Annotated in this window: 41 protein-coding genes (1 of these 41 running past the window's edge); 15 read left to right on the plus strand and 26 right to left on the minus strand. The window is 73.5% G+C overall.

Translation table 11 applies throughout. The annotated features are described in order from the left end of the window. Position 1: 1 nt before the first annotated feature. From IPL61_19685 to IPL61_19705, 5 genes are all read right to left on the minus strand, one after another. The gene (locus IPL61_19685) at positions 2 to 292 is read right to left on the minus strand and encodes a hypothetical protein (protein ID MBK9033455.1); all 291 of its coding nucleotides are present in this window, start codon (positions 290 to 292) and stop codon (positions 2 to 4) included. After that, entirely contained in the window at positions 293 to 4,093 is a 3,801-nt protein-coding gene (locus IPL61_19690) for a hypothetical protein (protein MBK9033456.1), read from the minus strand. Between the two features lie 1,223 nt (positions 4,094 to 5,316). Further along, positions 5,317 to 7,404 (minus strand): hypothetical protein, encoded by a 2,088-nt coding sequence (locus IPL61_19695; GenBank protein ID MBK9033457.1) that lies wholly within the window; start codon positions 7,402 to 7,404, stop codon positions 5,317 to 5,319. 512 nt (positions 7,405 to 7,916) lie between these two features. Continuing rightward, on the minus strand, positions 7,917 to 8,525 hold the full coding sequence (locus IPL61_19700) for a hypothetical protein (GenBank protein ID MBK9033458.1): 609 nt from the start codon (positions 8,523 to 8,525) through the stop codon (positions 7,917 to 7,919). Between the two features lie 388 nt (positions 8,526 to 8,913). Then, complete coding sequence (locus tag IPL61_19705; GenBank protein MBK9033459.1) at positions 8,914 to 9,888, minus strand: hypothetical protein; 975 nt, start codon at positions 9,886 to 9,888, stop codon at positions 8,914 to 8,916. A gap of 1,550 nt (positions 9,889 to 11,438) precedes the next feature. Between IPL61_19705 and IPL61_19710 the strand changes: the two genes are divergently transcribed. Together IPL61_19710 and IPL61_19715 are read left to right on the plus strand one after the other, a co-directional pair. After that, positions 11,439 to 11,954 carry a hypothetical protein gene (locus IPL61_19710; GenBank protein ID MBK9033460.1) on the plus strand — a complete coding sequence of 172 codons (516 nt, stop codon included), beginning with the start codon at positions 11,439 to 11,441 and terminating at the stop codon, positions 11,952 to 11,954. A 242-nt stretch (positions 11,955 to 12,196) separates the two neighbouring features. After that, positions 12,197 to 13,087 carry a hypothetical protein gene (locus IPL61_19715; GenBank protein ID MBK9033461.1) on the plus strand — a complete coding sequence of 297 codons (891 nt, stop codon included), beginning with the start codon at positions 12,197 to 12,199 and terminating at the stop codon, positions 13,085 to 13,087. Here the strand turns inward: IPL61_19715 and IPL61_19720 are convergent. Then, complete coding sequence (locus IPL61_19720; GenBank protein ID MBK9033462.1) at positions 13,042 to 13,548, minus strand: hypothetical protein; 507 nt, start codon at positions 13,546 to 13,548, stop codon at positions 13,042 to 13,044. The two genes, IPL61_19715 and IPL61_19720, sit on opposite strands and share 46 nt — an antisense overlap. 347 nt (positions 13,549 to 13,895) lie before the next feature. Between IPL61_19720 and IPL61_19725 the strand changes: the two genes are divergently transcribed. Next, a complete protein-coding gene (locus IPL61_19725; GenBank protein MBK9033463.1) occupies positions 13,896 to 15,392 on the plus strand; it encodes a sigma 54-dependent Fis family transcriptional regulator in 1,497 nt (498 codons plus the stop codon). A gap of 12 nt (positions 15,393 to 15,404) precedes the next feature. Here the strand turns inward: IPL61_19725 and IPL61_19730 are convergent, their stop codons facing one another. From IPL61_19730 to IPL61_19750, 5 genes are all read right to left on the minus strand, one after another. Then, positions 15,405 to 16,637 (minus strand): radical SAM protein, encoded by a 1,233-nt coding sequence (locus IPL61_19730; GenBank protein ID MBK9033464.1) that lies wholly within the window; start codon positions 16,635 to 16,637, stop codon positions 15,405 to 15,407. A 2-nt stretch (positions 16,638 to 16,639) separates the two neighbouring features. Next, a complete protein-coding gene (locus IPL61_19735; GenBank protein MBK9033465.1) occupies positions 16,640 to 16,912 on the minus strand; it encodes a hypothetical protein in 273 nt (90 codons plus the stop codon). A 72-nt stretch (positions 16,913 to 16,984) separates the two neighbouring features. Beyond that, positions 16,985 to 17,800, minus strand: a complete 816-nt coding sequence (locus tag IPL61_19740) for a 1-acyl-sn-glycerol-3-phosphate acyltransferase (GenBank protein ID MBK9033466.1) — start codon at positions 17,798 to 17,800, stop codon at positions 16,985 to 16,987. A gap of 147 nt (positions 17,801 to 17,947) precedes the next feature. Continuing rightward, a complete protein-coding gene (locus IPL61_19745; protein ID MBK9033467.1) occupies positions 17,948 to 23,956 on the minus strand; it encodes an Ig-like domain-containing protein in 6,009 nt (2,002 codons plus the stop codon). A gap of 1,643 nt (positions 23,957 to 25,599) precedes the next feature. After that, complete coding sequence (locus tag IPL61_19750; protein ID MBK9033468.1) at positions 25,600 to 26,511, minus strand: YXWGXW repeat-containing protein; 912 nt, start codon at positions 26,509 to 26,511, stop codon at positions 25,600 to 25,602. Between the two features lie 275 nt (positions 26,512 to 26,786). On the opposite strand from IPL61_19750, the gene trpS reads away from it, so the two are divergent. Together trpS and IPL61_19760 are read left to right on the plus strand one after the other, a co-directional pair. Continuing rightward, complete coding sequence (trpS, locus tag IPL61_19755) at positions 26,787 to 27,767, plus strand: tryptophan--tRNA ligase (GenBank protein ID MBK9033469.1); 981 nt, start codon at positions 26,787 to 26,789, stop codon at positions 27,765 to 27,767. A gap of 190 nt (positions 27,768 to 27,957) precedes the next feature. Further along, positions 27,958 to 28,410, plus strand: coding sequence for a hypothetical protein (locus IPL61_19760; protein ID MBK9033470.1), 453 nt, complete (start codon positions 27,958 to 27,960; stop codon positions 28,408 to 28,410). Between the two features lie 10 nt (positions 28,411 to 28,420). On the opposite strand, the gene IPL61_19765 is transcribed toward IPL61_19760, so the two are convergent. From IPL61_19765 to IPL61_19790, 6 genes are all read right to left on the minus strand, one after another. Then, positions 28,421 to 29,293, minus strand: a complete 873-nt coding sequence (locus IPL61_19765) for a hypothetical protein (GenBank protein MBK9033471.1) — start codon at positions 29,291 to 29,293, stop codon at positions 28,421 to 28,423. Positions 29,294 to 29,570: 277 nt separating this feature from the next. After that, on the minus strand, positions 29,571 to 30,014 hold the full coding sequence (locus tag IPL61_19770) for a hypothetical protein (GenBank protein ID MBK9033472.1): 444 nt from the start codon (positions 30,012 to 30,014) through the stop codon (positions 29,571 to 29,573). A gap of 63 nt (positions 30,015 to 30,077) precedes the next feature. Further along, positions 30,078 to 30,269, minus strand: a complete 192-nt coding sequence (locus IPL61_19775) for a hypothetical protein (GenBank protein MBK9033473.1) — start codon at positions 30,267 to 30,269, stop codon at positions 30,078 to 30,080. A gap of 8 nt (positions 30,270 to 30,277) precedes the next feature. Further along, the gene (locus tag IPL61_19780; GenBank protein ID MBK9033474.1) at positions 30,278 to 31,477 is read right to left on the minus strand and encodes a hypothetical protein; all 1,200 of its coding nucleotides are present in this window, start codon (positions 31,475 to 31,477) and stop codon (positions 30,278 to 30,280) included. Continuing rightward, positions 31,474 to 32,046, minus strand: coding sequence for a sigma-70 family RNA polymerase sigma factor (locus IPL61_19785; GenBank protein MBK9033475.1), 573 nt, complete (start codon positions 32,044 to 32,046; stop codon positions 31,474 to 31,476). Before IPL61_19785 ends, IPL61_19780 begins: the two co-directional genes overlap by 4 nt. Before the next feature lie 89 nt (positions 32,047 to 32,135). Further along, positions 32,136 to 33,038 (minus strand): hypothetical protein, encoded by a 903-nt coding sequence (locus IPL61_19790; GenBank protein ID MBK9033476.1) that lies wholly within the window; start codon positions 33,036 to 33,038, stop codon positions 32,136 to 32,138. A 105-nt stretch (positions 33,039 to 33,143) separates the two neighbouring features. Here IPL61_19790 and IPL61_19795 point away from each other — a divergent pair, with 105 nt between their 5' ends. Then, positions 33,144 to 35,027 carry an ATP-dependent DNA helicase RecQ gene (locus tag IPL61_19795; GenBank protein ID MBK9033477.1) on the plus strand — a complete coding sequence of 628 codons (1,884 nt, stop codon included), beginning with the start codon at positions 33,144 to 33,146 and terminating at the stop codon, positions 35,025 to 35,027. A gap of 52 nt (positions 35,028 to 35,079) precedes the next feature. Here IPL61_19795 and IPL61_19800 read toward each other — a convergent pair whose 3' ends face one another. Further along, positions 35,080 to 35,520 carry a putative metal-binding motif-containing protein gene (locus IPL61_19800; protein ID MBK9033478.1) on the minus strand — a complete coding sequence of 147 codons (441 nt, stop codon included), beginning with the start codon at positions 35,518 to 35,520 and terminating at the stop codon, positions 35,080 to 35,082. Positions 35,521 to 35,721: 201 nt separating this feature from the next. Continuing rightward, positions 35,722 to 36,639 carry a hypothetical protein gene (locus IPL61_19805; GenBank protein MBK9033479.1) on the minus strand — a complete coding sequence of 306 codons (918 nt, stop codon included), beginning with the start codon at positions 36,637 to 36,639 and terminating at the stop codon, positions 35,722 to 35,724. A gap of 146 nt (positions 36,640 to 36,785) precedes the next feature. Between IPL61_19805 and IPL61_19810 the strand changes: the two genes are divergently transcribed. The 5 genes from IPL61_19810 (at position 36,786) to IPL61_19830 (ending at position 45,216) form a co-directional block, all read left to right on the plus strand. Next, positions 36,786 to 39,113: an oligopeptide transporter, OPT family gene (locus tag IPL61_19810; protein MBK9033480.1), complete on the plus strand. Its 2,328-nt coding sequence runs from the start codon at positions 36,786 to 36,788 to the stop codon at positions 39,111 to 39,113. Positions 39,114 to 39,944: 831 nt separating this feature from the next. After that, on the plus strand, positions 39,945 to 41,111 hold the full coding sequence (locus IPL61_19815; protein MBK9033481.1) for a VWA domain-containing protein: 1,167 nt from the start codon (positions 39,945 to 39,947) through the stop codon (positions 41,109 to 41,111). A gap of 400 nt (positions 41,112 to 41,511) precedes the next feature. Continuing rightward, positions 41,512 to 42,720: a hypothetical protein gene (locus IPL61_19820; GenBank protein ID MBK9033482.1), complete on the plus strand. Its 1,209-nt coding sequence runs from the start codon at positions 41,512 to 41,514 to the stop codon at positions 42,718 to 42,720. A 440-nt stretch (positions 42,721 to 43,160) separates the two neighbouring features. Then, positions 43,161 to 44,396 (plus strand): ATP-grasp domain-containing protein, encoded by a 1,236-nt coding sequence (locus IPL61_19825; GenBank protein ID MBK9033483.1) that lies wholly within the window; start codon positions 43,161 to 43,163, stop codon positions 44,394 to 44,396. Positions 44,397 to 44,424: 28 nt separating this feature from the next. Further along, a complete protein-coding gene (locus tag IPL61_19830; GenBank protein MBK9033484.1) occupies positions 44,425 to 45,216 on the plus strand; it encodes an SDR family NAD(P)-dependent oxidoreductase in 792 nt (263 codons plus the stop codon). An 89-nt stretch (positions 45,217 to 45,305) separates the two neighbouring features. Here the strand turns inward: IPL61_19830 and IPL61_19835 are convergent, their stop codons facing one another. Both IPL61_19835 and IPL61_19840 read right to left on the minus strand, forming a co-directional pair. Further along, positions 45,306 to 46,028 (minus strand): class II glutamine amidotransferase, encoded by a 723-nt coding sequence (locus IPL61_19835; GenBank protein ID MBK9033485.1) that lies wholly within the window; start codon positions 46,026 to 46,028, stop codon positions 45,306 to 45,308. Between the two features lie 212 nt (positions 46,029 to 46,240). Continuing rightward, a complete protein-coding gene (locus IPL61_19840) occupies positions 46,241 to 46,954 on the minus strand; it encodes a zinc-dependent peptidase (protein MBK9033486.1) in 714 nt (237 codons plus the stop codon). A 35-nt stretch (positions 46,955 to 46,989) separates the two neighbouring features. Between IPL61_19840 and IPL61_19845 the strand changes: the two genes are divergently transcribed. The 3 genes from IPL61_19845 to IPL61_19855 are packed head-to-tail and all read left to right on the plus strand — an operon-like array spanning position 46,990 to position 49,555. Beyond that, the gene (locus IPL61_19845; protein ID MBK9033487.1) at positions 46,990 to 47,625 is read left to right on the plus strand and encodes a CAP domain-containing protein; all 636 of its coding nucleotides are present in this window, start codon (positions 46,990 to 46,992) and stop codon (positions 47,623 to 47,625) included. Positions 47,626 to 47,653: 28 nt separating this feature from the next. After that, positions 47,654 to 48,355, plus strand: coding sequence for a DUF4234 domain-containing protein (locus IPL61_19850; GenBank protein MBK9033488.1), 702 nt, complete (start codon positions 47,654 to 47,656; stop codon positions 48,353 to 48,355). Positions 48,356 to 48,397: 42 nt separating this feature from the next. Beyond that, positions 48,398 to 49,555, plus strand: a complete 1,158-nt coding sequence (locus IPL61_19855) for a 3-methyl-2-oxobutanoate dehydrogenase (protein MBK9033489.1) — start codon at positions 48,398 to 48,400, stop codon at positions 49,553 to 49,555. A 74-nt stretch (positions 49,556 to 49,629) separates the two neighbouring features. Here IPL61_19855 and IPL61_19860 read toward each other — a convergent pair whose 3' ends face one another. Genes IPL61_19860 through IPL61_19880 form a run of 5 tightly spaced genes read right to left on the minus strand, consistent with a single transcriptional unit; the run spans position 49,630 to position 56,230 of the window. Beyond that, positions 49,630 to 50,964, minus strand: a complete 1,335-nt coding sequence (locus IPL61_19860; GenBank protein ID MBK9033490.1) for a hypothetical protein — start codon at positions 50,962 to 50,964, stop codon at positions 49,630 to 49,632. Then, entirely contained in the window at positions 50,964 to 51,866 is a 903-nt protein-coding gene (locus IPL61_19865) for a tetratricopeptide repeat protein (GenBank protein MBK9033491.1), read from the minus strand. Before IPL61_19865 ends, IPL61_19860 begins: the two co-directional genes overlap by 1 nt. Positions 51,867 to 51,888: 22 nt before the next feature. Beyond that, entirely contained in the window at positions 51,889 to 53,763 is a 1,875-nt protein-coding gene (locus IPL61_19870; protein ID MBK9033492.1) for a tetratricopeptide repeat protein, read from the minus strand. Beyond that, entirely contained in the window at positions 53,760 to 54,650 is an 891-nt protein-coding gene (locus tag IPL61_19875) for a hypothetical protein (GenBank protein MBK9033493.1), read from the minus strand. Before IPL61_19875 ends, IPL61_19870 begins: the two co-directional genes overlap by 4 nt. A gap of 17 nt (positions 54,651 to 54,667) precedes the next feature. Next, on the minus strand, positions 54,668 to 56,230 hold the full coding sequence (locus IPL61_19880; GenBank protein MBK9033494.1) for a transglutaminase: 1,563 nt from the start codon (positions 56,228 to 56,230) through the stop codon (positions 54,668 to 54,670). Between the two features lie 238 nt (positions 56,231 to 56,468). Here IPL61_19880 and IPL61_19885 point away from each other — a divergent pair, with 238 nt between their 5' ends. Then, positions 56,469 to 57,671, plus strand: partial view of a tetratricopeptide repeat protein gene (locus IPL61_19885; protein ID MBK9033495.1) — the beginning only. Its footprint extends 1,572 nt past the window's final position; 1,203 of the gene's 2,775 nt are visible here — the first part of the coding sequence; the start codon lies at positions 56,469 to 56,471; the stop codon falls past the right edge of the window.

The following is a 57,671-nucleotide window of genomic DNA, read 5'->3' on the forward strand; positions in this document are numbered from 1 at the left end:
GTCACCGCTTGATGACGGATCGATAGGGACGCGTTGGCTGCCGCGGCACGGCCGCAAAGTCCCAGTACTGCTGCGTGGACCACCAGTACTCCCGATACTCGCCGGGGCTCCGTGCTTCATACAGACTCACAATTCCGAGAAGCGCCGTCGGCGAGTCCGCAGAGAAATCCCATCCATTCTTCTCTGCAAAGAAGTGTTTCAATGATTCATCATACCAAACCTGGTACCCCCTGTCCCGCAACACCGCCTCGGCTTCACCAAACACGTTTACATAGTCGGAGAGAGTCGGCATTCATCGAATCCTTTCTATTGCCGAAATGGGTATCAGCCCCCTGAACAGCACCTCAGTAGCATCTCTCGCGTAGCGCTCCACCGTAGGATTGCCGGCACGCCCGACGGCCTGAACGACGTTCCCGTGGTCGATATAGCGCGCACCACCCTCAACAGCCTTGTTGACATCGATGCGAAGAAGTCCGTTGCCGGAGTCGAACTTCTCAATGGCCCCGCGGGACAGACCGGCCGAGATGTGCGACGTCGGACGCCCCGAAACATGCGAGGCTATGTCGCGCGATGTCCCCTTGGGGCGCAGGTCTTCACCCGCATCCAGTCGTTCGCGGTCGTCTGCGCTGGCGTATCGATAGACATATAATGATGGCGCCTGCCGACGACCGCGCGCCTGGGCGCGGGGGATCACACCACTCCCTGATGACGGGGCCGGCGCCGGCTTCTGCTTCGCCCAGCGGGCATACGTCCCGCCGCTGGACATGAGCATGCCTTCAACGGCGATGCCGAGTTCGGGCAGTCCGGTCGCAGCGAGCGCGGCGCCAAATGGGCCCGAGGTCACTGCGGCCATGTTGACCGCGACGTACTGCTGAACCCTTGCGCGTTCGCGTTGCGCGGTCGTCCCCTTGCCCGATGCATCGATCCCAACCGTGGCCTCTTCGATGTCCAGGTGCTGTTGCTTGTGGTCGAAGAGCCAGCGGAAGGCCTCGTGCGTCAGTCCCTTGGGGCGGTCGAGGTTCCCGCCAATGTGTCTCCGGAGGCGGCCTTCCTCTACCGCGTCGTTCAGCGCCGCGAGCGACCCCCGCGCCTCGTTCAAGTCAATCTCGCCGTTGCCATCCGAGTCGGTAAAGTCGAAACCATCTACGCGGACCTTCCGACACAGCCCGCTCGGGTCCCCGAAGGCCAGCGGGGCGTTCCCGGCGTACGCGTACAGGTGACCGTCGACGGGCCCGGCCGGGTCGCGCTGGAGGAACCGGCCGAGGGCCGGGACGTAGACGCGCGCGCGGTAGTCGTACTGCGCGACGGCCGCGTCGTACGGCCGGCCGGCGTACCCGAACGGCTGCGTGGCCTCGGTGGCGCCGACGCCGCCGCTCCCCGGCGGGGCGATGGTCGCGCCGACGGCGTTGAGCGTGACGCCGAACGGGTCGAAGCGGAACTGGGCCACGAGCGCGCCGGCGGCGTTGGTCAACGCGCGCACCGAGCCCTGCAGGTCCAGGTGGTAGGTGTGCTGGCGGCCCGCCGCCGCGACCTCGACCGGGTCGTCCACCATCGGCCCGTGGACGTACTGCCCGACGCACGCGCCGCTGCGGAAGTCGGCGACGCGGTCGACGCCGTCGTACGCGATGACCACCGCGCCGCCGCTGGCCGGCCGATCCTCGACGACGCGCCGCCCCGACGGGTCGTAGTCGTACCGCGCCACGGTCGCGCCGGTCGAGATCTTCACGATCCGGACCAGGCGCCGGAAGCCGTCGTAGACGTAGCGATGGACGCCGTCGGAGGTCAGGTTGCCCGCGGCGTCGTAGGCATACGCCACGCCGCCGACGCTGGGGTATCGGTCGCGGGCGTCGGGCGCGCCGTACGCGACCTGCGCGCCGGTCGTGGCCGTCGCCACCGTGCGGTTGCCCGTCAGGTCGTACTGCCAGCCGTCCGCCCCGGTCGGCGCGGTCGGCCCGAGCCGCGTCCCGATGGCGGCGTCGAGGAGCGCCTGCTTGGGCGCCGGGCCGCCGGCCGGCACCGTGGTCGCCGGGGCCACGGTCGCCACGTCGAAGGCCAGCGGGTTGACGTCTTGCCGCGCGCCCAGCTGGTAGCGCGAGTCGTAGCCGAGGCGCTCCGCCCGCTTGGCCGCCTCCAGCTCCTGGTACCGCAGCCGCGGGGTCCGCACCGCGTCCCGCAGCTGCTGCATCCGCACCAGGTTGCCGCTCGGCCCCCGGTGCTTCACCTCGACCACGCCGCCCCGCGCGTCGTGCGCGTAGGCCGCGATCGTGCCGTTGCCGAACGTCACCGCCCGCACCCGGCCGCCCGCGTAGGTGTACGTCGCGATGCTCCGCGCCCCGCCGGCCGCGCCCGGGAACCCGACGCCGTCGACGACGTGCCGCAGCTCGGTCACCCGCCCCGCCGCGTCGTGATCGTGGGCCACCTGCCGCCCGCCCGGGTACGTCAGCTCCGTCATCCGCCCGGCGTCGTCGAAGCGCCGCCCCACCGTCAGGAGCTGCCCCGTCGCCGCGAGCGTCGTCGCCTCGGCCAGCGCGCGGCCCAGCGAATCGTACGTCGCCGCCACCGCGCACACCTCGTTGCTCGCGCGCACCGCCCGCCCCAGGCCGTCGTACGCGCGCTCCACCGTGCGCACGCCCTCGATCGTGACGCCCGCGTCCACCTCGGCGGTGTCCACCACCGTCCGCACCGCCCGCCCCAGCCCGTCGTACGTCGTCCGCACCACCACCCCGTGCGCGTCCCGCATCCCCGTCGGCAGCGAGTCCCGGTCGTAGACCGTCGCGAGCCGCGCGCCATCCGGCATCACCTGCTCGACCAGCCGGTCCCACTTGTCGTACCGGAACTCCGTCCGCCGCCCCAGCGTGTCCACCCGCGCCGTCACCAGCCCCGCCTCGTCGTACTCCTGCCGCACCACGTGCGGCGCCAGCAGCTGCCCGCTGCCGTCCCCGGTCGTGGTCCGCTGCGTCCGCACCTCGACGAGGTTACCGTAGACGTCGTACACCTGCTCGCGCTCGTTCCCCAGCGCGTCCCGGCTCCACACCAGCCGGTCCAGGCTGTCGTAGCCATACGTGGTCTCGTTGCCCAGCGCGTCGGTGTCGCTGACCTTCCGGTCCCGCTCGTCGTACGTCGCCAGCGTCGTGAACACCTCCTGCCCCGTCACCGCGCCGCTGCCGTCGCGGACCAGGTCGATCCGGTCGACCCGCACCACGTTGCCGTGCAGATCGTACGTGGTCTCGACCCGGTTGCCGGTCGGATCGGTCACCTCGACCACCCGGCCCGCCGCGTCGTAGACCGAGCTCGCCGCGTTGCCGAGCGCGTCGACGACGCGCACCACCCGCCCGGCGGCGTCGTAGAACGTCTGCGTCTCGACCGGCGTGCCCACCACCGCGTCCGCGTAGGCCCCCGCGACCTCGGCGGCGGTCACCGCGGGCGGCGGCGCCTCGAACTTCGAGGCGATCCCGCGCACCGCCCGCCCCAGCTCGTCGTAGACCGTCTCGAGCCGGGCCAGCAGCACGAACGTCTCAGCGCCGATCGCGTCGATGACCCGCTCGAACTGCCGCACCACCGTCGGCCGACTCGCCGCGTCGTACGAGGTCCGCGTCACGTTCCCCAGCGCGTCGGTCACCGCGACGACCCGACCGAGGGCGTCGTAGGCCGACCGCGTGATCCGGCCCTCCGGCGAGCGGTGCTCGAGCAGGCGCCCATCGCCGTCGCGCACGAACTCCTCGATCGACTCCCCGACCCCCGCGCCGCGGATGACGCGGGCCACCTGGTCGCGTGAGTCGTACTTCCACAGCGTGGCTGTGTTGTTGGCCGCGATGGTGACGGACCGCAGGCCGGCGGGGTTGTACTTGTGCGCGACGCGATGGTGGCCGCTGGGGTCTTCGCCCCCTTGCCACTCCTGACGGACCCGGTGCTCTTCGTCGTAGGCGAAGCGCCGCACGACGTGGCCGTAGGACTCACCCAGGCGCCCGGTCCAGTCGGTCGAGACATGGACCGGCTTGCCCGCGGCCTCGTAGCGGGTGCGCGTGACCGTCGCCAGGGGCGTCGCCTGGCGGGCCTCCACCACGTGGTCGAGATGGTCGAACACCTGGGTCACCACGAACCGTCCGTCGGCTGAGGCCACGCCGCGCGGCAGCGTCGTCGCGATTACACGGCCCAGGTCGTCCACCTGGTGGCGGGTCTCGACAGCCGGGCCACCTGGGTCGACGACGGTCCGCTCGATGAACCCAGCCTGGGCGCCGGCCGCCTCGTCGACGTAGTCCGTGGTCGCCTCGACGCCGACGCGTCGCGCGACCCAGGTCACGCCCGCGGGCGTCGCGGGCCAGGACCTCGGTGACCACCGGGCCGCCATCGGTGCCGTCGGGCAGGGTCGGCCGGGGGCGCTCGATGCGCACGAGCTCGCGGGTCGATGTCTCCGCGTAGACGAACCGCGTCAACAGGCGACTGTACTCGCCGTTCTCCGTGGCTCGCGGATCGCTCGCGGTGGTCGTGCGCGGGTCGCTCACCGTCAACGGCTGGCCGTAGACCGGCTCGTAGGCCGACTTGATGACGACGTCGCCAGGTGCCACCGCGTAGACGTCGCCCCAGCGCTCCCGCCAGTCCAGTGTGGTGGCCACGTGGTGAGTCCCGCGCTCGACCGTCGCAAGCACGCGGCCGAAGCCTCGCCGCTCCTCGGCGGTCAACGCGGCGTGGTCCCACAGCGCTTCGGCCTCGGCGCTGCCGGGGGTGATGGAGTGGACCTCGAAGAAGTGGTCGCGCCCGGTCAGCATGTGCTTGACCACGCCCTCGGGCGTACGGCTGGCGGTCATCGCGCCGTCGCGATTGTAGCGGAACTGCCACTGCACCTGCCGCGTCGGCCGGCCCGGCCCGCGATCGGGCTCTTGCTTCCAGAGCAGCGCGCCCCACTCGTTGTAGACGTACAGCGTCTGCTGGCCGTTGCGCTCCTTCACCCAGCACCGCACGGTCGGGCGGTCCTCGGGCGCCAGGCTCAGGTCCTGGTCCTGGACCGGCTCGTAGCGGAACCAGTAGTCCCCGTTGCCCACCCGCTGCATGACGACGCGGTTGTAGTCGGGCTGATTGGCGGAGGTCCCGTACTCCGTGTGCAGGTAGTGGCGGCCCTCGGCGTCGAAGATGTCCGTCAGCAGGTGCGCCAGCGGCCCGGTGCGCTCCTCCGAGGAGTAGCGGTAGGTCGTGGTGCAACCGCGCGGATGGTCCTCGGTCCCCGGGGTCGTGACCCCGATCAGATCGCCGTGGGCGTCGTAGCGGTAGCGCCAGGCGCGCCCGGCGTGGTCGAACAGCCGGATGATGCGGTCCTGCTCGTCATAGACGAACTGGACCCAGCGATCGTCGTGGTTGACGTGACACCGGTCGAGCACGGCGAGGCCCGAAGGCCGGGTCGTGTAGACGAACCGCAGGTAGTTGCCCCAGCGGTCTTCGACCCGGGCGAGGCGGAACGCACCCGTCCACCCGGCTCGGGCTCGAAGACATGCCGGAGACCGTCTGGGGACCGACGGGCCCAGCCGACCGGGGCGTCGGGGACGCCGATCGGCTCGAGGGTCGCGTCGAGGCCGTCGGGCGGCACGTAGTACGCGAAGTCTGGGGTGGGCCAGCAGAATGCCGACGATACGTCTCATTTCGCCCGCCACCCATCGACAGCACGGCGACCGTCTCGTGGACGTCGAGGCGCATGTTGTACCCGTGGTCCCAGCGAAATCCGAGCGGCCCACGAGCGATGGTCTGATGCCGGTAGGTGCGGTGGAACGCGAAGTCGAGCCCCGCGCCGGAGACCACGAGGTCGGACTCCTCGTGCACGAACTCGCCGCGGTGGTGCTCCACCGGGTCTCCCACCACGTTGGCCGGAGCCGGTGTCGAGGTCGAGTGAGCCTGCTGCCGGCCGAGCTTGGCGATCTCGATCGCAGCGGCAGTGACTACTTGCGGCTTCCCGATCCCGGATAGCTTCGGCGCATACAGTTCGAGCAGCGTCTGCGCTGCCTTGTACGCGTCGACATCGTCCTTGACCGCAAACAGGCTCGGCGCCAGCTGAACCGCCTGAGCGGCGAGCTGTCGGGCGAGCGCCTGCGCGGTCTCCACGTCCTGGGCTGACTCGATCTTCGAGCCAAGTTCTTCCGGTGACAGCGGCACAGCGACCTCCAGAGATTCTACGACAGCGCAGGTCTGCGCGTCAGAAGCGGCGGCGGCCGAGGCTGACGCCTTCGTCAGCCTCGCCGCGCGCACGGATGATGGTGTCTCAGGTCTTGCTCGGCAGGGCCTTGGACGCGATGGCAGCGACGACGCGCGCACGGATGTCGGCGGCGAGGCCGAGACCTTGGCCGGGTCGAGCTCGGCAAAGAGCTGCGCAACGTCGCCGATAGCGATGTTCGTCAGGGCAGCCTTCTCGGCCGCGGTGATGTAGTTGAGCGTGACCAGCTTGTCGAGCGACAGCTTGGAGGCCCGCATCTCGAGCGCGACGATCTGCTGGAAGGTCTCGGTGCTCGCGAACGGCCGCGCCCTGTACTTGCCTGCGGCGAGGTTCCCGAGGACCGACTTGCGCAGGTCGGCCACGCCGAGGTTGAGCGTGTCGGCCGCTGCGATACGGCCGGCGCGCCCGGACTTCATCTGCGGGACCAGCGAGTCCACCCAGCCGAGGACGTCGCCGTCGTCGACGATGAGCGGCCGCGGCGGCGGCGTCACCACGGACGGGGCGACCGGCACGATGCGGTCATCCTGGAACGCGCCACAGCCCCGGACCACCCGCCGCGGCGTCACGTAGCGGACGCCGCCAGAAGCGAGCTGCGTCTTGTGCGACGTGTCCAGGCCGGCCCGGACGCAGAAGCCCGGGACCGTCTTGGGCACGAGCACGATCAGGAACACGTCCTGGACACCCTCGAGCCCGCGCTCGCCCGAGACCAGGTTGTTGTCCATCTGGTCCGAGCTGCTCACGTTGTGCGGCCGGGGGAAGCTGATGAAGACCGCGCGGTTCGTGCCGAGGTGGTAGCCGTTGAAGAGCTGGTACAGCTGCGACAACTGGGTCGACCTGCCGGCGGTCTCGCGACGCTCGGTGGAGGCATCCGTCGTCGTGATGTCGACGTCCTCCTGGGAGTAGCGACCGGTGACCGAGATATCGGAGCCTCCGACAAGTGGGATCGACACCCTTGTGCTGATGCTCGCCTCGAGCGACTCGGTGGTCGTGCCGCCCTTTCGGGTGTTGGTGTTCCCGCTCGAGCCGCTCAGCATTTCGTTGGTGCTGGTCACCGCCTCGTACAGCTCGCGCTTCTTCGGCTCGAAGTCGATGATGCTGGGATAGTCGTTGTCCGAGACACCAGCCTCGGGGTTCGGGAACACCGAGATCTGCAACAACGCGGCGCCGCACGGCCAGTAATTGCGACTGACGGCCCCGGCCCCGTCCACGTTGTCCCAGCCTTCTTGCTGGACCTCGTCTTCGTCCGGGGGGTGCCACCGCCACCACCACCGCCGCCGCCACCTTCGTCGCCATCCCCTGGGTTGTCTGGATCCGACATCTCCGGATCGCGAATCCGCAGGTACTCGCCGAGGCTCTCACGGGGCGACCACCCGGTGATGCTCGCCGAGACCTTCAGGTAGACCACCCGATGGTCGGGGTAGTCCTCGGCGGTCTCCGCGAGCGGGATCGCGTAGGCGTAGGCCGCGATCGAGCTCCGCCACTTGGGCGGCAGCTCGCTGTCGTAGCCGCGGTCCAGCATGTCGGCCGACCACGCGACCCGCTGCCAGGTGATGTCGTACGGAAGAGAGAGTGCATCGATTGCCATCGCCATACTCCAGTGGGCGAACAGTCATTGCCCGCGCCGCGCATGCCCCGTGCGCGACCGGGAATTCAGATCAGGTGACGGCGCGCGAGGACGCGTCGTAGAGAAACAAGAAGCGGATGAGTACAGTCGTCGTCATCACGGCACCGCGGCCGCGATGCCGGCACCGCCAGCGGCGCCACCTCGCAGCACCGCGTCGCCCGGCCCCGGCGCGCCGACGGCGCGCCCGGTGATCAGCAGATCGTGGATCGACGGCCGGATCAGCCGGCGGGCGTGGTACCGCGTGCGCGGCTCGTCGCGGCCGAGGCCGACCGGGCGCTGGGTCCGGACGATGCCGTGGATGCGCCCGCCGCGCGGGCTGGCGCCGGTGCCGTTGCCCTCGATGGTGGTGAACAGCCCGGTCGCGACGTCGTGGGACTCGACCAGGCAGATGTGCTTGCCGTAGCCGGTGCGCTCGCCGCCGACGAGCAGGATGTCGCCGGCGCGCGGCTCCGAGCCGTCGTGGAGGATCGCGTCGGCGGGGCCGGCGTCCTCGTCGAGCTCGACCAGCAGGCGGCGCGCGTCCGGCGGCGGGCGCGGCGGGGTCTCGTCGCCGGTGGCGCGGTAGCGCGCGTAGCGATCGAGGCGGTAGGTCGACGCGAAGTAGCGCCGGCGCAGCGCCACCGGCACGCCCGCGGCGCGCCAGCACCAGGCCGCTAACGAGCCGCACCACGCGTAGTCTCCGTTCTTGCGGTACGGGTTCTCCACGACCAGCCCAGGCCGTCGTCGGGCGGATCAGCGCGTCGACCACCGCGCGCGACGCGGCGTAGCGCTCGCTGGCATCGGGCGGATCGACGACGGTCCGCAGCCACAGCGCCTTGGCCGTGGCGAGCGCGACCTGGCCGGCCACCGCGAGGCGCGTCGCCGCCGACGGCGGTCGCGAGCGCCGAGGACAACGCGGTCGCGCGCTGCGCCAGCCACGCGGCGTAGCTGGCGGGCCCGAACAGGCCGTCGACCTCGACGCCGAGCTGCCGCTGCACCGCCTCGATGCGCTGCACCAGCGCGGCGTCGAAGGTGTTGGCGCCGAGCTCGTCGGGCGTCCAGCCCAGCTTGCCCGCGTAGCCACGGTTCCACACGATCGCACGCGCGCGCGACATCAGACCCTCCCTCCGTCGTAGTGGACAAATCGCAAAAACGGCGTCGCCGCCGCGTCGATGGACAGCACGTAGGCGTCGGGCCAGTCGCCGCTGGGGCTGGTCACCCAGCCGCCGGTGTTGAGGTAGCGCGCGGTGGCGCTCGCGGCCTGGCCCTGCACGTGGGTGTGGCCGAACACCAGCGTGGTCGCGCCCGGCACCAGCCTGGGCTCCGACCTTGCGACCATCTTGACCAGCTCGTCGGCGTGAGCGACCAGGCTGGCGTCGAGCGCGCGCCCGCGGTCGACCGAGGCGCCGCGCCCGCCGCTGCGGTCCTCGTGCTCGGCGTAGGCCAGCACCGCCTTGGTCAGCCACTGCGGCATGACCGCGTCGATGCGGCTCGCCAGCCAGTCGGCCGCGCCGGTCGTCAGCCACCACGCCTCGTCAGCGAAGCGCCGCAGCGCCGCGCGGACCGGCGCCGCCAGCTTGAGGCGATACAGGCGCTCGACCGCGCGCTCGACCGCCGGGGACGTGCCGGTGGCGCGCAGCTCCTCGTAGACGCGCTCGACCAGCCCGTTGGCGCCGACGCCGATGCCCGCCTGGCCCAGGTGGTACCAGATCAGGTTGAGCCAGCCGGCGTTCAGGCCCTCGAGCTGCGCGAGGTGCGTGACCTGACCGTCGAACAGGTCGCGGTAGAAGCTCGAGACCAGCGTGTAGGTCTCGGAGCAGAAGTGCCCGTGGTGGAACAGGTAGCTGTGCGCGTCGCCGCGCGGCGGGCGCCAGGCCAAGGTCGGATAGACGACGTGGTCGATGCCGATCGTGCGCAGGAACGTGTCGCTGTACTGGCCGATCTGGTGCGTCGGGAAGTAGTTCGACGTGAAGTGCGGGAAGCGCTTGGTCACCGCGCTGGCGTCCTGGACCAGCGTCCAGGCGTAGTGGTCGTGGTTGCCCGGCACGAAGTAGACCGTGTCGGTGCAGTGCTCGCGCAAGAGCGACACCAGGCGGGCCGCGCGCGGGACGTCTGATCGTAGGTGGCCAGCGCCAGCTCCAGGATGTCGCCGAGCAAGATGACCGCGTCGTGGCGCCCGACCTGCGCGCGCAGGAACCGCTCGAACGGTCCGCCCGGCGCCATCGGATCCCGCCCGGCCTGGACATCGAGCACGCTGGCGCCCCGGCCCACGAAGCCGAACGCCCCCAGGTGCAGGTCCGACAGGACCGCGACCGACCCGACGTCTCCTGGCATCCACACCGCTGGCGCCGGAGTCCCGGCCGCCATCCTCACCGCTGTGTTCGTCTCCACGCGCGCCTCCTTCGCGAAGCCAGTCGCGGGCACCGTGCCCGCCTGGTTCGCGCCCCTGCTATCGACCGCCTGCGTCCGTGGTTGCGTCCCTTTTGTCCCCGATTGCGAGGATGTGATCTCCGACACACTGGTTCGACCACCAGACAGGTTGGGGTCCGCATTCCATCCCATCAAGACCATCCATCGCCGCTCCTCGCTACGATTCCATGAACAATCCGTCTCCGCCTCCTATTTCGAATAACTGGACCGACCCGTTGTTGTCAAGTCGGATTGGGCCCGGGACCGATCTCGGGATGGGGTGTCGGCGCTGAAGCCTGGGTCCCCGCCTGGCCCTCCCCGCCGGCGCCAGCCGCGCCGTGCGTGCTTCAACCGCGGTCGCCGCCTGACGATCGGCTAAGGCGCCTGCCCCTGACGATCGGTGACGTGCCGCCTGACGATCGGGTGAGGTGCGCCCCTGACGATCGGGTGAGGTGCGCCCCTGACGATCGGGTGAGGTGCGCCCCTGACGATGGGGTGAGGTGCCTGCCCTGACGATCGGGTGAGGTGCCCCCCCTGACGATCGGGTGAGGTGCATCGGGTCCAGCTGGCCGCAAGCGGCGGCGGCCTCTTGGCGGTCCTCGTCGCCGAGTGGAGCACCGCGCGCAGGGACGCGGACGGCGTGACGCTGACAGTGCTCCCCGCCGACGGCGCCGGCCTCGCGCACGCCGCGATCGCCTACGCGTACACCAGCGTGGCGATCACGGCGGACGGTGATGGGTGCCTCGAGGCCGGCCTGACGCCCACCTGCACGACGACGATGCCGAGGCCGGCGAGGATCGACCTGGAGGTCCTCGATCTCGCGCTTCGCCTGCGCTGGCGGTGCCGCCGCCGCCGTCCTCGAACGCCCCCTGGTCCGGTCCGCTCGCGATCGACGCGGTTGACACTGCCGGCGCGCCCGACAAGATCATGGCGTGCGCCTGGAACGCAGCCCCAGCGACCGACTCCAGGAGGCCCTCGACCTCTTCGACTTCGGCGTCTCGATGATGGCCGCCCGGCTGCGGCGCGAGAGCACCCCGAGGAGTCGCCCGAGCAGCTCGCCCGGCGCCTCGACGCGTGGCTCATCCGCCACGCGCCCGAGCCTGCCAGCGCGAGCGATGCGCCGACGGGTCAGGCGACGAGCCCGCTCCGTCGATGAGCGCGCTGGCCATCAGCGCCCGCGCTGTCCCTCGCCGCCAGGCCCAGCGAAATCGAGGTGGCGCTGGTTGCGGGATCGCGGTCTCGACCCGTACCGAGCCGCGGTTCACGCGCGACCTCGACTTCGCCGTCGCCGTCGCTGACGATGCCGCCGCCGAAGCCTACGTCTGGCGGCTGCGTCAGGCTGGCTATCAGGTCGGCGCGGCGATCGAGCAAGTCGCCCAGGGCCGACTCTCGACTGCGCGCCTACGGTTCGAGGGGCGCGGGCCGATGGTCGACCTGCTGTTCGCCGCCTCCGGCATCGAGGCCGAGATCGTCGCGGCCGCCGAGCCGGTCGAGGTCAGCGAAGGCGTCGTCGCGCCGGTCGCCCGGGTCGGTCACCTGATCGCCATGAAGCTCATCTCGCTCGACGACGCCCACCGACCCCGCGACCGGGACGACCTCACCAAGCTGGCCGCCGTCGCCTCACCCGACGAATGGGACCGCGCCGCCGCAGCCGTCGACCTCATCGAGGCGCGCAGCTTCGCGCGCGGCCGTGACCTCCGCGCCGCGCTGGCCACCTGGCACGGCAGCGCCGGCGTCGCTGGGTAAGCCCGCCAGCCGCCGCTGGCGGCTACCTCGGCGACGCGGCACGCGCAACTGCGACGCGGCCTGGCCGCTCGCTCTGCGATCCGATGCGTTGCGACACGGTTCTTGCGGGCCTCGCCCTTTGGGCCCCGTCCGGGTTCGTCCGGATCTCGGACATCTGGCCGAGCGTCGGACGCGGCCGGACGGTGGCGCGCTGGCGCGGCGCGGGGTTGGCGCTGGCAAGCGGCTTGCTCTGGTCGGGCGCGATGTCGCTGCCGCGTCCGGTCCAGCCTGGCCGGTTCCTGCTGATCAACCGCCGCTGCGTCCAGCGGCAGTTCCTGCTGCGCCCCGACCCCGAGACCAACCAGACCTATCTCTACTGCCTCGCCGTCGCGGTCCAGCGCTTCGGCATCGACATGATCTTGCCGTCGGCCATGTCAAACCACCACCACGACGTCGCCTACGACCGCCGCGGCTGCGAGGTCGAGTTCCGCGCGTACTTCCACATGTTGCTGGCGCGCGCGATGAACGCGCTGCGCGGCCGCTGGGAGAACTTCTGGTCGGCCGAGGCGCCCTGCACCGTCGAGCTCGTCGACCCCGCCGACGTCATGGACAAGCTGGTGTACGCCGCGACCAACCCCGTCAAGGACGGCCTCGTCGAGCGCGTCCACCACTGGCCCGGCGTCAACGGCCTCGGCGCCTTGCTCAACCAGCGCACGATCACCGTCCACCGGCCACGCCACTTCTTCCGCCCCGACGGCGACCTCCCCGAGGTCGTCACCCTCACCCTCACGATCCCGCCCGAGCTCGGCGACCCCGACCAGGTCCGCCGCGAGCTCCGCGAGCGCGTCGCCGCCGTCGAGGCCGACGCCGCCGCCCAGCGCCGCCGCACCGGCGCGCGCGTCCTCGGCCGCCGCGCCATCCTCCGCCAGTCCTGGCGCGACGCCCCCTCCACCCCAGCGCCCCGCCGCCGCCTGCGCCCGCTGATCGCCGCGCGCAACACCGCGCACCGCATCGCCGCCCTCGTGCGCCTCCGCGCCTTCCGCGAGGCCTACCGCGACGCCCGCCTCCGCTGGCGCGCCGGCCGCCCCGCCGTCTTCCCCGCCGGCACCTACTGGCTCGCCCGCTTCGCGTCGGTCACCGTCGCCGCCGCCTGACTCCGGCCCCCAGCCGTCCCCCAGCGCGTCCGCCCCGCACGCGCCGTCGCGGCGTGGCCACCGCCGCGAATCTCGGCCTCGTCGGGCGCCGTCGGCCGCGCCGCGCGCGTCCGCACGCGTGCGCACGCGCGGCCCCGCGCCGCACGCCCTCCAGAACTACCCCCGGTCGGCTGCCGGCGGGCTGCCGGCTCGGTCGGCTGCCGGCTCTCCGCCGAACCGAAAAAAAACCCGGGGGGCGCGCTCGCCGGCTCGGAGTAGGGCGGGTCCCCGCGCACGTAGTTGAGCACGCTGACCTCTGCGCCGAGTCCGATGGACAACGAGTCGCCGTTGTCCGCGCGCTCGACGGTGACCAGCGTCGGCGCGCTCGCGCGGAACCGCTCGTGAAGGTGGTCGAGCAAGCGCTCGATCTCCTCGGGGGCGTCCAGCTGAGCGTGATCGTTGTCCCGGGAGATCGTGTGCACGGGTCGGTCCTGTGAGTACGGTGCGCGTGGCCGAGCTCGCCGTGGCAGCGACAGCGGTTCAAGCGATCGATGCGGCCGGCAAGCCCTCGGCCTGGACCCATTCTACGTCGACTCGGTCGGGGCGGAAGGCGAGCGCCAGGCCAGGCGTCGTCATGACCTCGACCGCACCTCGACCGCACCTCGACCGCACCTCGACCGCACCTCGACCGCACCTCGACCGCACCTCGACCGCGCGACCTGGTCCGCGCGACCTGGACGCGGCCCCCCGCCAGCCACGGCCGACCGCGTCCCGCGCCGCCCTGGTGGCCCCGCGTTCGCCACCCACCGCCGTGATACGCTCCCGATCGATGGAGCCAGGTCCCGAGGACGACGACGACGCGCCGAGCTTCGAGGGCTCGGGGCTGACCACGATGTTCGAGGGCGCGTGGGCGACGGTCCAGCGCCTGCGCAAGGGCAAGCTCGTGGTCGTGGCGGGGGCCGACCAGGGCAAGGAGCTCGAGATCGCCAAGCCGCGGGTGACCGGCGGCCGCAGCATCATCAGCGACCTGCTCCTGGCCGACAAGGCGGTGTCGGGGACCCACTTCGAGATCGCCGCGCGCGACGACGGCTACCGGCTGCGCGATCTCAACTCGCGCAACGGCGTCTACGTGGGCGACCTGCGCATCCGCGAGGTCTACCTGCGCCCGGGCACGGTGTTCCGGCTGGGCCACACCTCGATCCAGTTCCAGCCGATGCAGGACGTCGTCGAGATCGAGCTGTCCAAGCGCGATCGCTTCGACGCGATCATCGGCGGCTCGGCGGCGATGCGGCAGATCTTCGCGCAGCTCGAGAAGGTCGCGCCGAGCGACCTGACCGTGCTGATCACCGGCGAGACCGGCACCGGCAAGGAGATGGTCGCGCGCGCGGTCCACAACACCTCGGGCCGCAAGAACAAGCCGTTCGTCGTGCTCGACTGCGGCTCGATCCCGCGCGAGCTGATCGAGTCGACCCTGTTCGGCCACGAGAAGGGCAGCTTCACCGGCGCGGTCGGCCAGCACCTCGGCTGCTTCGAGCAGGCCCAGGGCGGCACGATCTTCCTCGACGAGATCGGCGAGCTCGACATCACGCTGCAGCCCAAGCTCTTGCGCGTGCTCGAGCAGCGCGAGATCAAGCGCGTCGGCGGCGACCGCACGGTCAAGGTCGACGTGCGCGTGCTGGCGGCGACCAACCGCGACCTGCGCGAGGAGGTCAACCGCGGCCACTTCCGCGAGGACCTGTACTTCCGCCTGAGCGTGGTCCACGTCGAGCTGCCGCCGATGCGCGAGCGCAAGGAGGACATCGCCGGCCTGGCCAACCACTTCCTGCGCGACATCGCCGGCCGCCGCGGCATGCAGATGACGTTCGGCCCCGACGCGATCGCCTCGATGATGACCCACTCGTGGCCCGGCAACGTGCGCGAGATGCGCAACGTCGTCGAGCGCGCCGCGGCGCTGTCCGACGGGCCGACGATCACCCGCGCCGACCTGGTGTTCGGCCGCGAGCTCGGGCCGAGCGTGTCGGTCAGCCACGACCTGGCCAAGGCCGGCGTCGCCGGGGCCCAGCGCGCGGTCGCGGCCGAGGCCGGCGTGACCCTGCCGCCCGGCAGCGGCCCGGCGATCTTCGACGCGGCGCTGCTCAAGCCCGGCCTGGGCTTCAAGGGCGCCAAGCAGACCGTCGTCGACGCGTTCGAGGCGGCGTACCTCGAGGCGCTCTTGACGCGCAACGAGGGCAACATCACCCGCTCGGCCAACGAGGCCGGCCTGACGCGCTACCACCTGCGCGAGCTGCTCAAGCGCCACGGCCTCAAGGGCGGCGAGCAGGAGTGAGCGCGCGGGGCGTCACGCCTCGCGGCGGCGGATCTGGACCAGGCGCTGCGGCGGCGGCGTCGGCGCGGTCGGCGCGTCGAGCGGCTCGACGACGAGCTCGAAGCGGCCGTTGTCGAACGGCGCGCCGGGCGCGTCCGCGACCGGCACCAGGCGCTCGCGCAGCCCCTGGCCGGCGAGCTGCTGCGCGCGGTAGGCGCAGTACGGGTTGTTGCCGGGGCGGCCCAGGAGCGCGTGCGCGGTGAACGTGCAGCCGCTCATGCACACGTCGCCGAACGCGCAGGTGGCGCAGAAGCCCCAGCGATCGGCGTCCGTGCGCGCGCGCGCGAACGCCAGCGCCGGCGTCTGCCACAGCTCGACCAGCGGCGTCGCGCGGACGTTGCCGCCGACGTAGCTGTCGGTCTGCAGCGACGGGCACCCCTTGATCGCGCCGTCGGACTCGATGCCCATCGCGTAGCGGCCGGCGACGCAGCCCTGGAAGTGGTGCAGCTCATCGGGGCGGGTCGAGCGCAGGAGGCCCTCCTCGGGACCGAAGTAGCCCAGGTTGTTGGCCGAGAAGATCGTGACGCCGTCGCCCCAGGCCCGCTCCTTGAGCGCCGCGAGCCGCGCGAACAGCTCGACCAGCTCGTACGGCTGCAGGATCAGGTCGGGGCGATCGGCGCCGCGCCCGAGCGGCACGGTCAGCTGCAGCTGCCAGCCGCGGACGCCGGCGTCGCGCAGGATCGGGTACAGCGCCTCGAGCTCGCCGAGGTTGACGCGGTTGATGTTGGTGTTGGCCGCGACGTCGAGGCCGGCCGCGCGCAGCGCCGCGAGGGCCGCGAGCGCGCGCGCGAAGCTGCCGCGGTTGGCGCGCACCAGATCGTGCGACGGCGCCAACCCGTCGACGCTGACCGACACGAGCGCGAGGCCGGCGGCCTTCATCTCGGCGGCCAGCGCCGGCGTCACGCCGGCGCCGCCGGTGGTCATCGACGCGCGGACGCCGGCGGCCGTGAGCGCGCGCGCGACGTCGAGGTACGCGGGGTGGAGGTAGGCCTCGCCGCCGATCAGCACGACCTCGCGCGTGCCCATCGCCGCGAGCTGGCGCACGACGTCGAGGGCCTCGGCGCGATCGAGCTCGCGCGGCCGCGCGGTGCCGGCGCGAGAGCCGCAGTGGGTGCACGGCTGATCGCACGCGAGCGTCAGCTCCCACACCACGTAGCGCGGGTGGTGCGCGTCGGTGAGGACGTCGAGGCGCCGCGCGGCCGGCACGCCTAGCGCACGGCGGCGTCGGGGGCGCCACCATCGGGGCCGCCGCCGTCGGGGACGCCGCCGTCGAGCGCCGCCGGCGCGTCGACCGGCGGATCGGGCGCGAAGTCGCCGTAGGCGCAGGCGGGCACGCACGCCGCGGCGATCAGCGTGGCGCCCAGCGCGATCGCGCCGACGAGCACACGGCGTCCGGACCGGGCGCTGGCGCGACAGTGCGGGCACTCGGCGGAGGTGGTCGGCACGAAGCCGCGGCAGCGTTCGCAGACGTGGAGGCTCATGGGACGCTGGCGACCAGCGTAGACGATTTCAACACCGCGCGGCACCGACCGCAAGCGCGATCGGGCGTCGAGCTAGCCGAGCACCGGCCGGCGCCGCGCCGCCGCGAGCGCGGTGACCTCGCGCTGCACCAGCTCGGTCAGGTGGGCCAGCGCCGCGGCGACCTGCGCGGGGTCGTCGGGATCGTCGTAGCCCAGCTCCCACAGCCGCACCGGCGCCAGCACGCGCATCGAGATCTTCGACGGCAGCGGCAGCGCGAGGTACAGCGGCCCCAGCGACAGGCCGAACGGGGCGCTGAGCACGAGCGGGAAGACCTTGAGCCCGGTCAGTTTGTCGAGGCGCAGCGCCCGGGCCAGGCGCTCGCCGCGCGACAGCACGAACAGCGTCTCGTGGGTGCCGACGTGGGCGAACGGCACCAGCGGGACGCGGGCGGTGAGCGCCATGCGGATGAAGCCGGCGTGGCCGTGGAAGTCGACCTGGTGGCGCTCGCGGAACGGCTTGTGCGAGTCGCGGTCGCCGCCGGGGAAGACCACGAACTGGCCGCCGCGCGCGAGGATCCGCAGCGCGACGTCGCGATCGGCGAGGACCGCGCCGACCCGCGGCAGCCACGGCCCGACGCCGGGCAGGCCGTAGAACGCGCGGTGGGCGAGGAAGTACAGCGGGTGGGCGAAGCCGAAGCGGCGCATGAGCGCGACCGCCAGCATCGCGCCCTCCATCGTGTACGTGCTGCCGCAGTGGTTGCCGAACAGGATCGCCGGCCCCGCCGGCACGCGCTCGATGCCCACGAGGTCGCACCGGAAGTAGCGGTCGTACAGAAACTCGAGCGCCGGGAACAGCCGGCGGAGCTGCTCGGGATCACGCTGATCGAGGTCGGTCGGATCGACGGTCACCGCGGCACGGCTCCATCGTACGGCCGAACCTGGGCGCGGTGGGCGCCGATCCGCGTGCGCGGTTGTCGCAGCCGCGGCGGCTACTCGACGACGACCGTGACGGTGGCGGTGCGGCCGAAGACCTCGGGCGGGTCCAGCTGAACCGGGCTACTCGACGACGACCGTGTCGGTGGCGGTGCGGCCGAAGACCTCGGGCTGGTACATCTGCTCGGCGCGGGTCGGCGGGACCACGAACGTGCCGGGCGTCGTGGCCCGGGCGACGTACGTGTACGCGTGGACGCCGGCGGGCAGGCGCGCGGTGAAGGCCTCGGCCCGATCGTCGCGCAGGTCCTGGTGCTCGAACCAGGTCGGCCGCCACCAGCGACCGTCGTCGTCGTCAGGATCGGGCGGCGTCGGGCCGGTGGCCGCGAGCGCGGGGTTCTGCGGCTCGAGGCCGGCCGGCAGCGGATCGACCAGCGCGACGTGATCGCGCGGCCCGTCGGCCACCAGCGCCAGGCGCACGCGCACCCGCGCGCCGGCCTTGATCGCCCAGGTGCCGTCCGGTTTCCGGACCACGTCGCCGGGGTCGTCGACCGGCTCGTAGCGGCGGGTCACCGCGAAGCCGCGATCGACGGCGGCGAGCTGCAGGCTGGCCGGCGCGTAGGCCAGGGCGACGCGGTAGTAGAGGCGCCCGGGCCCGTCCTTGGCGATGATCAGGTCGGCCGAGCCGGCGCTGGCGCGCGCGGCGACCGCGGCGATCGGGATGGCGAGCGCGAACCGCTCGGTCGTGCGGCCCTGGAACGCGTGGTCGCCGGCGTAGCCGTCGCCGAGCCAGATCCGGGCGACGAAGGCCGGCGTGACCCGCTCGAACGCGCGGACGTACTGATCGAGCGCGCCGAGCACGACCGCGTTCTCCTGCGTCGACGCCCAGCGCCCGGCGGTGGTGTGGCCGAGCAGCCCGGCCGCGAGCTTCGGGATCAGCGGGCTGGTGCGATCCTCGGCCAGCAGCGCGTCGAGCACGACCGCGTCGGCGCGCCGGTCGCTGGCCAGCGCCAGGTACGCGCCGTCGGCGTAGGTGGTCGTGAAGTGGGCCTCGGCCGCGGTCTCGGTGACGCGATTGTCGAGCGTGCGCCGCAGCGCCGCGCGCTCGGTGGCGGCGTCGGGCCGCTGGGCCAGCACGGCCAGCAGCCAGCCCGCGGCCTCGATCGGCAGCGCGTCGACGCCGCCGGCGTCGGCGATCACGCCGCGCGCGCGCACGACGTCGCGGTCGCCCGCGAGCGCGCGGGTCGCCAGCGCGTAGCTGGTGATCGCGCGCCGGACGTCGGGCCCGTAGCTGGCCGGGAAGCGCCGCTCGATCGTGCGCAGGTACGCGAGCGCCTGGTCGAGGGGCGCGGCCGCGACCGTGAAGCCCGCGCGGCGGGCCCGCACCAGCGCGTTGGTGACGTGGACGGCGAGGAACGGCCACGAGGCGTCGCCGCGGCGCCAGAACCCGAAGCCGCCGTCGGCGTTCTGCAGCGCGTACAGCCGGGCGAGATCGGTGGCGACCCGCGCCTCGAGCTGGGCCGCGGTCGGCCGCCCCGGCCCGGCGAACGTCGTCAGCACGTCGCGCAGCTCGGCGATCGCGCCGACGCGCGCGCTGATCTGCTCGGCGCACTCGAACCGGTACGCGACCAGGTACGCCAGCGCGTCGGTCAGCGCCTCGCGCTGGGTCGAGCTGGTCTCGATCTCGAGGCCGCCGTGCGCGGGGGCGACCGCGCCGGGCAGCGCCACCGGCAGCCGGACCGCGCCGTCGTCGAGCTGGCCGTACGTCGCGAACGCCTCGGTCGTCGCCGGCGTCCACACCGGCAGCGCGACCTCGGCCGCGTCGCTGCCAGCGCGCGCGGTCGCGGCGATCTGGAAGCGCGCGGTGCCGGGCCGGGCCACGGCGACCGGGAACCGGAGCTCGACCCGATCGTGGGCCGGGACCGTGACCCGCTGGCCGCGGCCGGCGGTGAGCGTGGCGTTGGTGGCGCGGACCGCGACGTCGACCTCGAGCGCGGCCGCGGTCTGGTTCTGGACCACGACCGGCAGCGCGAACCGATCGCCGACGTTGAGGAAGCGCGGCGCCGACGGCCGCACCATCAGCGGCAGGCGCGCGGTGATCGCGCTCTCACCCTTGCCGAACTGTCGGTCGCCGGCGACCGCGAGCGCCACCAGCCGGTAGCGCGTGAGGTTGTCGGGCAGGGTCAGCGGCACGACCGCGCGGCCGGCGGCGTCGGTGATGACGCTGGGCGCGAACACCGCGAGCGGGTCGAGGCGGGCGCGGACCGTGATCGGCTTCGGCGGCACGCCGGCGGCGGTTCCGAGGACCGCGCCAAAGGTCCGCCCGGACGGGACGTTGCGGGTGTAGTCGTCGTCGACGTCGCCGACGACGGTGACCTCGTCGGGCAGGCTGTCGAGGCCGCGGTCATCGCCGGCGACGAACGGGTCGCCCGCGCCCATCAGCCGGACGAACTCGCGCAGGCGATGATCGGTGACGTCGGCGTCGCGGCGCCGGTAGAAGGTGTCGAGCGGATCCTCGAAGCGGGCGTCGGTCAGCGCGAGCGTGGCCTCGTCGACGGCGAGGACCGCGACCTCGGCGCCGCGCACCGGCCGCCCGGCGGCGTCGGCGACCGTCACCTCGAGGGCGGTGCCGGCGCCGGGCGCCGCGACGGCGACCCGCGGGTGGATCGTCACCGCCAGGGCCCGACGCGTCGGCGGGACCGGCAGGTCGATGGTGCCGACCGCGTAGGCGGGCCTCGGGGGCAACGCGGCGCCGGGCTGGCCGGCGGGGGCGGTGCGCGCCGCGGCGCCGATCAGGTCGACCTGCACGTGCACGCTGGGCGCGGCGCTCTCGGCGATCGGTACGCGCAACGTGCGCGACGGGCCGGTCAGGGTGAACCGCGACGACGAGACGATGCCCGCGCGTCGGACCGACAGGACGCCCTCGGCCGGGTAGAACGGCGCGCGGATCAGCAGCTCGGCGGTGTCCCCGGGCTGGTACGCCGTGGCGTCGGGGATCAGCAGCACCTGCTCCTCGTCGAGGTCGGCGGGCGTTGCCGCGCCGCCCGCGACCCACACGATCAGCTCGGTGCGGTTGGTGCGGCCGCGCTCGTCGGTGACCGTGCCGGTGATCCGATACGGTCCGCTGGCGGGGGTCGCGAACGCGCAGGTGCTGGCGGCCGCGGTCGAGGTCAGCGTGCAGGTCTGCGGGTCGGCCTCGATCGTGACGACGTCGCCGTGGTCGCGCGTCGAGTCGAGCCGCGTCGCGTGGAGCGTGATCGGCTGACCGACCCGCGCTGCGCCGTCGAGGTCGACGTCGATCGCCTCGATCTCGATCGGCTGGCCTTGCGCGACGTACGGGCGCGCGGCGCGCAGGCCGAGGTACGCGCTCGCGGGGTGCACGAGCAGCGAGGTGCTGGCGGACCAGGCCTGCCGGTTGACGTCGGTCACCGTCGCGGTGGCGGAGATCGACATCGGGGTCACCGGCTCGACGCCGAGGAGGTCGAGGTGCAACGTGTGGGCGCCGTCGGCGTCGGTCGTGCCGGCGTGGGTCCAGTCCTGCGGCTCCAGGGACGCGTGCCGGGCCCAGGCGCGCTGGCCCCGGACCCACCACGGGGTGTCGCGCCCGAAGCTGAAGTCGTCGCGGTTGGGCGGCACGAACACGGTCTCCTCGGCCCACACGTCCCAGCGGACCGCCGCGCCGGGCAACCCGCCGCCGGCGAAGTAGCGCGCGTCGACCGTCACGTCGGCGCTGCCGCCGACCACGGCGATGGCGTCGGCGGCGTGGGCGCTGACCTCGAACTCGGGCCGACGGAACTCTTCGATCTGGAACTCGTGGGTCTCGGTGCCGTGGAGACCGCCGCGGGCGGCGAGCTCGACCTTCGCGCGCCCGAGGCGCGCCGTCGCCGGGATCGCGAACGCGAGATCGAACCCGCCGAGCGCGCTGACCTTCGCCGTGCCGCGGGCCAGCTCATGATCATCGTCGTCGAGCGCGCGGTAGGTCACCGACGACACCTGGCCGGCGACGCCGGCGAGGTCGCCGCCGGTGCGGCCCTGGGCCACGCGCAGCCAGCCCTTGACGTGGACGTCCTCGCCCGGTCGATAGACCCGGCGATCGTCGGTGACGTGCCAGCGCAGCTGGTCGTGCTGGGGCCGCTTGATCCACGCGGCGGACCAGTCGTACGCGAACCGGCCGGCGGGCACGAACGCGACGTCGTCGCCGCGCCGCGCTACCAGCAGCGCCGGGCCCCGCGCTGCGCGCTGCGCGAGCTTCAACACCGCGGTGCCGTCGGCGCCGCTGTGACCGGTGACACCGGTCGGCTCGATCGTCAGCGCCGCGTGGGCGACCGGCGCGCCATCGCTGAGCCGGCTGACCCAGGCGCGCAGCTCGTCGGCGTCGACCGCGGCGTCGACGGCGAGCCCGGTGGCCTGGATCCAGACCTCGAGGCGCGGCGGCAGGCCCGGCGACGTCCACGGCGCGGGCTCGACCACGGCGATCACGTGGCCCCGTCCGTCGCGCAGCGCCGGGGCGAGATCGAGCGCGGTCCTGGTCACCGCCGCGCCCGCGCCCGACACCGCGACCGCTCGGTCGAAGACCTTGGTGCCAGGCACCGGCGGCGCCGGCCGTCGATCCCATCGCGCCTCGATGTGCCGCGCGTAGGCACCGAAGTCCTTCGGCGTCACGGCGTAGAGCTGGACCTTGACGGCGGTGTAGCTGCGCGTGAACACGTCGAGGGTCGGGCGCGTGGCCGCGGGATCGACCACGAACATCGCCTCGGGCCCCCAGAAGTACGGCGTCGCGCCGCCGGTGGTCCACGTCAGCGCTGCGTCCTGCCCGAGCGTCTGGCCGAACGCGTCGACGAGCGCGCCCGCGAGGACCGCCGTGTAGCGCGTGTCGGCCGCGCCGGCGATCGTGATCGTGCGGCCGTCGATCTCGACCTGCGCGCCGGCCGGCGTGACCGCCACCTGATCGGCGTCGACGCGATCGCCGTCGAGCGGGTTGCTCAGCTCGATCTCGAACGATGCGCCCGGCGGACACGGATCGGCGCGGCACCCGGCCCGCGCGATCGCCAGCGGTGGATAGGTGCGGAACCCGAAGCGCTGGGCGTCGGGCGACCGGTCCGGGCCCTCGCGCGACGGCGTGCCCGGCCCGACGGAGATCTCGACGCGGGCGTCGGGTGGCAGCGGCGCGGTGGTCACGAACGCCAGCCAGCGATCGCCCGGCCCCGCGGCGACGGCGTCACCGATCAGGCGCTGCAGCGCGGCGTGCCGACCGATCTCGGCGGCGGTCGCCAGGCGGGTCGGGTGGGTCGCGCCGGCGGCGGTCACGGTGATCGTTTCGAGCACCGCCGCTGGATCGATCTGCTGATCGAACGCGACGAACATCGGCGCGTCGCGGGGCTGCGGGCCGTCGCCCGGCCAGGTGGTGACGATCCGCGGCGTCGGCGTGGTGAACGTGAAGCGCGTGCTCGTGGTCAGCGTCGCGCCGCTCGCCGCGGTCGCGCCCTTGGCGATCGTGACGGTGTACGTGGTCGCCTGCGGGAAGCGCGTGCCCGGATCGAAGGTCAGCGTCTGCGCCCCGAGCCATCGCCACTGCCCCGGCGGCGTGGGCGTCAGCGTCGCGGGGACGGCGGTCGCGGCGTCGTCCTGCGCGGTCACGGCGACCATGGGCTGCGAGAACGTGACCTGCAGCTGCGGCGCGGTCGGCACGTCACCAGCGGGCGCGTAGCGCACCACGGTCAGCGGCGCGCGGCGACCGACGCGCGGCGGTGCGGGCTGCGCGGGCGGCGGGAACACGCCTGCGATGGTCGTGCTCGAGCGCGGTGGCGGCGCACCAGCACGCAGCGCGAAGGGAACCGCGTCGGTCGGCGTGGCCCGGATGGGCGCGACGCGATCGAGGACCGCCTGGGCGGCGGCGTCGTCGAGCGCGGTCGCGGGTGCGAGCTGAGACCGCACGGGCGCGGGCCGCGCGGCGGCACCGTCGGAGAGGCGCAGGGTCAGGCCGGTCGGCTCGACGGCAGGCGCGAGCGGCGCGCCGGCTGCGGCATTGACGACCGTGCGCGGGGCGCGCGCAGGGCGGGTCGGCCCACACGAGGTCGACGAAAAAACCACCAGCGTCACCGCCGCGAGGACCCGGAACATGAGGCTGTGCTGCATGGATGGCACTCCAACGGGGCCACCGCCTGGAGCGGTCTGACCTGACGTGCGCGAGTCGATGTTCGCTGCTGACCGGCCCGCGCGCCAGTCGTCTCGTCGGGCGTCGCACGCGGCCGGAGGGGACGGTCTTGGACCACGTTTCGGGCGGCCGATCGTCGCCGTGCGGTCGCCCGGGGGCCGGGTGTCAGCCGATCGGGTGTCAGCCGATCGGCTGTCAGCCGATCGGAGCGTCAGCCGATCGGGTGTCAGCCGATCGGAGCCTCGCCCGGCGGGTGTCGCCGGTCGGGTGTCAGCCGATCGGAGCGCCCCGCCGGGGGGGTCAGCCCGGTCGCGGTGTCAGCCGATCGGAGCTCGCCCCGGCGGGTGTCAGCCGGTCGGGTGTCAGCCGATCGGAGCTCGCCCGGGTCGGGTGTCAGCCGATCGGGTGGCAGCCGATCGGGTGGCAGCCGATCGGAGCCGCCGGTCGGGTGTCAGCCGATCGGGGCTCGCCCGGGTCGGGTGTCAGCCGATCGGGTGTCAGCCGATCGGAGCTCGCCCAGGTCGGGTGTCAGCCGATCGGGTGTCAGCCGATCGGTGTCAGCCGAACGGAACCTCGCCCGGTGTCGCCGGTCGGGTGTCAGCCGATCGGAGCCTCGCCCGGCGGGTGTCGCCGGTCGGGTGTCAGCCGATCGGAGCCTCGCCCGCCGGGTGTCGCCCGGCCGGTGTCAGGTACGATCGTGACCGTTGGTTGGCAGGGACAGCGTGAAACCGCACATGGACGGGCGCGGGCGGCACGGGGGCGCAGCTGCTCCAGTGGGGACGTCCAGTGGGGACAGGCTCCTGGGTCCCAACCCAATGTGATCATTTCAGATTTCAGGCCTACCGCGTCAAACGAGGGGACATGATCGTGGGCCTCAACCATTCAAGATCAATAGGGAATTCTGTCGTACTGCAACGAATCAGCGGCAGCGCCAGTCCCGGCGCCGGGCGATTGGGGAACAGCCGATCGGGACGGCCAGGCGGCACGGAGGCGCAGCTGCCCCCAGTGGGGACAGGCTCCTGGGTCCCAACCCAATGTGATCATTTTAGATTTCAGGCGTACCGCGTCAGAATAGGGGACATGATCTTGGGCCTCAACCCTCCAAGACCAATGGGGAATTCTGGCGTACTGCAACGAATCATCGTCCAGTCCTGAGCGACCAGTCCCGAGCGACCTGGGGCCGGGCGATCGGGCCGCCATCACGGGGTCCCTGACCGGTCCCAGCGGCCGAGGGTCCGCGGATCGGGAGGCGGATCTTCGGAAGCCAGCATGCTCCGCGAACCTGACGGAGATTCAGGCGCGGTACGGCGTAAATCACTATTGATTTCGATGTGTAGAGACCAAGGAGCCTGTCCCCGAGGTTGGTCCCAGCGGCCGAGGGTCCGCGGATCGGGAGGCGGATCTTCGGAAGCCAGCATGCTCCGCGAAGCTGACGGAGATTCAGACGCGGTACCTCGTAAATCACTATTGATTTCGAGGTGTTGAGACCTAGGATCCTGTCCCTTTTTCGGCCGCGGTAGGCCGAAATTCTATAGTGATGTCGATGGGTTGAGACCCAGGAGCCTGTCCCCGAAAATGGCTGACGGCGCCGGGTGGCGCCGTCAGGGTGGCTGGAGGCTAGCGACTAGCGGTGGTTGGGACGGGTCGGCGAGGAGGGCTCGCGGACGACGGGCGGAGCCGAGGGCTCACGGGGCGGCGGGGCCGAGCGGGTCGGCGGGGCCTGCGGCGTCCGCGCGGGCGGCGTGGGGGTCGCGCGGGTCGGCGGGGCCTGCGGCGTCCGGGCGGGCGGCGTGGTCCGGGCCGGGGGCGGCGCCGACGGCGTGATGGTCCGGGGCCGCGGCGCGATCGGCTGGGGGGCCGGGCGCGACGGGCGGTCGGGCTGCTGCACCACCGGCGGGGCCGACGGCTCACGCGGGGGCGGCGCCGAGACCGGCGGCTGGGGCCGGGGCTGCGCCTGGATCGGCCGCGTCGGCGGGGGCGGCGTCGGACGGACCGGCCGCACCGGGGCCGGCTGATAGACCGGCGGGCGCGCCGGCGGCGGCTGCACCACCGGCGGGGCCGACGGCTCGCGCGGCGGCGGCACGTAGATCGGCGGCTGCGGCTGCGGCGGACGGACGATCGGCGGCTGCGCGACTGGGCCCTGCGGCTGGACGATCGGCGGCCGAGGCTGCGTGATCGGCGGCTGCACGACGGGCGGCCGGGGCTGGTTGCCCTGGACGATCGGCGGCCGGGGCTGGTTGCCCTGGACGATCGGCGGCCGGGTCGCGATCGGCGGCCGACCCTGACCGCGGTGGTCCTGGACCTGGGCGCGGGGCGGCAGCCGGTCCGGGGTCGACCAGTAGCCCGGGTAATAGACGTACTGACTGTTGGAGTAGTCGTAGTACGGCTGGACGTAGTAGTAGCCCGGCTGCTCCTGGACCCAGCGGCCCGACATCCAGACCCACTCGAAGCTGTTCCAGTGCCAGTACCCGTCGATCCAGACGTAGCCGTAGCCCGGCGACTGGGTCATCGACTCGTACAGAGCCGGGGGCGGCATGCTGCTGGCGTAGGCGACGGAGGGCTCCCCTACGTAGACGCCGCCTGACGCGTACATGCTGCCCGAGCTCGAGTAACCGTAACCTGCGTTCACGGGGCGTGCGTCGCGAACGACACACGCCTGGGCGGCGAACGCGAGGCCGGCGATTCCAAACAACTGTGCAAGGCGGCGCATCTTCATAAGTTCCTCCGGGACGGGTCTTCGACGGCGTGGAGCTGCGAAGGATTCAAAGTCTAGTTGACGCTGCTCCCGACAACAAGTACTCAGAAAGGCCCATGAAAACGGTCTTCTCTGGGATCCAGCCGTCGGGTGATCTGCACATCGGCAACTACATCGGGGCGATTCGTAACTGGATCACTTTGCAAGACCAGTACCGATCCTTCTTCAGCATCGTCGACTACCACGCCATCACCCAGGACTACGCGCCCAAGGAGATGAGCAGGCGGGTGTTCGACATGGCCACGGACATCCTGGCCCTCGGCGTCGACCCGGACAAGGCCGTCCTGTTCGTGCAGTCGATGGTGCCGGAGCACACCGAGCTGTGCTGGGTGTTCGACGCGGTGACGGGACACGGCGACCTCGAGCGGATGACGCAGTTCAAGGATAAGTCGCAGAGCCAGCCCGACAACATCAACGCCGGCCTATTCCAGTACCCGGTGCTCCAGGCCGCCGACATCCTCCTCTACAAGGCCGAGCTGGTGCCCGTGGGCCAGGACCAGGTCCAGCACATCGAGCTGGCCCGGCGGATCGCGCGGTCGTTCAACCATCGCTGGGGCAAGGTGTTCCCCGAGTGCGAGCCGAAGCTGACGACGACGCCGAAAGTGCTCGGGCTCGACGGCCAGCAGAAGATGTCGAAGTCGCTCGGCAACCACATCCCGCTGTCGTCGATCGAGGAGAAGCCGCTGCGCAAGCTGCTGAGCCGCGCCGTCACCGACGTCAAGCGGGTCGAGCGCACGGACCCGGGCGACCCCGACGTCTGCAACGTGTTCGCGTGGCACGGCATCTTCTCGACCGACGAGGATCGCGCGTGGGTGCGCGAGGGCTGCACCACCGCCGGCATCGGCTGCGTCGACTGCAAGGGCCGCCTGGCCGAGCGCATCCTCGCGCACTTCGGGCCGTACCGGGAGCGCCGGGCCGAGCTGGTCGCGCACCCCGAGCGCGTCCGGGACGCGCTCTACGCCGGCGCCGAGAAAGCGCGCGCGGTCGCACGGAAGACCATGGACGAGGTCCATCACAAGCTAGGCTTGTGGCGATGACGGAGCCGACGTGGCGATGACGGAGCGGACGTGGCGAGACGCCCGCCGCGGTCGCGGCGGGGGGGGGGGGGGGGGGGGGGGGGGGCCGATGGAGCGACGTGGCGCTCGCGCTGACCTCCCGCCGCGGCGCGATCGCGGCCGCCGCGCGCGCGGTGATGGCGATGGCGCGCGCGGCGACGATGGAGCCGACGTGGCGCTCGCGCTGACCTCCCGTCGCGGCGCGATCGCGGCCGCGGCGAGCGCGGTGATGGCGATGGCGCTCGCGGCGACGATGCTCGGGCGCGGGTGCGGCGTCACGCGGCCCGGCCCCGAGGCGGCGGTGCGCGGCATGATCCAGGCGGCGCGCGCCGGCGATCGCAAGGCGGTCTGGCGGCTGCTGTCGCCCCAGACCCAGCGCGCCCTCGAGGACCGCGCCCGCAAGGCCACCGATCTGGTCGGCGCCAGCACCCGCTACACGGCGCTCGATCTGATCAGCGTCGGCACCTCCGACGACGTGCCGCCGCCGACCGACGTGCGCGAGGTGTCGCGCTCCGGCGACCGCGCCGTGGTCGAGGTCGGCGGGCCGACCGGCCGCGCGCAGATCGAGGTCGTGCGCGTCGACGGACGCTGGCGGATCGATCTGCCCGCCTACCGCGCGCCCTGAGCGGCGGGCGTCAGAACTCGCCCGGCGCCGCGAGCAGCGCCGGCGCGCACTCGAACGGCACCGCGAGCGACACGCCGTCGCGGGTGCCGTCGCCGTCGAGCTCGACGTCGGCGCGCAGGAGCTGCTGGCCGAACGCCGCGACCTCGCTCGCGGTGACCTCGCCGTCGTGGTCCTCGTCGAAGAACTGGTGCGCGGCGGCCGTGAACGAGTGCTCCGGGTGCGCCGCCATGTGCGCGACGGTCTGCCGGCCGACCTGATCGAGCGCCGTGGCCAGGCCGGCGCGATCGAGGACGCCGCCGATCCGCCCGCGGCACGGACCGCGCAGGTCGAGCTCGAGCCGGGCCTCGACCAGCGGGAACAGCACCGGCGGCTGATCGGGGAACAGCGGCACGCGGATGACGGCCTCGCCGTACTGCGCCGTCAGGACGCCGGCCAGGATCTCGCCGGTCAGCTCGCCGTCGACCGCGCCGGGGCCGAGCCGATCGGTGCCGTCGTAGCTCGGCGGCGCGCCGCTCATGCTCCACAGCTGCCAGGCGACCGAGCGATCGTTGGCCAGCGAGTCGGCGCGCACGACGTGCCCGAGGATCGTGTCGCCGCGGCTGAGCTGCTGGAGGTTGGCGTCGTCGATCGCGAGGCCGAGCGACCCGAGCGCGCCGAGCAGCATGCCCGCCTGGTTCTCGGGCATGTCGTCGTCGTCGAAGTCGAAGCCGACCGCGCGCCAGTCGGCGCCGGAGGCGGGGAACACCCAGCCGTGCTGGATGAATGCGTAGTAGGCGCCGGTGGTGACGTCCGGGGGACCGTCAGCGACCGGCGCGTCGGTGCACGCGAGGAGCGAGGCGGCGGCGAAGGAGGCGACGAGCGGGGTGAGGCGTGCGCGAACCATGCTGGTCGGTCCAGCAAACCACGTGCCGACGTGTTTTCGACCGGTTGAGGCCCGCGGGGGGCCAGAATCGGCGCTGGACCTGACAGCGGCGTCAGAGATCGAGCGCAAGCGCCGGCGCCAGGTCGCCGCCGGCGAGATCGACGTAGGCCTGACGGCGCGGCCGTCAGGGGTGCGCGTCGGCGCCCCAGGGCGGCGCGTCGGCGTCGAGGCCGCCGGGGGCCGCGTCATCGGGCAGCCACGGTTGGGCGTCGGGCAGCCACGGCTGGGCGTCGGGCAGCTACGGTTGGGCGTCGGGCAGCCACGGCTGGGCGTCGGGCAGCCACGGCTGGGCGTCGGGCAGCCACGGCTGGGCGTCGGGCAGCCACGGCTGGGCGTCGGGCAGCCACGGCTGGGCGTCGGGCAGCCACGGCTGGGCGTCGGGCAGCCACGGTTGGGCGTCGGGCAGCCACGGCTGGGCGTCGGGCAGCCACGGTTGGGCGTCGGGCAGCCACGGTTGGGCGTCGGGCGAGTACGGCGGCGCGTCGGGCAGGCCGCAGCCGCCATCGGGCTCCCACGGCTGGGCGTCGGGCGCGAAGGGTGGCGCGTCGTCCTGGACCCACGGCGGCGCGTCGGGCGAGTACGGCTGCGCGTCGGGCACGCCCGGATCGCCGGAGTTCTCGTCGAGGTAGAGCGTGCACGCCGACGAGGCGAGCACGCACACGAGCAGAGCGAGGCGCTTCATGCAGTGCAGGTGATGCGAGCGCGCCGGATCGATCAGCGAAATCGGCGGCGCGATCCGCCGCGGTCACCCGAGCGCCGGCGCGTCGACCGGCTCGATGGGGCCGTCGTCGACCGCGCCGTCGTCGATCGCCGGCGCGTCGGGCACCCCGCCGTCGTCGATCACGGGCGCGTCGGGCCCCGCCCCGTCGATCGGCCGCCCCAGCTCGACGTCGAGCTCGCACGCGCCCGCGAGCAGCGCCAGCGCGACGGCGAGCACGCGGCCGATCACGGCGCCTCGAGCAGCCGGCGCACGTCGGCGGCGCGCGGGCTGTCCGCGTGTCGGTCGAGGAACGCGCGGGCCGCGGACCGCTGCGCGTCGCGGCGCCCGAGCCGGCCGAGCACCGCGAGCACGCGCAGCTCGGCGCTCGTCGCCATCGCGCCGCTCGGCCAGCGCGCGAGGTAGGCGCGCCACGCGGCCAGGCCGTCCGCGGGATCGGCGGCCTCGCGCGCGGCGGCGGCGCGGTACGCCGCCACCTGGGCGGCCAGCGGATCCGGCGCCGGTGATGCGTCGCGATCGTCGCCTGGCGCCGGTGATGCGTCGCGATCGTCGAGGGGCGCCGGGCGCGAGGTCGGGGTCGGCCGTGGGCGCGCCGCCGGCGCAAGACCGTCGTCGGTCGCCGAGCGCGCAGCCGGCGAGATCGGGGTCGGCCGCGGGCGCGCCGACGGCGCAAGACCGTCGTCGGTCGCCGGGCGCGCAGCCGGCGAGATCGGGGTCGGCCGCGGGCGCGCCGACGGCGCGAGACCGTCGTCGGTCGCCGGGCGCGCAGCTGGCGACGTGGACGCGTGCGCCGGGGGCGTCAGCGCGACGATGGTCTCGGCGTCGGCGACGCCCGCGTCGACGGCCTCGACCGGAGGGGCGACCGCCGGCTCGATCGCCGCGTCGATCGCGTCCCCCAGCTGATCGATCCCCGCCGCCGACGTCGCGCCGGTCAGATCGATCACCTCGCACAGCGGATCGGCCTGGACGACGCGGGCGAAGCCGGCGAACACGCGCACCTGGGTCGCGTCGCCGCGCACCGACACCTGGGCGCTGCCCTCGACCTCGGCCGTGCATCGCGGGCCCGCGATCATCACGGCGCCGAGGGTCTCGACCGTGCCGGCGCTGATGTGCAGCGTGCGGCCGACCAGCCGGGCCTCGGCCGGCCCGACCACCGACGCGTGGCCGCGCCCGACCGCGAGCTCGACCCGCGCGCCGTCGGCCACGATCACCGCGCGCGGCGGCGCGCCTGGGCGCTCGCGCACGATCGTCGCGACGCTCGCGAGCGCGACGCCCGCGACCAGCACGCCGGCCAGCACCAGCACCCGACGACGACGACGCGGGCGCGGCGGCGCGCCGGCGAGCGCGGCCTCGACCCGCTGGCGCACCCGCGCGCGCGCGCCCAGCGGCACGTCGATGTCGCGCAGCGGGCCCCACGGCGGCGTCACGGCGCGCCCCCGTGCCGGCGCTGCCACAGCTCGGTGAACTGCGCGCGGGCGAGCGTGCGCCGCGACCGGACGGTGTTGACCGGGATGCCGAGGATGGCCGCGACCTCGCTCGGCGCCAGCTCCTCGAGCTCGGCCAGCACCAGCACCGCGCGCAGCTTGGGGCTCATGCGCGTGAGCACGTCGGCGACCTGATCCTGGGCCTGGTGCGTGGCGAAGTGCTCGGCGGGCGTCGCGACCCGCGCCAGCAGCGCCGCGCCCTCGACCACCCACCGCTTCATGCGTCGCAGCCGCCAGAAGCGGTGGTGCTCCGACACGACGCGCACGGTGATCGCGCGCAGCCACGCCAGCGGGTGCACGACCTCGGGCGTGTGGGCCAGGAGCGCGTGCACGCGCAGGAACGTCCGCTGGGTCACGTCTTCGGCCTCGGCCGCGCTGACCCCGGCCCGGCGCACCAGCCGGTAGACGTCGTCGAAGTGGCGCTCGTACAGCGCCGCCCACGCGGCGGCGCGGTCGCCCGACACCGGATCGGCGCCCGGGCGGGTCGTGGGCTGGGTCGAGGCGAGGGCCACCAGGGGAGGTAGTGGCGCGAGGGCGTTGGATCGATCAGTAGAACGTTCAGGATCCGGGCGGCCCGACGACGCCCGGGCCGGGAGCTCGGTCACCTCGCACCGAGCGCGATGTCGAGGCCCAGCCCGGCGGCCAGCGTGGCCCAGGGCGAGCGCCCGACCTCGGCGCCGGCGACGGTGTAGCGGTCGGCGATCGGATAGAGCGTGCCGTCGAGCTCGAGCCGCACCGACACGCCGAGGCCGAGCTGCAGCCCGAGCGCCGCGGCGGCGACCGCGGTCGGGTGCAGGCGCGTGGCCGCGACGCCCATGGTGTCGACCCGGCTGACCACCAGGCCGCCGCCGGCGCCGCCCTCGACCCAGGCGCGGCCGCGGGTGCGCGCGCCGACGGTGGCCTGCAGCGCCCAGGGCTGCCGGGTCGCGGCGGCATCGAGCGGCGCCGCCAGCGCGCCGACGTCGCCCCAGTCGAACGCGACCCGGACCCGGGCGTCGTGCCAGCGCGAGCGCCAGGCGCCGTCGACCCGGGTCGCCCCGGTGCGCGCGACGTCGCTGGCGAACACCAGCGCGCGGCCGGCGCCGACGAACCAGCGCGGCGAGGATCGTGGGCTGGTCGGGGGGATACGAAGCGCGGGGGGCTCGACCGGCGCGGCGGGCTCGGTCACGGCGGGCGCGCGCGGTGGCGGCGCGGCCAGCTCGATCAGCCACGCGTCGGCCAGCGCCGCGATCGCGCCGGCCAGCGCCGCGCAGTCGCGCCCCGCGACCCGCTGCTCCTCGAGCTGATCGCCGCGGGTCATCGTCACGGCCGCGCCGTCGGGGCCGTCGAGCACCGCGATCGTGACGTCGGCGTCGGCGCCGTCGACGACCGCGACCGTGTCGGGCAGCGCGGCGATCACCCTGGCCGCGTCGGGACAGGCGCCGTCGACGGTCACCCGCACCGTGGGCCCCGCCGCCGCGGTCGCGGTCACCAGCACCAGGCCGCACGGGACGATCGCGCGCACGCGTCGACGCTAGCACGGGCGCGCCGACGGCCGATCACCGCCCGCGCGCACCCGTGCGGCCCATCACCGTGCATTGTCGGGCGGAGCGCGCTAGCGTGCGCCACCGTGACCGTCGTCCCGCTCCCCGACGCTACGCCCGGCGCGCTCGAGCACGCGCTGGCGACCGTGTTCGGGTTCGCGACCCTGCGCCCGGGCCAGGCCGAGGTCATCGCCGACGTCCTCGAGGGCCGGCCGGTGATCGCGGTGATGCCGACCGGCGCCGGCAAGTCGCTGTGCTACCAGCTGCCGGCGGTCGTGCTGGGCGCGGCCGGCGGCGTGACGCTGGTGGTGTCGCCGCTGATCGCGCTGATGAAGGATCAGGTCGACGCGCTGGTCGCGCGCGGGGTCGCGGCGGTGGCGCTGACCAGCGCGGCCTCGTCCGAGCAGCAGCGCGACATCCTCGACGGGCTCCGGGTCGGCGCGTTCTCGATCATCTTCGTCGCGCCCGAGCGGTTCAAGAGCCCGCGCTTCGTCGACGCGCTCCGTGACTGCGGCGATCGCCTGGCGCTGCTCGCGATCGACGAGGCCCACTGCATCAGCGAGTGGGGCCACGACTTCCGCCCCGACTACCGCCGGCTGGGTGACGCGGTCCGGTCGCTGCACCCGCCGCGCCTGGCCGCGTTCACCGCCACCGCGACGCCCGAGGTCCGCGCCGACATCGCGGTCCAGCTCGACATGGCGGCGCCGCGCTTCCACGTGCGCGGGTTCGATCGCCCCAACCTCACCTACGAGGTCGAGCGCGTGCGCGGCATCGACGACAAGTCCCAGCGCATCACCCAGCTGGCCCGGACCCGCGACAGCGGCGTCGCGCTGGTCTACGCCGCGACCCGCAAGAACGCCGAGAAGTACGCCGAGACGCTCAAGCGCGCCGGCATGCGCGTGCGCGTCTACCACGCCGGCCTCGACGACCGCACCCGCGACGAGGCCCAGGACACGTTCATGGCCAACAAGCTCGACGCGGTGGTCGCCACCAACGCGTTCGGCATGGGCATCGACAAGGCCGACATCCGCGTGGTCGTCCACGCCGACATCCCGCGCAGCCCCGAGGCCTACTACCAGGAGTGCGGGCGCGGCGGGCGCGACGGCCGCCCGACCCGCTGCGTGCTGCTGTTCGGCGCCGGCGACGTGCGCCTGCAGGAGTTCCTGATCGACGCGTCGTACCCGTCGGCCGACGTGCTGCGCGCGCTGTGGAAGCTGCTGCGCGACGAGCCGAGCCTGGGCACCGGCGACGCCGAGGACCGCCTGGGCAAGCGCCTGCCGGGCGAGCCGCACGCGTCGACCGTAGGCGCGGCGCTGCGGATCCTCGAGCGCCACGGCCTGCTCGCCGCCGACGGCAACGGCTGGAGCGCGGTGCGGCCCGACCCGGGCAGCTACCCGCCGCTCGACGTCGAGGCCCTGGCCCGGCGGGCCGAGGTCGAGCGCAGCAAGCTGCGCGCGATGATCGACTACGCCTGGAGCGCGCGCTGTCGGCGCCAGATGATCCTGGAGTACTTCGGCGACGAGGACTGGGCCGACCCCGCCCGCCGGTGTGGCTCGTGCGACGTGTGCGACGCGGCCGCGCGCGGCGACGCCAACCTCGACGACGGCACCCGGGCCGCGGTCGTCGGCGTGCTCGAGCTGGTCGGCGTGCTGCGCGGCCGGTTCGGGCGCACGCGCGTGGCGTCGCTGGCCGCCGGCGGCGACGACGACGAGCGCTTCGCCGAGCTGCCCGAGCGCGGCTGCCTGCGCGGCTGGTCCCAGCGCGACGTGCTCGACCTCCTGCGCACGCTCGAGGGCGGGGCGCTGATCGAGGCGTCGCGCGGCGAGTACCCGACGGTGGCGCTGACCAAGCGGGGCGAGCAGGTCGTCGCCGGCACGCTCGACGTCGACTCGCTGGGGCTGCGGGTGACCGCGCCGTCCGCGCGCGCGCGCAAGCCGCGCGGCCCACGCAAGCGTCGTCGCGAGCCGTGAGACCGCTGGCGGCGCGGGCGTGGTCGCCGGCGTGGGCGCCGGCGGCGCGAGGTCAGGGCGTGGTCGCCGGCGCGGGCGTGGTCGCCGGCGCCGCCGGCGCGGGCGTGGTCGCCGGCGCGGGCGTGCCCCCGGTCGCCGGCGTGCCCCCGGTCGCGGGCGCGTCGCCGTCGACGCCGTCGCAGTTCTGATCGATCCCGTCGCCGGGCGGATCGTTCGCCAGCGGCCGGATCTGCGGATCGTTGTCGTTGCAGTCGAGGCGGCCCGGCCCCTCGGAGCACGCGTGGTCGCCGTCCTTGTCGGTGCCCGGCTTGCAGCGCGGCGGCCCGCCGTAGCAGGCCATCAGCGTCATCACCACGGCGCCCCCGCCGGCGACCGCCGCCAGGCGCCGCAGCAGCCCCGATCCGCGCGGCCCGGGCCGATCGCAGTGGGGACACGCCGCCCGACCCGCCGGCACCAGTCCGTCACAGTGCACGCACACGTTCAGGCGGCTCATGTCCGCCCATGATAACCCCGCGCGCGCGGCCGGTGTGGCCCCGCCGCGTCCCGACCGATCAGAAGATGTGCTCGAGGTCGGCGATCATGGTGATGTCGGTGTCGGCCAGCCCGCCAGGGTGATGTCGGTGTCGGCCAGCCCGCCAGGGTGGCGCCGCCGCGGCCGCCGCGACCGATCAGAAGATGTGGCCGCCGCGGCCGATCAGAAGATGTGCTCGAGGTCCGCGATCAGCTTGGTGATGTCGGTGTCGACCAGGCTGCCGCTGACGTCGAGCTCGACGCCGTTGCCCGAGATCTGGATCGAGTCGATCAGCGGCGCCGCCGGCGTGCCCTTGGCCTGCTTCTTGATCTCGCCGAGCCCCGCGCTCCCCATCCCGACGGCCTTCTGGACGTCGGCGGCCGAGCCCATCAGGACGTGGGCCGCGCCCTTCCACTTGCCGCCGGCCAGCTCGACGCCGCCGTAGCCGCCGAGGATGGTCATGCCGTCCTCCTTCTCCTTGATCGCCACCGCCGCCCACAGCGCCGCGTCGGTGTTGACCTTGGCGACCAGCTTACCCAGGTCGCCCTTGGCCGGGCGCTTGCCGAGCGCGGCCGCGAGCTTGCCCTTGTTGGTGGGATCCTCGGTGAACGCGACGACGTCCTTGGCCAGCCACGCGAAGTACAGCTTCTCGCGCTCCCCCGGCACCGAGTAGATCGTGACCTTGCCGGCCTTCTTGGCGGTCAGCTTGACCGCCTTGCCGGTCTCCTTGAGGGCGATCGACTCGAGGCACGTGCGCACGCGCGGCTCGTCGAGCCCGTCGAGCCCGAACACCACCAGCGGGTTATCGCCGTCCTTCATGACCAGCGTGAAGTCGGCGATCGCCGTCGGCACGTCGATGTTGCAGCCGTCCTTGATCAGATCGAACGCGCGCTTGGCGTCGGCCTCCTCGGACAGGAGCATCTGGATCGCCGAGGTGAACGCCTTGGTCGAGCGGGCCGCGGCGAGCGAACCGCCGGCGATCACGTTGGCCTTGGGATTGATCGAGCCCTTGACCGCGGCCCAGCTCTTGGACTCGGCGGAGGCGGTAGTGGCGACGGACAGGACCAGTCCAGCGACGGCGACGGCGACGGTTTTCGACATGGCGCGCATCATGCCCCGACGGCAGCGGGTGTGCACGCGAATCCTCAGTGCGACATCTGCGCTGTCGCATGCGCCGGGCGCTTGCGCGCGGGGCCGGTTTCCAGGTTCTATCCTGCCCGAGGCTGGTCGTCCGCCTCGGGAGCCCAATGTCCGAACCCGTCCCCGAACACAAGCCGTTCGTCCCAGCCGAGCAGAACATCCGCGAGCTCACGCTCCCCGCCGTCCTGATGGGCGCGGTGCTGGGCATCGTGTTCGCGGCGTCGTCGACCTACCTCGGCCTCAAGATCGGCCTCACGGTCTCGGCGTCGATCCCGGTCGCGGTCTTGTCGATCACCCTGTTCCGCTGGCTCAAGCTGCGCGGCACGATCCTCGAGAACAACATCGCCCAGACCACCGGCTCGGCTGGTGAGTCGCTGGCGGCGGGTGTCGCGTTCACGCTGCCGTCGCTGCTGATCATGGGCTTCGACCTCGAGCTCACGCGCATCCTCCTGGTCGCGCTGCTCGGCGGCCTCATCGGCGTGCTGATGATGATCCCGCTGCGCCACGGCCTGATCGTCGAGGAGCACGGCAAGCTGGCCTACCCCGAGGGCACCGCCTGCGCCGACGTGCTGATCGTCGGCGAGAAGGGCGGCACCGAGGCCAAGACGGTGTTCCTGGGCTTCTTCATCGGCCTCGGCTACGCGTTCTTCAACCTGATCTCGAAGGTCTGGGCCGACGTCGCGTCGTTCAAGACCGAGTTCGGCGGCCAGCTCAAGAAGGCCACCGTCGCGTTCGAGGTGTCGCCGCCGATGCTCGGCGTCGGCTACATCATCGGCCCGAAGGTGGCGGCGACGATGCTGGCCGGCGGCCTGCTGGCGTTCGTGGTGCTGATCCCGCTCATCGCCATGTTCGGCGGCCCCGAGATCGCCGCCATGTCCGCCGGCGACATCCGCGGCAACTACGTGCTCTACATCGGCGCCGGCGCGGTCGCGACCGGCGGGTTCATCTCGCTCGGCCGGTCGCTGCCGACCATCGTCAGCGCGTTCCGGCGCGGCCTGTCGAACCTGTCGGCCGACAAGGGCACGACCCGGGCCCGGGTGCTGCGCACCGAGGAGGACCTGCCGATGAAGCTGGTGCTCGGCGGCGCCGCGGCCCTGACGGTGGCGATCTTCGCGGCGCCGGTGCTCGACATCGACTTCTTGACCGCGCTGCTGGTCGTCGTGTTCGGCTTCTTCTTCGTGACCGTGTCGAGCCGCATCACCGGCGAGATCGGCAGCTCGTCGAACCCGATCTCGGGCATGACGATCGCGACGCTGCTGCTCACCTGCGGCCTGTTCGTGCTGATCGGCCGCACCGGCGTCGGCTACAAGGCGATGGCGCTGTCGACCGCCGCGCTGGTGTGCGTGGCGGCCTCCAACGGCGGCACGATCTCGCAGGACCTCAAGACCGGCTACCTGGTCGGCGCCACGCCGCGGCTGCAGCAGATCGCGATCGCGGTCGGCGTGGTCACCAGCGCGCTCGCGATCGGCATCACGCTGCTGCTGATCCTCGGCGCCGGCGAGAGCATCAAGCCGGTCCGCTACGACGGCGTCAAGCTCACGCCCACCAGCGAGAGCATCAAGGGCCCCGACGGCAACCACTACAAGGTCGCGTTCCAGCACGACACCGGGTCGATCAAGCGCGGCAAGTACATGGTCGACGACGCCGGCACGCCGATGTTCTTCGTCGAGTCGGCGGTCGAGGCCAACTTCCCCTACACGCTCAAGAAGCACACCGGCCAGCTACCGGCCGACGTCGTCGTCGCCGCCGCGGCCGCGGATGGCACGCAGGAGCTCAAGCGCGGCGACAGCGTCGTCGGCAAGGTGCTCGGCGAGGATCTCGGCATCGATCGCGCGTCGTACCGCGCGATCGAGCTGTCGACCGAGGTGGCCGGGCTCAAGGCCGGCCGGTACCTCGTCGACGCCAGCAACACGGTCACGTACTTCTACGACAAGGGCCCGACGAAGATGGACGCGCCCAAGGCGCAGCTGTTCGCGTTGATCATCGACGGCACGCTCGGCGGCGACCTGCCGTGGGGGCTCGTGCTGATCGGCGTGTTCATCGCGATCATCCTCGAGCTGGTCGGGGTGTCGTCGCTGCCGTTCGCGGTCGGCCTGTACCTCAACATCGCGACCTCGGGCGGCATCTTCATCGGCGGCGCGATCCGCTGGATGGTCGACCGCAAGCGCCGCGGCGAGTCGGCCGCCGAGGCCGAGTTCTCGCCCGGGATGCTGATGGCGTCCGGGCTCATCGCTGGCGGCTCCATCGCCGGCGTCATCCAGGCCATCATCTCGTCGCCCGGCGTCGAAGGCGCCGCCAACTGGGGCGCCCTCGACTTCAGCTCATACCTCCCCACCGCGCTGCAGACCAACCACGGCTGGTGGCCCATGATGTTCTTCCTCCTCATGGCCGGCTCCCTCTACTACGTCGCCACCCAGAGCAAGAAGCCCTCGTAAAGGGGACAGGATCCGGGGTCCTATCCCCTCGGGATCCCTCGTCTTTTCGACGTTACCGCGTCAAAGTAGGGACCGGCTCCGGGGTCCTATCCCCTCGGGATCCCTCGCCTTTTCGACGCTACCGCGTCGGAATTGGGGACAGGATCCGGGGTCCTATCCCCTCGTGATCCCTCGCTTTTTTTGACGCTACCGCGTCGGAATTGGGGACAGGATCCGGGGGCCTATCCCCTCGTGATCCCTCGTCTTTTCGACGCTACCGCGTCGGAATTGGGGACAGGATCCGGGGTCCTATCCCCTCGGGATCCCTCGCCTTTTCGACGCTACCGCGTCGGAATTGGGGACAGGATCCGGGGTCCTATCCCCTCGTGATCCCTCGTCTTTTCGACGCTACCGCGTCAAGATAGGGACCGGCTCCGGGGGCCCATCCATTCGGGATCAATCGCCTTCTCGAGAAACAGGGGACAGGCTCTACCCCCTTAACCGTATGTGATCGCTAATATTTTTCTGCCTACCGCGGCTGGATAGCCCTCGTCTTCGACGAAGAAGCGCCGTCAAGCTGCGCGAAGATCCCAGCCGCGGCACGGCCGAAAAGCGTATTTGATCTAGATAGTTAGACCATAGGAGCCTGTCCCTTTTTCGGCCGCGGTAGGGCCAAAAAGCGGTCTGAATTCAATGGGATAGAGGGTAGGAGCCTGTCCCCTTTGCTGGGGTGGGGGCGCCCCAGGCGAGATGGGGGCGGGTGCTCCAGGCGGGGGCGCGAGTCGCCAGTGATCCTGCGGGATGGAGGCTGGATCGGTGGTTGCACAAGGTTGGATGGTGAGAGGTGAGCTTATGAACCGCGTCCAGCTTGCGTGTGGTCTGGTGCTGATGGTGGCGGCGGCGTGTGGGAGCAACTCGGTGGGGTCGGATGGCCCATGCGAGGTCAACCCGCCAGACCCCGCCTGCTCGATCTCCTGCAACGGCGACGACGCGGCGTGCCCGACGGGCTTCTACTGCGGCACCGACGGCACGTGCTCGGCCGACTGCACCCAGGGCGGCGGCGAGTGCGGCAGCGGCTTCACCTGCGACCCGCGCGGCCACTGCGTCCGCGACACCAGCGGCGACGGCGGCGTCGACGACGACGGCAACAACTGCCCGTCGGTCACGGTCACGCCGATGGCGCAGATCCCGACGGTCCAGCTGCTGATCGATCGCAGCGGCTCGATGGACTCCAACTTCGGCGGCGGCCTCAACCGCTGGCAGGCGGTGCGCGCGGCCTTGACCGGCCCGACCGGCGCGGTCACCGCCCTCGAGAACCGCATCTACTTCGGCGCCAGCACCTACTCCAACGATCGCCAGGGCGCGTGCCCCGACGTGGTCTCGACGCCGACCCGCGCGTTCGGCAACCGCGCCGCGATCGACGGCCTGCTCGCGGCCAACCTGCTCACCGACACGCCGACCGGCGAGTCGATGCGCCAGATCGTCGACGGCTTCGCCGCCAACCCGCCGATGATGGGCTCGCCGCCGATCATCCTGCTGGCGACCGACGGCCTGCCCGACACCTGCGCGGACGTCGACGAGAGCCCGGGCGCGCAGACGCTGACGATCACCGAGACCCAGCGCGGGTTCGCGATGGGCATCAAGACGTACATCCTGTCGGTCGGCAACCAGGTCGGCGCGCCGCACCTGCAGCGCGTCGCCAACGCCGGCGCCGGCCTCGACCCCGCCACCGGCACCGCGCCGTACTTCACCGCCACCGACCCGGCCCAGCTGTCGATGGCCCTGCAGCAGATCATCACCGGCACGCTGTCGTGCGACTTCGACCTCACCGGCACGGTCAGCGACATCAGCCAGCCGGGCGGCCAGGTCACCCTCGGCGGCATGCCGCTGACGTTCGGCAGCGACTGGACGTTCGTCGACAACAACACGATCCGCCTGCTCGGCGCCGCGTGCGACACGTTCAAGGACGGCACCGCGACCTTGTCGGCGACGTTCGACTGCGGCGTCATCGTCAACTGACGCGGAGCGCGCGGGGGTCGTCGCACCGCACCGCGGTCGAGGCGCTCCGCCTGCGCGGCGCCGCGCGCGACACGTTCCAGCACGGCACCGCCACGCTGTCTTCGACCGCGGCGTCATCGTCACCTGATCCCGGGCGAGCGCCCGCGGCCCCGACCGTCCAGACGTCGGTCGACAGGCACGCACGCGCCGTGACGACGGGGCCGCGACGACGGGGCCGCGCGGCGGTCGGCGCCGGTCCACCGCGGTCGACCGCGCGGGGTGATCGACAAGTCGCTCGCCGAGGCCTGCCGTCGGCGACGCCGAGCGCGCGCGGTCGCCCGGATCGAGCCTGGCGCGACCCCGCGCCGATCGGCGCCCGATCTCGATGGCGGCGACGGCGCGCCGCGGGTTACATCGACCCATGCGCGTCGTCTTCCTGTCGCCCACCTACCCGCCCGAGATGCGGCAGTTCACGCGCGGCCTGGCCGAGGTCGGCGCCGAGGTCCTGGGCGTCGGCGACGGCAGCCCCGATCCCGAGCTGCGGCGCTACCTCAGCGACTACCTCCGGGTGCCGTCGATCATGGACGAGGACGACGTCATCGCCCGGGTCCACGCGTGGCTGCGCGGCCGCGAGGTCGACCGGGTGCTGGCCAACTGGGAGCCGCTGGTGGTGGTGGCCGCGCGCCTGCGCGAGCGGTTCGGGCTGCCGGGCATGTCGGTCGACACCGTCCGCGGCTTCCGCGACAAGCAGCTGATGAAGGAGCGGGTCGCGGCCGCGGGCCTGCGCGTGCCCAAGGCCCGCCGGGTCCACGCGGCCGCCGATCTGTGGGCCGCGCTCGAGGAGATCGGCTACCCGGCGATCGTCAAGCCGATCAGCGGCGCCGGCAGCGCCGACACCTACAAGCTCGCGTCGGCGGCCGACGCCGAGCGCGTGCTGCCGGGCCTGCGCCACGTGGTCGAGGCCAGCTGCGAGGAGTTCATCGACGGCGTCGAGCACACCTACGACACCGCGTGCGTCGCCGGGCGCCCGGTCTACGAGAGCGTCACGCGCTACCTGCCCAACGCGCTCGAGATGCGCACGCTCGAGTGGGTGTCGCCGGTGATGCTGTCGGTGCGCGACCTGACCCGGCCCGACGTCGTCGACGGCATCGCGCTGGGCCGCCAGGTGCTGACCGCGCTCGGCATGGGCGACGGCATGACCCACATGGAGTGGTTCCGGACCGCCAGCGGCGAGGCGGTCTTCGGCGAGATCGCGTGCCGCCCGGGCGGCGCCTGCGTCGTCGACCAGATGAACTACACCAGCGACATCGACCTGTTCCGCGAGTGGGCGCGGATCGTCACGGTCGGCCGGTTCGAGGCCCCGACCGAGCGCAAGTACAACGTCGGCATCATCTTCAAGCGCGCCCAGGGCCAGGGCCGCATCAGCGGCATCGTCGGGCTGCGCGGGTTCCTGGCCCGCTACGGCGCCCACGTCGTCGAGGACACGCTGCTGCGCCCCGGCACGCCGCGGCGCGACTGGAAGAGCACGCTCCTGTCCGACGGCTACCTGGTGGTCCGCCACCCCGACTGGGACCAGGCCGAGGCCATGGCCATGGCCGCCGCGACCGGGATCCACCTCTACGCCTCGTAGTCGTCCGGCGCGGCGCGCCGCCACGCCGGGTCGACGCTGCCGCGACCGAGCGCCGCCGCCGCCGAGCGCCACCGCGCGCCACCGCGCCGCCGCGCCGCCGCCGCCAACGCCGTCGCGACCGGGATCCACCTCTACGCGTCGTGACCGTCGGCACGGCCGGCCGCCACGCGCGTCGACGCTGCCGCGACCGCCGCGACCGCCGCGACCGCCGCGACCGCCGCGACCGAGCGCCGCCGCCAACACCATCGCGACCTGGATCCACCTCTACGCGTCGTGGCCGTCGGCGCGGCCCGGCGCGACGCCGCGACGTCTCATCGCCGCCATGGCCGCCGCGGCCGAGCGCCGCCGCGACCGAGCGCAGGCGGCAGGGCGATGACCGCCGCGACCGAGATCCGCCGCGACGCCTCGTCGCCGTCGACGCGGCCCGGTATCGTGCGGTCGTGGTCCACGTCGTCTTCATCGCCCCGCGGTTCCTCGAGAACACCAACCGCTACGTCCGCGCGTTCGCCGAGCTCGACGGCGTCACGCTGACGGTCGTCAGCGCCGACCCCGAGGCCGCGATCCCGGCGCCGCTGCGGCCGCGGATCGCCGGCCACTACCGGGTCGCCGACGCCCTCGACGGTGGCCAGCTCACGACCGCGGTCCGCGCGATCGCCCGCGGCGTCGGCCCGGTCGACCGCGTGACCGGCGCGCTCGAACAGCTGCAGCTGCCGCTGGCCGAGGTCCGCGACGCCCTCGACATCGACGGCCTGCGCGCCGCGACCGCGCGCAACTTCCGCGACAAGGATCGCATGAAGGAGGTGCTGCGCCGGGCCGGCGTGCCGGTCGCGACCAGCGCGCTGGCGCGCTCGGCGGCCGAGCTGCGGGCGTTCGTCGACCGGGTCGGCTACCCGGTGATCGTCAAGCCGCCGGCCGGGCTGGGCGCGCGCGCGACCTTCCGCGTCGACGACGCCGCCCAGCTCGCGGCGGTGCCGCCGCCGACCGCGGCCGCGCCGCTGCAGGTCGAGGAGTTCGTGCGCGCGCGCGAGCACACCTGCGAGACGGTCACGATCCGGGGCGCGCCGGTGTGGCGCTCGGGCACGCGCTACTTCCCGTCGCCGCTCGAGGTGCTCGAGACCCCGTGGGTGCAGTACTGCGTGCTCTTGCCGCGCGAGGACGACGATCCGACCTGGACCGACTTCCACCCGACCAACGCCGCGGCGCTGGCGGCCTTGTTCGGCGACGCGGCCGGCACCGCGGCCGGCACCGCGCTGACCCACATGGAGTGGTTCCTGCGCACCGACGGGACCGCGCTGGTCAACGAGGTCGGCGTGCGCCCGCCCGGCGTCCACATCATGCCGCTCATGGGCCTGGCCCACGACACCGACCTGATCGCCGACTGGGCCCGGCTGATCGCGCTCGACGCGTTCACGCCGCGGCCGCGCCGCCGCGCCGCCGGCGCCGCGTTCTTCCGCGGCCAGGGCCCCGGCACCCACGTCGCCGCGGTCGAGGGCGTCGACGAGGCCGTCCGCGCGTGCGGCGACGCGCTGGTCGAGCTGCGCGCGCCCCGGGTCGGACAGGCCCGGGCCGACAGCTACGAGGGCGAGGGCTGGGCCACCGTCCAGCACGCCACCACCGACGGCGCCAAGCACGCGCTGCGCGCGCTGATCGAGCGCGTCGTCGTCCGCTACCGGTGACCGCGGCCCGCGTGCGATAGTGCCGCGCATGTCCTCGGTCGCCGTCGTCACCGGAGCCGCGCGCGGGCTCGGCCGCGAGCTGGCGACCGCGCTGCACCGCCGCGGCCACGCCGTGCTGCTGACCGACGTCGACGGCCCGGCCGTGACCGCGGCCGCGGCGGCGCTGGGCGGGCCGGCCTGGGCCCTCGCGCAAGACGTCCGGGATCCGGACAGTCACCGGGCGGTGGCCACCGCCGCCGCCGCGCGCGGGCCGGTCGCGGTGTGGATCAACAACGCCGGCGTGCTCGACGTCGGCGCGGTCGGCGACGTCGACGAGGCCGCGATCCGCCGGATGATCGACGTCAACCTGCTCGGCGTCATCTGGGGCGCCCGGGCGGCGCTCGACGTGCTCGCGCCCGACGGCCACCTGCTCAACATCGCGTCGCTGTCGTCGCTCGTGCCGGCGCCGGGCCTGGCGGTCTACGCCGCGAGCAAGCACGGCGTGCTCGGCTTCACGACCTCGCTGGCCGGCGAGCTGCGCCAGGCCGGCCGCGCGCTCAAGGTCAGCGCGATCTGCCCCGACGTGATCGCCACCGACATGGTCGCGCGCGTCGCCGATCAGGCCGCCAGCGACGTCCTGTTCTCGTCGGCGACGATGCTCACCAGCGCCGACGTGACGCGCGCGGTGATCGCGACCCTCGACCGCCCGCGCCTGGTCCGGATCGTCCCGGCCGCGCGCGCGGCCTTGGTGCACGCGCTGCACCCGTTCCCCGAGCTGGGGCTGCGCGTGCTCGATCAGGTCGCGCGCCTGGGCGCGTGGCGCAAGGCCCGGCGGGCGTGACCCGCCGCGCCGCCGCAGCGCTGGTGGTGCTGGCGAGCGCGTGCGGCTTCGTCGCCCACCCGCGGCCGTGACCGGCGCCGCGCCGCGCGCTACGCCAGCGCGCGCGCCCGCGGCGCCCCGGCGTGGTCCTCGAGCACGTGCAGCGATCGCTCGGGCAGCTCGCGCCACGCCTCGTCGGTGAGCTGCTCGCTGGCCACGACCACCGCCGGCGTGCGCCGGGCCTCGTCGGCGCCGTGGCGGACCAGCAGGTGCAGCGACCGACCCAGGCGGTGGGCGTAGATGCGATCGCCACACGACACCAGGAAGCTGAGCGAGCCGACGTCGCCGGCGGCGTGGAGGGCGGCGACCGCGGCGACCACGCCGGCCTCGACCTCGCCGGCGCGATCGATGTGCGTCACGATGAACGCGAACAGGCGCTCGCTGTCGGTGTCGCCGACGATCTCGGCCTGCCGCGCCGGCGAGGTCCCGTCGGCCAGGAAGGCCAGCGCCGTCGCGGTGCCGTTGTGCGCGAACACCAGCCGGCCGCGCTGGAACGGGTGGGTGTTGGCCAGCGAGGTCGGCCCGACGGTCTTCTGCCGCACGTGCGCCACCACCACCCGCGCGCACGCGGCGTCGACCAGCGCGTCGAACTGCGGCGAGGTCCGCGCGCAGGCGGTGTCGCGGTGCACGACCCAGCCGTCGGGCGCGCCGATCGCGACGCCCCAGCCGTCGCGGTGCTCGCCGGCCAGGGTCCACAGGCTGCGGGGCGCGTCGCGCAGGAGCTGGCGCGCGTGGACGGGCTGGGTCGCGAGCAGGCCGAACATCCGACACATCGGCCCATTGTAGAAAGGCGCCGGCGCGGCGCGAGTTTCTGGTGGGGTACCGAGCGGCTAGTACCTCGCCACAGTGGAGATGACCGGTTGCGGGCGTCGAGGCGCGCCGAGCGCAGGGCGAACCGACGACGGGCTCCTCGCTGGAACTCGAGGAGGTTCAACGCAGCGATGGATCGGCGTCCTCAACCGGTCAAATTCATTGTGGCGAGGTACTAGCCGCGGTAGAAGCGCTCGAGCGCCTGGTGCAGCGCCGGCGCCTTGGCCCGGAGCGCGTCGGGCCGCTCGAAGTAGGCCTCGGTGGCGACCGCGAAGAACTCGGCCGGGTTGGTGGCGCCGTAGTCGCGCAGCACCCGCCCCAGCGCCCGATCGCGCGCGCGCAGCCGATCGAAGTTGCGCTGCATCGCGGCGGCCCAGGGCCGGTAGTCCTCGCGCGCGCGCAGCTCGGGCGCGCCATCGAAGCTGCCGTCGGTGCGGTCGAGCACGTGCGCGAACTCGTGGGCGGCGGTGTCGAGGCCGTCGCCGGTGTTGCGCAGCCCGACCGTGACCGCGTCCCAGGCCAGCACGACCACGCCCCAGCCGTGGGCCTCGCCCAGGACCGCGCCGTCGGTGTCGGCGTGGCGGTAGGCCGACGGGTAGACCACGATCTCGGTCAGGTGGTCGTAGCGCGCGACGTCGAGGTGCACGACCAGGCGCGCGGCGGCCGCGGCGATCGTGACGATCATCTCGTCGGTCACCTCGAGCCCGCCGGCCCCGACGAAGTGCTTCTCGGCCACGAACACCTGGACGTCGCGCAGGAGCTTGGCGCGCTCCGCCGGCGACAGCCGCGCCACGAACGGCGCGGTGCGCGCGAGGATGTCGGACCACGCCGCCGGCACCGGCGTGCGTCGCAGCCGTCGACGGCGCCAGCGGCGGATCAACCCGGCCATGGCGTCGAGGCTAGCACCTGGACTACCATCGCCCCATGAGGCTCGTCGCCAGCATCGCGTGCGCCCTCGCGGTCGGCTGTGGCGGCGCCGCGGCGCCCCTCGACGGCGGCGGCCCCGGCGACGGCGGCGGCCCCACCGACGGCGGCGGCGCCACCGACGGCGGCCCCGGCGCGCCCGACGCGACGACCATCGACGGTCCGCCACCATCGGTCGATCGCGCGCTGTGCGACGCGATCAACCAGTACCGCGCCGACCACGGCCTGGCGGCGGTGCCGGTGTCGCCGGCGCTGACCCGGGTCGCGCGCTTCCACGTCGAGGACCTGACCGCCCACGGCACCGGCGCGCCCGGCTGCAACCTGCACAGCTGGTCGACCGGCGACCCGCGCTGGACCGGCTGTTGCTACACGCCCGACCACGCCCAGGCCCAGTGCATGTGGATCAAGCCGCGCGAGATCTCGGCGTACATGTCGTCGGGCTACGAGATCGCCGCGGGCGGCGGCGGCGCGATCACGCCGACCCAGGCGGTCGGGCTGTGGGACGGCAGCACCGGCCACCGCGAGGTCGTCCTCAACCAGGGCGCCTGGGCCACCCACCCGTGGCGCGCGGTCGGCTGCGCGATCGAGACCGGCTACGCCGTGGTGTGGTTCGGCGAGCTGGCCGATCCGGGCTGAGCGCGCGCGCGTGCGCTACAGTAGCGCGATGTACCGCGATGATCAGGAGGCCACGCTGCAGCGGGCCGAGAGCGCGACCCGCGAGGCCGACCAGCTCCGCGCCGAGAACGAGGCCATGCGCCGGGCGCTGGTCGCGCAACAGCCGGCGATCCCGACCTACGCGATGATGCAGCCGGCCGCGGTCTACCCGAACCTCGACCCGCGGTACCTGCCGCTGCCGGAGCGCGCGCGCCTGGCCCAGCACTCGCTGGAGCGGTTCCCGGTGGCGGCGGCGGTCGTGCTCAACTACCTGACGCTCGGCCTGTTCGGGCTGTTCTACTACAGCGGCAAGCACGGCCGGTTGCCGCAGGCCGCGCCCGACGACCCGTCCGCCGGCAAGGCCATCGGCTTCCAGTTCATCCCGTACTACAACCTGTACTGGGTGTTCTTCAACTCGCGGCGGCTGTGTGACCGCCTCGACCTGCAGATGCGCCTGCGCGGCCTGCCCAACGTGGCGCCCAAGGCGATGATGACCACCGCGTGCATCTTCTCGGTCATCCCCTACGTCGGCTGGGCGCTGGCCTACCTGATCTTCTGGCCGATCGCCTCGGGCATGCTGCAGTCGGCGATCAACAAGGTCGCGGCGCTGCCGCCGAGCCAGTTCGACGCGACGCTCCTGCCGCCGCCGGCCTACGGCGTGCCGCTGGCGCCGTACGGCCTGGCCGCGCCGCCGCCGCCGACCTGGCGCTAGACGGCTTGCCCTGAGCGCGGCGGCCTGCGTATGGTCGCCGCGATGATCGACTCGCCGACGCGCTCCCCAGCCGCTGCGACGTTGCCGCCGAGCTTCGCGGGCTACTTCGCCGGCGACGACGAGGCCAAGGCCCGCGGCCTGTACCAGCTCCTCGACGAGGACGGCCACGCCAGCGACGCCGCGATCGCGTGGCTGGATCGCGCGCTGGCCCGGCGCCTGTACGAGGGCATGCTGACGATCCGGGTCACCGACGCCCGCATGATGGCGCTGCAGCGCCAGGGCCGGATCGGCTTCTACGGCGAGGCCACCGGCCAGGAGGCCGCGGTGGTCGGCTCGGCCGCGGCGTCGCGCCCCGACGACTGGATCATCCCGGCGCTGCGCGAGGCCGGCGTCGGGCTGTTCCGCGGCATGACGCTCGACAGCTACATCGCGCAGATCATGGGCAACAGCGCCGACCCGACCAAGGGCCGGCAGCTGCCGTGTCACCCGTGCGACCGGGCCAACAACTACGTCGTCATGTCGTCGTGCGTGTCGACCCAGATCCCGCACGCGGTCGGCGTCGCGATGGCGATGAAGATCGCCGGCGATCGCGGCCGGTGCGCGTTCGGGTACATGGGCGACGGCGGCACCAGCGAGGGCGACTTCCACGTCGCGCTCAACTTCGCCGGCGTGATGAAGGCGCCGGTGGTGCTGATCTGCCAGAACAACCAGTGGGCGATCTCGACGCCCGGCAGCGTCCAGACCGCGGCCGAGACCATCGCGCTCAAGGCGCTCGGCTACGGCGTCGAGCCGCTGCGCTGCGACGGCAACGACGTGCTGGCGGTCTACGACGTGTGCCGCCACGCCGCCGCCAAGGCCCGCGCCGGCGACGGCCCGACCTTCGTCGAGCTGCTCACCTACCGGGTCAGCGCGCACTCGTCGTCGGACGACCCGTCGCGCTACCGCGACGAGCGCGTGACCGACGAGTGGAAGTCGCGGCGCGATCCGCTGCGGCGCATGCGCCTCTTGCTCGAGGCCCGCGGCTGGCTGGCCGCCGGCGAGCACGAGGCCCTGGCCGCCGCGTACGAGGCCCGGGTCCGCGACGCGATCGCCGCGCAGGAGGCGGTGGCGCCGCCGCCGCCGGCGTCGCTGTTCGACGACGTCTACGAGCAGCCGACCTGGCTGCAGCGCGAGCAGCGCGCCGAGCTCCTCGGCGGCTGAGCGCCCGCGGAGATCGCCCGTCGGGGCCGCGCGGATCCGGTGCTCGAAGCGGTCGCGAGCGCCGCGCCCGGCGATCAGCGCTCGACCCGCACGCCCACCGTCACCTCCCAGTTCACGTAGTCCCACTGCACGTCGTACTGGCGGCCCGCGGGAAACACGCCCGGGACGTAGTCCGGGAAATTGGTCGTGCGGTTGGTCAGCTCGACGCCGCCGACCGCGGCGACGTGGTGCGCGACCTCGTAGGCGACGCTGGCGCGGCCCTGCACCTTGGTGTCGGCGCGCCGCGTGCCGGACTCGAGCGCCGGGTGGGTGGGGCCCGCCGCGTAGCTGCCGTCGCCGTAGTTCGCGAGCTGCAGCTCGCCGCTGACCTTGGCGTCGAGCTTGCCCTCGTGCCAGCGCGCGTGCACCTGCGGGTGCAGCCCCGACCACGAGTAGTAGCCCTGATAGCGATCCGACACGACCACGTAGCCGAGGTCGGCGCCCAGCTCGATCGTCTCGCCGCGCAGGTCGACCTCGCCGCCGATCGACGGCTCGATCGAGAGCTGGTGGTACAGCGGGTTGGGCGGCGGGCCCCCGGGGCCAGCGTGGGTGAGGCCGGTGCCGGCGTCGCGCGCGTAGCTCTTGTCGTCGCGCCGGTCCTCGAACGCGAGCGCGCCGCCGAGCTTCCAGCGGTCGCCGAAGTAGCGCCAGCTGCCGTCGATGTCGACCTCGTGCCGATCGCCGGGCACCAGGTGGGTCGGCGCGTCGAGGCCGTCGTAGGCCGGATCGTCGACGTAGTCGTAGTCGGTGTAGCGCAGGCCGACGCGCGCGTGGTGGTGGCGCACCGGGATGCCGGCGACCGCGCCGCCGAAGCGCAGGTCGCGGTGGCTGTAGCGATCGGTGGTGCCGAGCCCGCCGGCGATCGGCTGGTACTCGTCCTCCCAGCCCGGCCGCGACACCAGGCGCAGCCCGGCCTCGAGATCGACCCGCAGCCGCGGGCTGCGCTTCCAGCGCGCGTCGAGGTCGACGCCGCCGCGGGTCTCGCGCAGCTCGGCCCCGGGCGTCTCGCGGTGACCGACGGTGATCGGCAGGCCCAGGCGCCAGCGCGCACGCTCGAGCGCCGGCTCGACCCCGACGCTGCCGTCGATGATGCCGCCCGAGGTGCGCAGCGTGCTGCGGCCCGACAGCGCGCCGCCGCGCAGCTCGGCGTCGGCGGCGACCGTGCCGCGCCAGGTGCCGAGGTGGAAGTCCGCGGCCTCGGCCTGGCGCTCGCGCTTGCGCGCCTTGGGCGGAGCGTCCGACGTCGCGTTGACGGCGTCGGTGGCGGTGGTGGTCGGCGCGTCCGGCTCGGCCGGCTCGGGCTGCGCCTGCGCGCGCGACGCGCCGACGCCCGCGGCGAGGGGGATGACGAGGGCGACGAGCACGCGCATCAGCAGCCCTTCCCGAGCAGGTAGGCGTCGGTGCCGGCGAGGTAGGTCGACGCCGGGAACTGCGCGCCGAGCTGGCCGAGGACCTGTCGAGCCATCGCGCACTGGCCCTGGTCGGCGTAGATCTGGGCCTCGTAGGCGAGCGCGTTGTCGATGTACTGGCTGGTCGGGAAGGTCGCGATCAGCGCGTCGAGCGAGGTCAGCGCGCCCGGCAGGTCGCCCGCGGCGTAGTCGGTGCGGCCCAGCCAGTACTGGGCGTCGTCGGCGTAGATCGTCATCGGGGTCAGCGGCACGCGCGCGAACGCCGCGGCCGCGAGCGGATACGCGCCGGTCGCGAAGTAGGCCCGGCCCAGGTAGTAGCGACCGTTGTCGAGGTAGCTCGACTGCGGGTAGCTGGTCTCGAACGCGGCCAGGGCGGCGATCGCGCCGGCGTGGTCGGCCAGCTCGTACGCGGCGCGGCCGAGGTAGTACTGGGCGTTGTCGGCGAAGACGCCGGCGCCGTCGGCGGTGACCGACGCCTGGAAGTCGGCCTCGCTGCCGAGGAAGTCGAGCGTGCGGAACCGAGCCCGGCCGGTGAAGTACGACGCCGCCGGGATGAACGGCGAGTGGGCGGGGGCGCCGCGCATCGCGACCAGCTTGGTGATCGCGCCCGGGTAGTCGGCCAGCTCGTAGGCGCACCGCCCGGTCAGGTAGCCGGCGTTGTCGTGGCGCGGCGACGCGGGGTAGGTCGTCAGCAGCTCGTCGAACCGGGCCGTGGCCGGCGCGAACTGCTGCTGGTCGTAGAGCGCCAGGCCCTCCTGGAACAGCACCTCGTCGGGCGCGCCCGGATCGATGGTGGGCGGATCGCTGCCGCAGGCAGCGAGGGCGATGGCGAGCACGGTCCACGAGCGCAGGCGAAGGGTCATGCGTTACTCCAGAGGGCTAAGGTCAGGGGTGGCAGTCGGCGCGCAGGCGCACGACGGCCGGATCAGCGACGGTGGTCGACGGCAGGGCCTCGAGCTCGTGGGCGCAGCCGACGCGGTCGCCGGTGCGCAGCCGGGCGGCGGCCAGCGCGGTGCGCGCCGCGGCGTCGTCGGCGGCGCGGTCGAGCACCTCGGTCCAGGCCGCGACCGCGTCGGCGCCGTCCGTGGCCGCGGCCCGCTGCCGCAGCGTCGGCAGGTGCTCGGGATCGATCGCGAGCGCCTGCGCCCACGCATCGCGGGCGGCGGCGAGCTCGCCGCTGGCGGCCAGGGCGCGGCCCAGCTCGGACCAGCCGGTCACCGCGCGCGGCTCGACCACGACCAGCGCGCGGTAGGTGGCGATCGCGTCGGCGCCGCGCCCGGCGCGCAGCTGCACCGCCGCGAGCCCGAGCCGCGCGTCGACGTCGTGCGGGCGCGCCTTGATCGCGTGGGCGTAGGCCTCGACCGCCTGGTCGAGCTGTCCGGCGGCGGCGCGCAGCTCGCCGAGGCTCTGCCACGCCGCGCCGTAGCCCTCGTCGATCTCGAGCGCCTTGGCCAGCGCCGCCTCGGCCTCGGCCGGGTCGCCGGAGGCGGCCAGCGCCAGGCCGAGGTTGTTCCAGGCCTGCTGGTAGCGCGGGCGCAGCGCGATCGCCTGCCGGTACGCCGCGATCGCCGCGGGCAGATCGCCGGCGTTCTTCTCGACGATCGCCAGGTTGAAGTAGGCCTCGGGGTACGCGCCCTTGGCCTTGGCGATCGCGTCGCGGTAGTGCGCGCGCGCGGGCTCGGGCCGATCGTCGCGCGCGTCGACCAGGCCGGCCAGGAAGTGGTGCTCGGGCTCGTCGGGCGCGGTCGCGAGCAGGTACTCGGCGGCCAGGCGCGCCTGCGGGTAGTCCTGGCGCTCGAGCGCGAGCCGCAGCAGCCGGCGGCGCGCGTAGCGGTGCTCGGGGTCGAGGCGCACCGCGCGCGTGTACGCGGCCTCGGCGCCGGGGCGGTCGCCGAGCTTCTCGCGGGCCCGGCCCAGCGCCGAGAACACCGACGCGACGTCGGGCGCCAGCTCGGCGGCGCGGGTCAAGAGCTCGACCGCGTGCTGGGTGTCGTCCTGCTTGCCGGTCGCCAGGTACGCGCGCCCGGCCGCGACCCGGATGTCGACGTCGGCCGGCGCCAGCTCGATCGCGCGCTCGATCGCCGACGCGGCCTCGGGCCGATGCTTGGCGGCGAGCTGGGCCCGGGCCAGCGCGACCAGCGCCCGGGCGCGATCGCTGTTGCCGCCCGACGCGGCCGCGGTCGTCAGCGCGGCGATCGCCTCGGCGAGCTTGCCCTGCCGGCGCAGCACCGTGCCGAGCGCGAGCTCGGCCGCGCCGAAGCCGGCCCGCAGCGCGAGCGCGGCGCGGTAGCAGCGCTCGGCCTCGGCGAGCTTGCCGGTGCGCGACCACGCGATGCCGAGGTTGAGCTGGACCCACGGATCGCGCGGGTCGAGCGCCGCGGCTCGCTCGAGCTCGGCGCGGGCACCGGCGGCGTCGCCCGAGGCCAGCAGCCAGAAGCCGAGCTCGGCGCGCAGCGCGACCGCGTCGGGGTGACGATCGAGCGCGGCCCGATACTCGATCAGCGCCGGCGCGAGCTCGCCGCGCCGCGCCCGGGCCCGGGCCTCGGCGTGGCCGGCGTCGACCGGCGCGGTCTTGGCGAACCCGGCCCCGCCCTCGGCGTCGGTGTCGTCATCGCCGGCCTCGCCCGCCGTCGCGGTGATGCGGACCACGCGCGCGACGTGGCCGCCCGCGACGAGGTGCTCGACCGCCATCGAGCCGCCGATCAGCGCCGCCAGCGCCGCCAGCACCGGCCACAGCCGGCTGTACGCGCCCGCGGTCACGGCGCCTCCGCGATCGCGCGCGCCAGGCCGTAGCCGTGGACGTTCTGGATCTCGAGCCCGGGCCGCGCGTTGATCTCGAGGACCAGCGGCCCGCGGTGCTGATCGACGACGACGTCGCAGCCCAGGTACCCGAGCGGGACCGCCGCGGCCGCCCGGCGCGCGACGTCGAGGACCTCGGGCCAGTGCGGCAGCTCGAGATCGAGCAGCGGCATCTCGCTCTCGGGGTGGTGGGTCACGGCCCGGCCGCGGTGGACCGCGCGGAACGTGCGCCCCCGGCGCAGATCGATCGCCAGCCCGAGCCCGCCCTGGTGCAGGTTGGCGCGCCCGTCGCTCTCGCGCGTCGGCACGCGCACCATCGCCATCACCGGCCGGGCCGCGAGCGTGATCACCCGCAGGTCGCACAGGCCCTCGGGCCAGAGCTCGTGGAACAGCGGGTGCGGCCGGATGCGGCGCTCGACGAACGCGCGATCGGCCAGCATCGCCGTGAACGAGCCGAGGATGATCTCGGCCAGGTGGCGCTGCAGCTCGCCCGCGGTCAGCTCGCCGCCGCTGGCGCGGCGCCACCGCCCGTGCCCCACCCGCTCGCCCAGCACCAGGATGCCCTGCCCGCCGGCGCCGTTGGCGGGCTTGACGACGACGTCGTCGGTCTCGGCCAGCGCCGCCAGCACGCCCGGGATCGCGAACAGGCCATCGCACACGTGCAGGGTCTCGGACACGGGCACGCCGGCGGCGCCGAGGATCTGCTTGGCCAGGAGCTTGTCGTCGGCGATCGGGTAGTGGCGCCGCGGGTTGTTGGCGTAGACCAGCTCGATGTTGCGGCGGTTGATGCCGATCAGCTCGTGGCGATGGCGCGCGACCTCGCGCCAGCGTCCCACCACCTGCGCCAGGCCCCGGACCGCCGCGATCACATCGCCCCCGGGGTCAGCACCGCGCGGAAGCGCAGGTACTCGGACAGGCGCAGGCCGACCCACCGGCCCAGGTAGATGTTGGCCGCGACCACCCACAGCAGCACCTCGGGGAAGCCGATCAGGAGCACCTGCAGCGCCAGGCTGCTCATCACCGCGAAGCACGCCAGCATCACCACCAGCGTCCCGAGCAGCTCCTTGACGGCGGTGCGCACGCCCTGCTCGGTCATGCCGAGGTAGAAGCGCTCGGCCGTGATCGCCATCACCGCCAGCGGGAACATCGTGATCCGGGTCAGCCGCGGCAGGCCGAGGTGATCGGCGACGAGCGCCGTCGACAGGATCGTCACGGCCACCGCGGCCAGCAGGATCGCCAGGGTCGGTGAGTGCAAGAGCTCGAGGCGGTGGACCGCCCACCGGGCCAGGAACACCACCGCGACCAGGATCAGCACCGCGATCACGCCCCAGCCGGCGCCGGTCTCGCCCGCCGAGGCCGCGATCAGCGCCGGCAGGAACGTGCCGAACGTCGGCATGCCGATGACGTTGCGGAAGACCACGACGACCAGCGCGCCGATCGGCAGCATCAAGATCGTGCGCAACAGCGAGAACGGCAGCTGCAGGCGATCGAACAGCGCCCAGACGTTCCAGACCTTGAACGCCGCCTTGGCCTTGGGCGACGGCACGCGCTCGCTGGTGATCCCGAACCGGTAGTCGAAGTTGACGTCGGCGGTGTGGCGGAACAGCGCCTGGTCGCCGCGGTACAGCACCAGGTAGCTGGCCGGCAGCTCGGCGAAGTGGTGGTTGGTCGGGCAGATCGGCACCCAGCGGCCGCCGACGTAGACCTCGACCCACTGGTGGCTGGTGCGCTTGCTGCCGCGGTGCAGGATGAGCCCACCGACCAGCCGCGCCGGGATGCCGACGTTGCGCGCCAGCGCGACGACGAGGCGGCTCTTGCCGTTGCAGCTGGCCTCGCCGAGCCGCAGCGCCGTCAGCGCGTCGGTCGTGCCCTTGAACGGCCGCTGCGGCATCGCGCTGACGAACCCATAGATGCGGTCGAGGCGCGCGCGCACGTCGCCGCGGTCGGCCCCGAGCCGGTGCGCCAGCTCGGTGATCTCCGGACTGTCGACCTGGATCGCGGTGTCGGGCCGCAGGTAGCGCGCGATCGACTCGGCGTACGCGGTCGGGACCTCGAGGCCCGCGTCGAGCTGGTAGCGGACCGGCTCGGTCATCACCGTGTACGAGAACCGCGCCTCGGCGCCGTCCCCGACGCCACCCCCGGTCCACACCGCCAGCCGGTTGCCGCCGTCGGACTCGAACCCGAGCCGCAGCTCCTTGGCGCTCTGCTCCTCGTTGGTGATCGTCTGCCGATCGTCGGACGCGGGCAGGTACGTCCGCACCTTGACGTCGCGGCCGTGGCCGTCGAGGCGCATGGTCAAGGTCACGCGGTAGACCGTGCGCGGCAAGATGTCGCTCAGTCGATACCCGAGCACGACCACCTTCAGCGCCAGCGCCAGCGCCGGCAGCACCAGCAGCGTGGCGATCACCCATGGCGTCGCGCGCTTCATCGCGCGCGCGCACCGATCGTGCACGTCGTACACGTCGCGCTGTGCAGGGCTCGTACAGCGCGCGCGGCGCGCGGACGCGTCCTCGAGGGTGACACCGCGGGTACGACGTGCATGCCGCGTGCGATGAGCAATGCGCGTGCCCGCCGCGGCGCGACCACCGTCGGTGACAGCGCGGTGACGGCGCCGTGTCGACGAAGGTCGCGCGCGCCGCGCGGCCTGGTACCATCGTGGGCGGGTCATGGTTCCGGGCGACGACGAACCTGGTGATGGAGCGGACAGCACCGTCGACATGCCGGTGCCGCCCCGCCGCCGGCGCGCGGGCAGCGAGCCGCTCGCGCCCGGCACGACGATCGGGCGCTACGTGGTCGAGGGTCCGCTCGGCTACGGTGGCATGAGCACGGTCTACCGCGCGTTCGATCCCGAGCTCGGGCGCCGGGTCGCGGTCAAGCTCCTGCGCGTGGGCGGGCGCGGGGCCGAGGGCATCGCGCTGCGGCGCGCGCGGCTGATGCGCGAGGCCCACGCGCTGGCGCAGCTCGCGCACCCCAACGTGGTCGCGGTCCACGACGCCGGCGTCCACGGCGAGCAGGTGTTCGTCGCGATGGAGCTGATCGAGGGCGAGACCCTGCGCGCGTGGCTCGACGCGCGCGCGCGCAGCCGCGCGGCGATCCTGGCGGCGTTCGGCGACGTCGGCCGCGGGCTCGCGGCCGCGCACGCCGCCGGCATCGTCCACCGCGACGTCAAGCCCGACAACGCCGTGGTCGGGCGCGACGGCCGCGTGCGCGTGCTCGACTTCGGCCTGGCGCGGTTCGGCGACAGCCTCGGCGAGCGCAGCCCCGATCCCGACCGCGAGGTCACGCTCGACGAGGCCGAGCTGCGCGGGCCGAGCTCGGCGCCGCTGACCCAGGCCGGCCTGGTGGTCGGCACACCGAGCTACATGTCGCCCGAGCAGCACCTCGGCGTGACCACCGGCCCGGCCGGGGATCAGTGGAGCTTCTGCGCGTCGCTGTGGGAGGCGCTCTACGGCGAGCCGCCGTTCGGCCGCGGCGGGCTCGACGAGATCCGTCGCCGGGTCGTGGCCGAGCCGCCGCCACCACCCCGCGCGGCCCGGGTGCCGCGGCGCCTCGAGCAGGTCCTGCGCCGCGGGCTGGCGATCGCCGCCGCCGATCGCTGGCCGTCGATGCCGGCGCTGGTCGCGCAGCTCGAGCGGCTGCAGCGCCCGCGCCGCTGGCCGCTGGTGGTCGCGGGCGCCGCGGTCGTGGTCGCGGTCGTCGGCTGGCAGTGGGCGCGGGCGCGCCACCCCGACGCGCCGGCGTGCGCCGAGCCCGCGGCGCTGTTGACCGGCGCGTGGGACCCGACGATCAGCGCGACGATCGAGCGCGCGTTCATCGCGACCGACGCGGCCTACGCTGCCACCACGTTCGCGCGGGTCCGCGACCAGCTC

The sequence above is a fragment of the Myxococcales bacterium genome (assembly GCA_016717005.1).
In the GTDB taxonomy this organism is placed as follows: Bacteria; Myxococcota_A; Polyangia; order Haliangiales; family Haliangiaceae; genus UBA2376.

Coding starts and splice junctions, on each gene's coding strand:
- IPL61_19685 (MBK9033455.1), bottom strand. CDS start 292: ATGCCGACTCTCTCCGACTATGTAAACGTGTTTGGTGAAGCCGAGGCG.
- IPL61_19715 (MBK9033461.1), top strand. CDS start 12,197: ATGTCGCTGCCGCGTCCGGTCCAGCCTGGCCGGTTCCTGCTGATCAAC.
- IPL61_19725 (MBK9033463.1), top strand. CDS start 13,896: ATGGAGCCAGGTCCCGAGGACGACGACGACGCGCCGAGCTTCGAGGGC.
- IPL61_19735 (MBK9033465.1), bottom strand. CDS start 16,912: ATGAGCCTCCACGTCTGCGAACGCTGCCGCGGCTTCGTGCCGACCACC.
- IPL61_19745 (MBK9033467.1), bottom strand. CDS start 23,956: ATGCAGCACAGCCTCATGTTCCGGGTCCTCGCGGCGGTGACGCTGGTG.
- IPL61_19750 (MBK9033468.1), bottom strand. CDS start 26,511: ATGCCGCCCCCGGCTCTGTACGAGTCGATGACCCAGTCGCCGGGCTAC.
- trpS (MBK9033469.1), top strand. CDS start 26,787: ATGAAAACGGTCTTCTCTGGGATCCAGCCGTCGGGTGATCTGCACATC.
- IPL61_19765 (MBK9033471.1), bottom strand. CDS start 29,293: ATGGTTCGCGCACGCCTCACCCCGCTCGTCGCCTCCTTCGCCGCCGCC.
- IPL61_19770 (MBK9033472.1), bottom strand. CDS start 30,014: ATGAAGCGCCTCGCTCTGCTCGTGTGCGTGCTCGCCTCGTCGGCGTGC.
- IPL61_19800 (MBK9033478.1), bottom strand. CDS start 35,520: ATGAGCCGCCTGAACGTGTGCGTGCACTGTGACGGACTGGTGCCGGCG.
- IPL61_19805 (MBK9033479.1), bottom strand. CDS start 36,639: ATGTCGAAAACCGTCGCCGTCGCCGTCGCTGGACTGGTCCTGTCCGTC.
- IPL61_19810 (MBK9033480.1), top strand. CDS start 36,786: ATGTCCGAACCCGTCCCCGAACACAAGCCGTTCGTCCCAGCCGAGCAG.
- IPL61_19815 (MBK9033481.1), top strand. CDS start 39,945: ATGAACCGCGTCCAGCTTGCGTGTGGTCTGGTGCTGATGGTGGCGGCG.
- IPL61_19820 (MBK9033482.1), top strand. CDS start 41,512: ATGCGCGTCGTCTTCCTGTCGCCCACCTACCCGCCCGAGATGCGGCAG.
- IPL61_19830 (MBK9033484.1), top strand. CDS start 44,425: ATGTCCTCGGTCGCCGTCGTCACCGGAGCCGCGCGCGGGCTCGGCCGC.
- IPL61_19835 (MBK9033485.1), bottom strand. CDS start 46,028: ATGTGTCGGATGTTCGGCCTGCTCGCGACCCAGCCCGTCCACGCGCGC.
- IPL61_19840 (MBK9033486.1), bottom strand. CDS start 46,954: ATGGCCGGGTTGATCCGCCGCTGGCGCCGTCGACGGCTGCGACGCACG.
- IPL61_19845 (MBK9033487.1), top strand. CDS start 46,990: ATGAGGCTCGTCGCCAGCATCGCGTGCGCCCTCGCGGTCGGCTGTGGC.
- IPL61_19850 (MBK9033488.1), top strand. CDS start 47,654: ATGTACCGCGATGATCAGGAGGCCACGCTGCAGCGGGCCGAGAGCGCG.
- IPL61_19855 (MBK9033489.1), top strand. CDS start 48,398: ATGATCGACTCGCCGACGCGCTCCCCAGCCGCTGCGACGTTGCCGCCG.
- IPL61_19860 (MBK9033490.1), bottom strand. CDS start 50,964: ATGCGCGTGCTCGTCGCCCTCGTCATCCCCCTCGCCGCGGGCGTCGGC.
- IPL61_19865 (MBK9033491.1), bottom strand. CDS start 51,866: ATGACCCTTCGCCTGCGCTCGTGGACCGTGCTCGCCATCGCCCTCGCT.
- IPL61_19880 (MBK9033494.1), bottom strand. CDS start 56,230: ATGAAGCGCGCGACGCCATGGGTGATCGCCACGCTGCTGGTGCTGCCG.